The sequence below is a fragment of the Daejeonella sp. genome (assembly GCF_046590655.1).
In the GTDB taxonomy this organism is placed as follows: Bacteria; Bacteroidota; Bacteroidia; order Sphingobacteriales; family Sphingobacteriaceae; genus Daejeonella.
The window spans coordinates 1-48,445 of record NZ_JBKJUM010000056.1; the positions used below are offsets into that span (position 1 = coordinate 1).

Annotated in this window: 43 protein-coding genes and 1 tRNA gene; 20 read left to right on the top strand and 24 right to left on the bottom strand. The window is 40.9% G+C overall.

Going from position 1 to position 48,445, the window contains the following annotated elements; genetic code table 11:
• Positions 1-1,159 (top strand): glutamate--tRNA ligase (gene gltX / locus ACLL8Z_RS06060; protein WP_411273871.1); only part of this gene is annotated, 1,159 nt, incomplete at its 5' end.
• A 203-nt stretch (positions 1,160-1,362) separates the two neighbouring features.
• Positions 1,363-2,214, top strand: coding sequence for a neutral zinc metallopeptidase (locus tag ACLL8Z_RS06065; RefSeq protein ID WP_411273872.1), 852 nt, complete (start codon positions 1,363-1,365; stop codon positions 2,212-2,214).
• Positions 2,215-2,325: 111 nt separating this feature from the next.
• On the opposite strand, the gene crcB is transcribed toward ACLL8Z_RS06065, so the two are convergent.
• Genes crcB through ACLL8Z_RS06080 form a run of 3 tightly spaced genes read right to left on the bottom strand, consistent with a single transcriptional unit; the run spans position 2,326 to position 5,977 of the window.
• Entirely contained in the window at positions 2,326-2,691 is a 366-nt protein-coding gene (gene crcB / locus ACLL8Z_RS06070; RefSeq protein WP_411273873.1) for a fluoride efflux transporter CrcB, read from the bottom strand.
• A 9-nt stretch (positions 2,692-2,700) separates the two neighbouring features.
• Positions 2,701-5,271 (bottom strand): ABC transporter permease, encoded by a 2,571-nt coding sequence (locus ACLL8Z_RS06075; RefSeq protein ID WP_411273874.1) that lies wholly within the window; start codon positions 5,269-5,271, stop codon positions 2,701-2,703.
• A complete protein-coding gene (locus tag ACLL8Z_RS06080; RefSeq protein WP_411273912.1) occupies positions 5,258-5,977 on the bottom strand; it encodes an ABC transporter ATP-binding protein in 720 nt (239 codons plus the stop codon). The genes ACLL8Z_RS06075 and ACLL8Z_RS06080 overlap by 14 nt, the downstream gene beginning before the upstream one ends.
• Before the next feature lie 206 nt (positions 5,978-6,183).
• On the opposite strand from ACLL8Z_RS06080, the gene ACLL8Z_RS06085 reads away from it, so the two are divergent.
• Positions 6,184-6,855, top strand: coding sequence for an arylesterase (locus tag ACLL8Z_RS06085; RefSeq protein ID WP_411273875.1), 672 nt, complete (start codon positions 6,184-6,186; stop codon positions 6,853-6,855).
• A gap of 60 nt (positions 6,856-6,915) precedes the next feature.
• Here ACLL8Z_RS06085 and ACLL8Z_RS06090 read toward each other — a convergent pair whose 3' ends face one another.
• From ACLL8Z_RS06090 to ACLL8Z_RS06110, 5 genes are all read right to left on the bottom strand, one after another.
• Positions 6,916-8,244, bottom strand: a complete 1,329-nt coding sequence (locus tag ACLL8Z_RS06090) for a sensor histidine kinase (protein WP_411273876.1) — start codon at positions 8,242-8,244, stop codon at positions 6,916-6,918.
• On the bottom strand, positions 8,244-8,921 hold the full coding sequence (locus tag ACLL8Z_RS06095) for a response regulator transcription factor (protein ID WP_411273877.1): 678 nt from the start codon (positions 8,919-8,921) through the stop codon (positions 8,244-8,246). Before ACLL8Z_RS06095 ends, ACLL8Z_RS06090 begins: the two co-directional genes overlap by 1 nt.
• Positions 8,922-8,983: 62 nt before the next feature.
• Positions 8,984-9,337 (bottom strand): hypothetical protein, encoded by a 354-nt coding sequence (locus ACLL8Z_RS06100; protein ID WP_411273878.1) that lies wholly within the window; start codon positions 9,335-9,337, stop codon positions 8,984-8,986.
• A gap of 355 nt (positions 9,338-9,692) precedes the next feature.
• A complete protein-coding gene (locus ACLL8Z_RS06105) occupies positions 9,693-10,562 on the bottom strand; it encodes a YihY/virulence factor BrkB family protein (RefSeq protein WP_411273879.1) in 870 nt (289 codons plus the stop codon).
• Between the two features lie 164 nt (positions 10,563-10,726).
• On the bottom strand, positions 10,727-11,758 hold the full coding sequence (locus ACLL8Z_RS06110; protein ID WP_411273880.1) for a glycerophosphodiester phosphodiesterase: 1,032 nt from the start codon (positions 11,756-11,758) through the stop codon (positions 10,727-10,729).
• Between the two features lie 246 nt (positions 11,759-12,004).
• On the opposite strand from ACLL8Z_RS06110, the gene ACLL8Z_RS06115 reads away from it, so the two are divergent.
• Positions 12,005-12,607, top strand: coding sequence for an LEA type 2 family protein (locus ACLL8Z_RS06115; RefSeq protein WP_411273881.1), 603 nt, complete (start codon positions 12,005-12,007; stop codon positions 12,605-12,607).
• A 47-nt stretch (positions 12,608-12,654) separates the two neighbouring features.
• Here the strand turns inward: ACLL8Z_RS06115 and ACLL8Z_RS06120 are convergent, their stop codons facing one another.
• The 3 genes from ACLL8Z_RS06120 to aspS all read right to left on the bottom strand — a co-directional run bounded on the left by ACLL8Z_RS06120 (position 12,655) and on the right by aspS (position 16,315).
• A complete protein-coding gene (locus tag ACLL8Z_RS06120; protein WP_411273882.1) occupies positions 12,655-13,392 on the bottom strand; it encodes a copper homeostasis protein CutC in 738 nt (245 codons plus the stop codon).
• Positions 13,392-14,411 carry an isoaspartyl peptidase/L-asparaginase family protein gene (locus ACLL8Z_RS06125; protein ID WP_411273883.1) on the bottom strand — a complete coding sequence of 340 codons (1,020 nt, stop codon included), beginning with the start codon at positions 14,409-14,411 and terminating at the stop codon, positions 13,392-13,394. Before ACLL8Z_RS06125 ends, ACLL8Z_RS06120 begins: the two co-directional genes overlap by 1 nt.
• Positions 14,412-14,548: 137 nt before the next feature.
• Positions 14,549-16,315: an aspartate--tRNA ligase gene (aspS, locus tag ACLL8Z_RS06130; protein ID WP_411273884.1), complete on the bottom strand. Its 1,767-nt coding sequence runs from the start codon at positions 16,313-16,315 to the stop codon at positions 14,549-14,551.
• 430 nt (positions 16,316-16,745) lie between these two features.
• Here aspS and ACLL8Z_RS06135 point away from each other — a divergent pair, with 430 nt between their 5' ends.
• From ACLL8Z_RS06135 to ACLL8Z_RS06150, 4 genes are all read left to right on the top strand, one after another.
• A complete protein-coding gene (locus ACLL8Z_RS06135) occupies positions 16,746-19,112 on the top strand; it encodes a TonB-dependent receptor (RefSeq protein ID WP_411273885.1) in 2,367 nt (788 codons plus the stop codon).
• Between the two features lie 43 nt (positions 19,113-19,155).
• Entirely contained in the window at positions 19,156-19,791 is a 636-nt protein-coding gene (locus ACLL8Z_RS06140; RefSeq protein ID WP_411273886.1) for a thiamine phosphate synthase, read from the top strand.
• A 100-nt stretch (positions 19,792-19,891) separates the two neighbouring features.
• Entirely contained in the window at positions 19,892-20,458 is a 567-nt protein-coding gene (locus ACLL8Z_RS06145; protein ID WP_411273887.1) for a thiamine pyrophosphokinase, read from the top strand.
• The gene (locus ACLL8Z_RS06150) at positions 20,458-20,949 is read left to right on the top strand and encodes a GNAT family N-acetyltransferase (RefSeq protein WP_411273888.1); all 492 of its coding nucleotides are present in this window, start codon (positions 20,458-20,460) and stop codon (positions 20,947-20,949) included. The genes ACLL8Z_RS06145 and ACLL8Z_RS06150 overlap by 1 nt, the downstream gene beginning before the upstream one ends.
• Positions 20,950-21,067: 118 nt before the next feature.
• Here the strand turns inward: ACLL8Z_RS06150 and ACLL8Z_RS06155 are convergent, their stop codons facing one another.
• Complete coding sequence (locus ACLL8Z_RS06155; RefSeq protein ID WP_411273889.1) at positions 21,068-22,375, bottom strand: M20/M25/M40 family metallo-hydrolase; 1,308 nt, start codon at positions 22,373-22,375, stop codon at positions 21,068-21,070.
• 267 nt (positions 22,376-22,642) lie between these two features.
• The gene (locus ACLL8Z_RS06160; RefSeq protein WP_411273890.1) at positions 22,643-23,761 is read right to left on the bottom strand and encodes a DUF4407 domain-containing protein; all 1,119 of its coding nucleotides are present in this window, start codon (positions 23,759-23,761) and stop codon (positions 22,643-22,645) included.
• Positions 23,762-23,904: 143 nt separating this feature from the next.
• Here ACLL8Z_RS06160 and ACLL8Z_RS06165 point away from each other — a divergent pair, with 143 nt between their 5' ends.
• Positions 23,905-24,219, top strand: coding sequence for a rhodanese-like domain-containing protein (locus tag ACLL8Z_RS06165; protein ID WP_411273891.1), 315 nt, complete (start codon positions 23,905-23,907; stop codon positions 24,217-24,219).
• Between the two features lies 1 nt (position 24,220).
• Positions 24,221-24,409 carry a DUF6358 family protein gene (locus ACLL8Z_RS06170; protein ID WP_411273892.1) on the top strand — a complete coding sequence of 63 codons (189 nt, stop codon included), beginning with the start codon at positions 24,221-24,223 and terminating at the stop codon, positions 24,407-24,409.
• 152 nt (positions 24,410-24,561) lie between these two features.
• On the opposite strand, the gene ACLL8Z_RS06175 is transcribed toward ACLL8Z_RS06170, so the two are convergent.
• Positions 24,562-25,575 carry a dipeptide epimerase gene (locus tag ACLL8Z_RS06175; protein ID WP_411273893.1) on the bottom strand — a complete coding sequence of 338 codons (1,014 nt, stop codon included), beginning with the start codon at positions 25,573-25,575 and terminating at the stop codon, positions 24,562-24,564.
• Positions 25,576-25,648: 73 nt separating this feature from the next.
• Between ACLL8Z_RS06175 and ACLL8Z_RS06180 the strand changes: the two genes are divergently transcribed.
• The 4 genes from ACLL8Z_RS06180 to ACLL8Z_RS06195 all read left to right on the top strand — a co-directional run bounded on the left by ACLL8Z_RS06180 (position 25,649) and on the right by ACLL8Z_RS06195 (position 29,982).
• Complete coding sequence (locus ACLL8Z_RS06180) at positions 25,649-26,602, top strand: nitrilase family protein (RefSeq protein WP_411273894.1); 954 nt, start codon at positions 25,649-25,651, stop codon at positions 26,600-26,602.
• A gap of 179 nt (positions 26,603-26,781) precedes the next feature.
• Positions 26,782-27,537 (top strand): DUF2490 domain-containing protein, encoded by a 756-nt coding sequence (locus ACLL8Z_RS06185; protein ID WP_411273895.1) that lies wholly within the window; start codon positions 26,782-26,784, stop codon positions 27,535-27,537.
• A 63-nt stretch (positions 27,538-27,600) separates the two neighbouring features.
• Positions 27,601-28,989: an MBL fold metallo-hydrolase gene (locus tag ACLL8Z_RS06190; protein WP_411273896.1), complete on the top strand. Its 1,389-nt coding sequence runs from the start codon at positions 27,601-27,603 to the stop codon at positions 28,987-28,989.
• On the top strand, positions 28,990-29,982 hold the full coding sequence (locus ACLL8Z_RS06195) for a hypothetical protein (RefSeq protein ID WP_411273897.1): 993 nt from the start codon (positions 28,990-28,992) through the stop codon (positions 29,980-29,982).
• A 12-nt stretch (positions 29,983-29,994) separates the two neighbouring features.
• Here the strand turns inward: ACLL8Z_RS06195 and ACLL8Z_RS06200 are convergent, their stop codons facing one another.
• The 4 genes from ACLL8Z_RS06200 to ACLL8Z_RS06215 are packed head-to-tail and all read right to left on the bottom strand — an operon-like array spanning position 29,995 to position 32,985.
• On the bottom strand, positions 29,995-30,630 hold the full coding sequence (locus ACLL8Z_RS06200) for a rhomboid family intramembrane serine protease (RefSeq protein WP_411273898.1): 636 nt from the start codon (positions 30,628-30,630) through the stop codon (positions 29,995-29,997).
• The gene (locus tag ACLL8Z_RS06205) at positions 30,631-32,373 is read right to left on the bottom strand and encodes a M14 family metallopeptidase (protein ID WP_411273899.1); all 1,743 of its coding nucleotides are present in this window, start codon (positions 32,371-32,373) and stop codon (positions 30,631-30,633) included. It lies immediately after the preceding gene.
• Between the two features lie 16 nt (positions 32,374-32,389).
• On the bottom strand, positions 32,390-32,641 hold the full coding sequence (locus ACLL8Z_RS06210; RefSeq protein ID WP_411273900.1) for a 4a-hydroxytetrahydrobiopterin dehydratase: 252 nt from the start codon (positions 32,639-32,641) through the stop codon (positions 32,390-32,392).
• Positions 32,638-32,985: an MmcQ/YjbR family DNA-binding protein gene (locus ACLL8Z_RS06215; RefSeq protein ID WP_411273901.1), complete on the bottom strand. Its 348-nt coding sequence runs from the start codon at positions 32,983-32,985 to the stop codon at positions 32,638-32,640. The genes ACLL8Z_RS06210 and ACLL8Z_RS06215 overlap by 4 nt, the downstream gene beginning before the upstream one ends.
• 78 nt (positions 32,986-33,063) lie before the next feature.
• Between ACLL8Z_RS06215 and pepT the strand changes: the two genes are divergently transcribed.
• From pepT to ACLL8Z_RS06230, 3 genes are all read left to right on the top strand, one after another.
• The gene (pepT, locus tag ACLL8Z_RS06220; protein WP_411273902.1) at positions 33,064-34,317 is read left to right on the top strand and encodes a peptidase T; all 1,254 of its coding nucleotides are present in this window, start codon (positions 33,064-33,066) and stop codon (positions 34,315-34,317) included.
• 143 nt (positions 34,318-34,460) lie between these two features.
• Positions 34,461-35,240 (top strand): hypothetical protein, encoded by a 780-nt coding sequence (locus tag ACLL8Z_RS06225; RefSeq protein WP_411273903.1) that lies wholly within the window; start codon positions 34,461-34,463, stop codon positions 35,238-35,240.
• A 36-nt stretch (positions 35,241-35,276) separates the two neighbouring features.
• A complete protein-coding gene (locus ACLL8Z_RS06230) occupies positions 35,277-38,165 on the top strand; it encodes an outer membrane beta-barrel protein (protein ID WP_411273904.1) in 2,889 nt (962 codons plus the stop codon).
• Positions 38,166-38,325: 160 nt separating this feature from the next.
• Here ACLL8Z_RS06230 and ACLL8Z_RS06235 read toward each other — a convergent pair whose 3' ends face one another.
• Both ACLL8Z_RS06235 and ACLL8Z_RS06240 read right to left on the bottom strand, forming a co-directional pair.
• The gene (locus tag ACLL8Z_RS06235; RefSeq protein ID WP_411273905.1) at positions 38,326-40,656 is read right to left on the bottom strand and encodes a M1 family metallopeptidase; all 2,331 of its coding nucleotides are present in this window, start codon (positions 40,654-40,656) and stop codon (positions 38,326-38,328) included.
• Between the two features lie 132 nt (positions 40,657-40,788).
• Positions 40,789-41,364: a HupE/UreJ family protein gene (locus ACLL8Z_RS06240; protein WP_411273906.1), complete on the bottom strand. Its 576-nt coding sequence runs from the start codon at positions 41,362-41,364 to the stop codon at positions 40,789-40,791.
• Positions 41,365-41,439: 75 nt separating this feature from the next.
• On the opposite strand from ACLL8Z_RS06240, the gene ACLL8Z_RS06245 reads away from it, so the two are divergent.
• Complete coding sequence (locus tag ACLL8Z_RS06245) at positions 41,440-41,928, top strand: DUF6702 family protein (RefSeq protein ID WP_411273907.1); 489 nt, start codon at positions 41,440-41,442, stop codon at positions 41,926-41,928.
• Between the two features lie 14 nt (positions 41,929-41,942).
• Here ACLL8Z_RS06245 and ACLL8Z_RS06250 read toward each other — a convergent pair whose 3' ends face one another.
• The 3 genes from ACLL8Z_RS06250 to metG all read right to left on the bottom strand — a co-directional run bounded on the left by ACLL8Z_RS06250 (position 41,943) and on the right by metG (position 44,601).
• On the bottom strand, positions 41,943-42,251 hold the full coding sequence (locus tag ACLL8Z_RS06250) for a GIY-YIG nuclease family protein (protein ID WP_411273908.1): 309 nt from the start codon (positions 42,249-42,251) through the stop codon (positions 41,943-41,945).
• Positions 42,252-42,335: 84 nt separating this feature from the next.
• Positions 42,336-42,407: transfer RNA gene (locus tag ACLL8Z_RS06255), tRNA-Arg, on the bottom strand.
• Between the two features lie 94 nt (positions 42,408-42,501).
• Entirely contained in the window at positions 42,502-44,601 is a 2,100-nt protein-coding gene (gene metG, locus ACLL8Z_RS06260; protein WP_411273913.1) for a methionine--tRNA ligase, read from the bottom strand.
• A gap of 831 nt (positions 44,602-45,432) precedes the next feature.
• Here metG and ACLL8Z_RS06265 point away from each other — a divergent pair.
• The gene (locus tag ACLL8Z_RS06265) at positions 45,433-46,341 is read left to right on the top strand and encodes an LD-carboxypeptidase (RefSeq protein ID WP_411273909.1); all 909 of its coding nucleotides are present in this window, start codon (positions 45,433-45,435) and stop codon (positions 46,339-46,341) included.
• Positions 46,342-46,360: 19 nt separating this feature from the next.
• Positions 46,361-46,768 (top strand): DoxX family protein, encoded by a 408-nt coding sequence (locus ACLL8Z_RS06270; protein WP_411273910.1) that lies wholly within the window; start codon positions 46,361-46,363, stop codon positions 46,766-46,768.
• 107 nt (positions 46,769-46,875) lie between these two features.
• Here ACLL8Z_RS06270 and ACLL8Z_RS06275 read toward each other — a convergent pair whose 3' ends face one another.
• The gene (locus tag ACLL8Z_RS06275) at positions 46,876-48,378 is read right to left on the bottom strand and encodes a SusD/RagB family nutrient-binding outer membrane lipoprotein (RefSeq protein WP_411273911.1); all 1,503 of its coding nucleotides are present in this window, start codon (positions 48,376-48,378) and stop codon (positions 46,876-46,878) included.
• Between the last annotated feature and the right edge of the window lie 67 nt (positions 48,379-48,445).

Below are 48,445 nucleotides of genomic sequence, written 5' to 3' on the forward strand. Positions count from 1 at the left end.
TCCAAACTTCCGCTATGGCCATGAAAATCGTATGCAGTTGCGCAATTCTTTGAGCCTTTCTGAAGTAGAAACCATACAACTCATCGATCAGGGGGTACCGCACGTTGTGAGAATAAAAGTGTTGCCAGGCGAAACTGTAAATTTGAACGATTTGATACGCGGGCATGTAAGCTTTGAGACCGACTTGGTTGATGATAAGGTACTGTTAAAAGCAGATGGTATGCCAACGTACCACTTGGCCGTGGTAGTCGACGATTACCTAATGAAGATAAGTCATGCATTTCGGGGTGAAGAATGGCTTCCTTCGGCACCTGTACACATCCTTTTATGGGAATATCTCGGCTGGAAGGATGACATGCCAGAATGGGTGCATTTACCCCTGATCTTAAAACCTGATGGAAATGGAAAATTGAGTAAACGGGATGGCGACAGGCTGGGCTTTCCGGTGTATGCAATGAACTGGACCGATCCTAAAACAGGCGAAACTACCAGGGGATTCCGTGAAATGGGATTTCTTCCAGAGGCTTTTGTAAACATGCTCGCCCTGCTTGGCTGGAATGATGGAACAGAGCAGGAAATATTCAGTATTGAAGAACTGATTGAAAAATTCAGTATCGACAGGGTAAGTAAATCGGGTGCTAAATTTGATATCGAAAAAGCAAAATGGTTTAGCCACGAATACATAAAAAGGGCAGAAATTTCAAGTATCCGGTATCATATATTAGACGGATTAGAAAAAAGAGGAGTAAAAATTAAGAGCGAAGAATATGTAGATCAGGTGATTACTTTGGTAAAGGAGCGCATGACTTATTTGCAGGATTTTTGGGAGCAAGCATCCTTTTTCTTCCAGACTCCTGAACAATATGACCTTGAATCAGTAAAACCGAAATGGACCGAGGTCAAAACTGAGTATTTTAACAAACTAATAGCCCGGCTTAATTCAATTAACGAAGATCAATGGAATACCACAGACCTTGAAGCCACATTTAAAAGCCAGGCAGAAGAAAGCAGCCTTAAAATAGGTGAAGTAATGCTTCCATTCCGAATTATGCTGGTGGGGGGCAAATTTGGACCAGGGGTTTTCGATATTGCAGAATTGTTGGGTAGAGAAGAGACGAATAACAGGATTGGTAGAGCTTTGAACGCCTTCAATAATTAAAGTCAGGAGCTAAAATGTCTTGGTTCGGCTAATGCATGGTGTAATGTAAATAAAAATCGCATCAGGTAAGTGAAGGTTCTTACTATTATAATCCGCGGAAAAATCGTCTTTCAATGCAAAGATAAATAGTGGATTTTTGCGATTATTCTTTGCTTAAAACAATGGTTCACCATGTTTGTTAAACCAACACTAAATTTACTTATATGAAATGGTTAGGCAGACGCGGAAGCGGTAATATTGATGACAGACGCGGAATGGGTGGCGGCGGAATGGCGCTTGGTGGGGGCGGTATTCTGGTTTTAATATTAGGGTTAATATTTGGTCAGGATGCAACTCAACTTTTAAGTCAGCTTCCCCTGGGGGAATCTTCACAACAGGAAGGTAAATCTGGCTCACCTTCAGATGATGCCGGCAAATTTGCTGATGTAGTTCTGGCGGATACAGATGCACTTTGGACAACAATTTTTCAGGAAAAAGGAAGTAGTTATGAAAGGCCCACGATCGTGCTTTTTGATAATTCAGTGAGCTCTGCATGTGGTTCTGCAAGTTCTGCAACAGGGCCCTTCTATTGCCCAACCGATAAAAAGATCTATCTCGACCTAACTTTCCAGCAAGAATTGAAAGATCGCTTTGGAGCGGGTGGAGACTTTCCAATGGCCTATGTGATAGCCCATGAAGTTGGTCATCACGTGCAGAATTTACTAGGTACCTCGAATAAGGTGCAACAAATGCGCGGACAAGTTAGCGAAACAGAATATAACCGCCTTTCTGTTAAATTAGAACTACAAGCTGATTTCTATGCGGGAATTTACGCTAATTACATAAAAGGTCTGCAGCAAGATGGTGAAAGTGTACTTGAAGATGGTGATATTGAAGAGGCATTAGCTGCAGCAAGTGCCATTGGCGATGACAGAATTCAAAAACAATCTCAAGGACATGTAGTGCCAGACTCATTTACACACGGTACTTCTGCACAGCGTATGAAATGGTTTAAAAGGGGTTATGAAACCGGAGACATTAATCAGGGGGACACTTTTTCAAGTAGCGAGTTGTAAAGGGAGCCAACCTGCCTGCGTGCCGGCAGGGAGCCAGGATCCAAAAACCAGGACTTTATGGTCGGAAAGGGATGAGCTTCGAATAGTCTTGATTCCTGGCTCTTGAGTGGTTCAACTTACAACAAATATCCCTCCCCAGGTCGCTAGTAATCCTATTACAACACTGCACATAACATAAAGTAAGGCTGCACCGCTTTGCCCATCTCGCATCAACGAGATGGTTTCATAAGAAAAGGCTGAGAATGTTGTAAAGCCTCCCAGCACACCTGTTGCTAAAAACAGGCTCCATCCATTTGATAATCCGGACTTCTCTGCAATTCCATAAACGATTCCAATCATAAAACAGCCAACTATGTTCACAGTAAGCGTTCCGTACGGAAAACCATTGAACCCTTTACTGTAAATATATAAGGAGATAAGGTATCGGGAAATACCTCCAATAAAACTCCCTAGTCCTATAATTAATATTATTCTCATAAGAGGGCTTTAAACTTCACTTCTTAAAACTTCTAATGGCGGCTTGTCGAGTATGCCGCGACTATTAAACAAACCAATTAGAACCGTCAGCGACGAGATTAGAATAAACAAAAGCAATATGGGGAGCATTTGGGGAGTAAAGCTCGTTTCAAAACTAAATTTGGCCAAACCCCAGCTGGCAAGCAATGATAAAATAATTCCGGCTCCAGCAGCCAGTGCACCAAGGAAGAAATATTCCAGGGCGGTGATCACGAGGATCTGTTTGCGGCTTGCTCCAAGTGTTCTTAACAAAACGCTTTCGCGGATACGCTGATACTTACTGATCAAGACCGAGGCAATCAGCACTATTAAGCCGGTAACGATGCTAAATGCTGCCATAAACCTGATTACAAAACCCATCTTAGTCAGGATTTCATCCAGCACACTAAGAACAAGTCCCAGATCGATCATCGAAATATTAGGATAGGTCTTTACAACAGCACGCTGATAATTGGCGGAAATTTCATTAGAAGGAACGCGTGTCAATAAAACATGAAATTGAGGTGCATCCTCAAGCACACCTTTTGGAAATATTAGCAGGAAGTTGGTTTGGATACGGTTCCAGTCTACCTTCCTGATGCTACCCACAACAGTTTCAAGGGGTGCTCCCTGAACGTTGAAGGTTAACTTGTCACCAATTTCGACATCAATACGGCGGGCAAAGCCTTCTTCAAGCGAAACTTTTACCGCTTGGTCTGAACGAACAGTTCCGGTCCACTTTCCACTTACAATCTTTTCAGAATCACTAAGGCTGTCACGGTAAGTAACCCTGTATTCACGCTCTAAAGCCCGTCTTTTCCCCCAGGACAAAGTATCTTTTTTAAAACTCGCCGCATTTCTGCCTTTGATCGATACCATCCTCATATTCACGATGGGCACTTCCTGAATGACGGGCAAATTCATACTCCGGGTAAGATCAGTTATCGCTGCTCGCTGCTCGCTCTGGATATCAAATAAAACCATATTCGGCTGGTTCTTACTTGACGACATGGTAACACGATTAATCAGGATACCCTGAACAAAGAACAGGGTACAAATAAAGGCTGTCCCCAAACCAATAGAAACCACCAGGATCAGAGTTTGGTTGTTAGGACGGAAAAGATTTGAAAAGCCCTGACGCCACAGATAACTCCAGGATGAGGGAAAAAACTTTCTGGCCAGCCACATCATCGCGTAGGCTAAAGCTGACAACGTTAAGAAAGCGAAGAGCACGCCTCCTGTGAAATAAATTGTCTTTCTGACCGATCCCATTTGAAGGTATGTGAAAGCGAATACAAAAAGCACAATTAGTAAGTATACAAGCCACTTTACAGGATCTCTGAATAAAGATGTTTCCTGAAAAGATAGCCGAAGCGTATTAAGTGGAGAGATATTTCTAACCGATACAAGCGGCAACAGTGCGAATAAGATTGAGATAATCAGACCGAGCAATAGTCCCTGGGCAATGGCATACCATGAAACATCCACAGTGATGGCTACGGGTAGGAAGTCTTTGAGGACCACTGGTAAAAATTGTTGGATCAATGTGCCCAGAATAGCACCCATAACCGATCCGATTAATCCGATTCCAACGATTTGAATAAGATAAATGATAAATGCCTGCTTTGAACTTGCCCCTAAACAACGAAGCACTGCAATGGTATTAATTTTTTCGCGAATATAAATATGTATAGCACTTGCAACGCCAATACAACCCAGCAATAGAGCAACAAAGCCAACTAGTGCCAGAAATTCGGTCATATCTTCAAAAGAACGACCTGTATCTTCTTTACGGGATTCAATAGTCTCTGCATCCATTTCCGCTTTATCGAGACGCGGCTTCAGCTTTTCGGCCAGCACATCCACATCGATATTTTTTCCAAATGTATAATAGTAGTTGTAATTTATTCGACTGCCTTTTTGGGATAATCCCGTCTTTTCCAGATACTTGAGCGGGATATAAACTACCGGAGCTACCGAAGCAGAAAAACCTGTTTGCCCCGGGGCTTTATTAAGCACACCAGCTATCATAAACGATACCTCTCCAACTTTGACCGAATCACCAACCTTTGAATCAAACTGCAACATCAATGTTTTATCAACAAGCGCATGCTGACTGTCTCTGAATGAACGGCCTGCACTGGCAGGAGTAGTCTCGATTACGCCGTAATAAGGATAGGCTCCTTGTAATGCCTTCACATTGACCAGGCGGGTTCCTTCGCTCTTTGGGAAATAAATCATTGAAGCAAAAGTCCGTTCTTCAGAACGCTCATCGCCCAATGCAATTAACACGGGTAAAATATCCTTCGGTACCACTTTATTAGTTTCAATAACCATATCAGCTCCGAGAAGACTTTTCGCCTGCGAATCAATATCCTGACGAAGATTATGTTCAAAAGAATAAATTGCCACGAGTGCTGCTATTCCCAGAATGATGGAAGAAATGAAAAGGAACAAACGTGACCGGTTCCGTCTGCTATCTCTCCATGCCATCAGGATAAGCCAGTTGAAATTGAATGCAGGCTTTATAATACCGTTTTGTTCAATCTTAATGGCCGGCATAATTCGTCTTGTCAAATACGTCAGCAGCCGTAAGTTCGTCAGAAATAAGCATCCCACCCTTAACGCGGATGATCCGCTGGGTTTTAGATGCTAGTTCAAGATCATGAGTAACTAAGACCAGGGTAGTTCGAGCTTCTTTATTAAGGTCAAAAATTAACTTCACCACCTTCTCACTTGTTTCAGCGTCGAGATTTCCAGTGGGTTCATCAGCAAAAAGTATCCTTGGAGAATTGGAAAATGCCCTTGCAAGAGAAACCCGTTGTTGCTCACCTCCAGAGAGCTGGCTTGGGTAATGATGGCCACGATCAGCCAGCCCAACTTTATCCAATAGATCGGCTGCTCGTGATCGTATATTTTTCTCCCCCCGAAGCTCCAATGGTACCATCACATTCTCGATGGCTGTGAGCGTTGGGAGCAATTGAAAGTTCTGGAAAATAAAGCCGACGTGTTGATTTCTTACAGCCGCTCGTTGATCTTCACTTAAATTATCAAGTCTGATATGATTTAATTCGACAATACCGGAACTTGAACGATCTAAACCGGCACAAAGCCCCAATAACGTAGTTTTACCGCTCCCTGAGGGGCCCACTATCGCAAGTGTTGATCCTGCTTCAAGTTCGAAGCTTATATTGTCGAGTACAGTTAAGCTGCTTCCACCACTCTGATATGTTTTGGTAAGGTTCTGGATGTTCAGGATTATATCCACTAGTATTGTTTTTTGATGATATGCTATTGCATTTTTTTGCAAAATAATGAATTTGAAAACAGTGGGAGTGTGAGTATTGTAAAAATTACGCCCTTTTGATGAAGCCATTCGCTAGATGTTACAGAACAGTCATGAGGCCTGAGTGTAAGTCAGAGTATAAATGGTTTGGATAAGAAATAGTAATTTTGCATCACTAAATAACGGCAATGCTAAAAAACATTTTATATCTGGCTGTATCACTTTGTATTCTTAGTTCGTGCGGTGGGACTACCAGTCAAAAAGTCGAAATAACTACAAAAGATAGTTTGCCTACAGCGAGCAACACCCAGAAAAAAAACATCCTTTTCTTCGGTAATAGTTTAACTGCCGGTCTTGGCGTAGAGCCGGAGGAGGCGTTCCCCGCAATTATTGGAAGTAAGATTGACTCCCTGAATCTGCCTTACAATATTACCAATGCAGGCTTAAGCGGAGAAACCACAGCGGCCGGTAAAGCCCGTATAAACTGGGTTCTTAAACAAAAAGTTGATGTATTTGTGCTCGAACTCGGCGCTAATGATGGTTTACGCGGTATCCCTGTGTCAGAAACGGAAAAAAACCTGCAGGATATTGTGGATCAGGTTAAAGTGAAATATCCGGATGCTAAACTGGTTATGACCGGCATGCAGGTGCCTCCAAACATGGGCAATAAATATGCGTCCGATTTCAGGTTAATCTTTAAAAAGCTTGCAGATAAAAATAATATGGCTTTAGTCCCATTTCTCCTTGAAAACGTTGGAGGGGTTTCTAAACTTAATCAATCAGACGGAATACACCCCACTCCAGAAGGACATAAAATCCTGGCTGAGAATGTTTGGGCCGTCTTGAAAGATATCGTGTAAGCAAGAATGGGAACTATAAAAGTGAACACGGGCAGGGCCAACAGTCAGCAAGTTTGAAACCTATTGAATAAGTGGGCAGGGAAACCTAATGACAAATACTGTCCCTTCATTCACTTTCGAACGGAGTTCTAATGTTATACCATGGTATTCGGCGATACTTTTTACTATGGAAAGTCCAAGGCCATAACCCCCTGATTCTTCAGATTTATTCGCCTTCTTGAAACGATTGAATATTGTACTTATATCTTCATCTGGAATACCAATTCCCGTATCGCTTATCGTAATGGCACAAGAGCCATCTTTCAAAACCTCATCAGATATACTGATACTTCCGTTCGGTTTATTATAACGTATCGCGTTGTTGATGAGATTGTACATCAGTTGAAATATGAGATCTCTGTTGATTCCTTTGAGAACCACGTCCCCGGAAATATCCACTTGCATCTTAATTTCCTTTTCGCTGAGCCTATGACTGATCTCCTCTTGAATATCACCAAACAACTGCTTTAGTAAAACAGATTCATCTTTACTAAACTGGTCATTTTCTATTCTGGAAATCAGGAGAAGGGAATGTACAATGCGTTTAAGCCTGTTCAGTGTTCGATGCATTCCTATTAAGCGCTCCTGTACCATTTGGCCGACTTCCGGTTCTCCCATAAGATTCTCAATCTTGTTTTGGAGAATTCCTATTGGTGTCATTAGTTCATGCGAAGCATTCGCAGTGAATTCTCGTTCCTTTTCGAATGCTTCATGTATTTGCTGCATAAGATTAATGAGCGAGGTATCCAGAAAGCTAAAATCTGTTGTTGTTGTTTTTATGGGGATAGAGTTCTCGTTAAAAGGAAACTTTCGATTGCTGATCTTTGTACGAATTATCTTTCCTAATGGGCGCAATAAGAACCGCGTGTAAAATAGATCGATTATCAGAGTAAACAGGATGAGTACGAGGAGAACATAAGTAGCAATTTTTTGAAGCGGCCGGTTATACTGATCAATTGTTGCTATTGTCTTACCAACTTCCATCAAATATTTTTTTTCGCCCGCCTGAAAAGCATGTGTCAGAACGCGGTAGCTTAATGTATCTTCTTCTATTATTCTTTCATCTGTAAAAATCGTATCGATATCGATGCTCTTCTCAACAGGTTCAAGCGAGATGTATTCTTCTTTGAGCATGGTATAACTCCCATAACTATCTTCGCCCTTCAAATAGGTATTAACACCATTTTTGGAAACTATCTCCAGAACTTTTTCTTTCTGTTGACGCAGGTATGAATCTGTAAAATCACGTGCAATCCCTCCAGTGAGGTAAGGAAGGGCAAATAAAAAAAGCAAAACGACAGCAAGCTTCGATAATGTAACGAATAAAGTGAGCTTGCTTATAAGTTTCACTAGTGTTTCCTGATTTTATATCCCACTCCTCTCACGGTTTCAAGCCATTCTACCGGGCCGAAAACGCTTAATTTTTTACGAATGTTTTTTATATGCACATCAATATAATTAGAATCGTAATCATCATCAGCGAATGAGCCCCAAATATGTTCACTTAACTGCATGCGTGTTAGTACGCGGTTCTTATGGAGGAGAAGATAGCTTAGTAGATCAAATTCTTTTCGTGTGAGTTCAACTTCGCGCGTGGAATGGCACACGATTCTTTTCTGGAGGTCAACTGAAAATTCTCCTAAGCTGATCTCTTGTGTATTAAGATTAAACTTTCTCCTTGAGATTGCCTGCATTCTCGACTGAAGCTCTAATAAAGAAAATGGTTTTGGGAGATAATCATCTGCACCAAGGTCGAGTCCGATGATACGGTCTTCAATATTACCCCTCGCGGTAAGAATAATATAAGCCGCATCAGGATTTAGCTTTTTTGCTTCCTGCAGAACCTTTAATCCGTCAAGGTCCGGAAGTCCGAGATCTAGCAATATGAAATCGTAAGGGTTTATGCCGAGCAATTCAAGGCCTTTTCGCGCATTATGTGCCATGTCGCAGATATAGAAAGCCTTTTTTAAAAAGGCCTCAATTTCATAAGCCAGCGTCTTTTCATCTTCAATCAGGAGAACTTTCAAAGTCAGAATTGATATAATACACTCAAGTTAAAAAAGTATCCCCTATCGGCTAATGCCAGATATCAATTCCGCCTACCTTTTATCGGCGGCCTTTGAATCTTTATGCGATCTGTGACGGGTTTCGGTTTGAGTTTTGGTATTGATCGTGGAACTTCTTTAATTGCACGTTTTTGAGCCTCTTTCAACCTTTCTTCCAGATCTTGCTGTGAAGGCTTTTCTATCTCCTGCGGTTTATTTGAAGGTTTTTTCCTCGCTGCAGTGGTATCCTGATAGATTGGCAAAACGGCACTCTCCCACTCCCGTCTTAGGGGTTTATCTATATTTATACTAAGACTTGACGAAGCCAATAAAGTCAACGGCAATATAACAGACAGCACTGCGCCTAATGTTATTCTATAAATTAGTGAAAGTTTCATTCCATACAAAAATAGGGAAAGTTTGCCTCATAATAAGGGAAACAATCATAAAGGTTGTTAAGTTTACCGGATAAGATCGAAGCTGGAATTACCCTTGTTAAAACCATTTAGTATATCCCATTTATTAATATACGAGATATTGTTACAAATGTCATGCACGAACATGAAGTAAATGTGAAGTTTTCGAATTATTATCTAAGCGAATTGATATAATCGGCAATCCTAAGTCCATCCTCTCGTTTAACCTGTGGCATCGGCTGCATCCGCGTAGGATAATCTAACCCATTTCCTGAAATCATAGTAAAATTGCATGAAGTAGGGAAGTAACCAACTTATAAAACAGGCTCGTCTTAGACTATGTTTTAATTTCTAAAGTTTCGACCATGAAGGCTTCCTTAACAGGACGAATAGGCTTATCATAAACTTCACTCAGAACTTTCACAAAACACCCGCCGTAATAAAAGATAAGTGCAGAATAAAAAACAAATAACATTATTAGAACAGTAGAGCCTGAAGCACCATAGAGCAAACCAATATTACTTTGGATAAGGAGGAAACCCAAAATCCATTTTCCTATGGTAAATAGTATTGCTGTAAAACACCCGCCGCCCAGTGCTATCTTCCATTTAGGGCGTCCGACAGTAAGGAAACGGAAAAGACAAGCAAACCAGATGCTGACAAAAAGCACAAACACCAATTCATTAACAATCCTGTTTAGAAAATTTCCCCCACGACCCCATAGTTCATCAACATAATTACCTAAAATCGCTTGTAAACCCTCTAAAAATAAACCGGCAAAGAAGAGAATTCCCGCAATAAATATGACGACTAATGATCTTATTCTATATTTTAAACGAAAAACAAGACCTGAATGCGGACGAATCCGGATGTCCCATATCTGCCCTAAAGAGTTCTTTATTACGTCGAAAAGTGTCGTTGCTACGAACATTAAAAAAATAAATCCAAAAAATGTAACATACCATTCCTGACCCAGGCCGCTAACGGCATCTAATGTAGACCCAACTTGTTGTGCGCTTTTTGCTCCCAAAATGTGACCTAGCCGGTCAATGAGCTCTGAACTGAGCTCAGTTGGATCCACGAAGACCCTAAAAAACTGTGTAAAGATTATAAGAATCGGGGGCAAGGCAAAAGTTGTGAAGAAAGCAGTTGCCGCGGCCATACGTAAAGGATCATTTGCTTTAAGTAAACTTAAGGAGCGTCTCATGAGCCCAGCAAACGCCAGCAAGTTTTCACTCAAATTTTGTCCTTTTTTTAAGTTCTTAGCCAAGGTGCAAAGGTACAAAAATCTTTGCAGAGCATTATAAAAACGACAATTCCGATAGGTTACACATTACAAGCATGTGATCCGGGACCAGTGAAAGTTTTTGCCTATTTTTTAATCAGTTTAAGTAATAGCTCAGGTTCGTTGGTGGTAATGAAATCAATCCTTCGGTCGAGAAACCATCTCATCATTGCTTCGTCATTGACTGTCCACGCGTTGATAGTTAAACCTTTTTGTTGAGCTTCAGCAAACCATGCTTCGTTTTTCTGAAACACACTGAAATGATAGTCCAGACCCCAAAGCTTATCTGCTGCCAAAACAGATGGCGATTTATCACCGTTCAAGTAGGCAACTCTTGCGTAAGGATCCAGACGCTGTAATTCCCGGCAAATGTTATAATCGAAACTAATATAGTCGATCCAGGCTTGCGCTTTCAGATTTTTAACCATTTCAATCGTTCTTTGAGCTATCTGAAGAGCTCGCGTATTGTTTGTTGCCGGCTTTATCTCCAAAACTAGCTTAGTGTTGTTTTGATTAAGGCCAGCCCTAAGAAATGCTTCGAGGGTTGGCATGTTTTCGCCGCTTGATAATTTTAAATTACCCAGCTGACTGGCGCTGCATGTGGCAATAGTCAATCCCTGTATGGTTGGATCGTGATTTATTACCAAAACTGAATCAACTGACATATGTACATCGAATTCACTTGCCTGACATCCCATCCTAATAGCATGTTCAAGCGCAGCAATCGAATTCTCAGCTGCGCCCGTATTTTTCCAGGCGCCACGGTGGGCAATGACTTTATTAGTAATAAACTGATCATTAACAATCCTGAAGCTTTGGCTTACTTTAGTTGAACCGACTTTTGCTTGTATGTCCAGATCATACCACTTAAAATCCGGCTTTACGTATTTAACTTTTATTGATAATTTGTTGTCCGCTATAAAAAACTTCCTTGCGTCATTTCCCCGGACTTTGAAAAAGACCTTTTCACCAGAATTGGAATGCAAAGATCCTATCTCAGTTCTTCCGGAAGAAAAAGTATGATTGCTTAGTAGAATTGACATTTTATGCTGGGCGTAGGATCCTGCTGAAACAAGAAAACTTATTGTTATGAAGGCAAGAAGTTTACATAATTTCATGGGGGGATTTGGTTGCCTGCCGGCAGGCAGGTTGGTTAGTTGGTTAGTTGGTTAGTTGGTTAGTTGGTTAGTTGTTAGATTGACTTGCTTGGAAATATAAAGTTAATATCTAACGCGAATATTATATACTTAATTACAATGTTTAGATTTCACTATAGATATACAGAGTGCTTTATTTTTCAAACGCCATGTCTAACAACTAACACCCAGAAATAAGTTTGGCACGAATTCAGCGTTATGTACTGTATGAAAAAATTATCCCTCATTATATTGCTTACCGTTTTGTTTGCCGGATGCGGATTAAATAAGCAAGCTCGTCAGATCGAGGCGTTGGAAAAGTGTACTTACGAAATAAGTTCTGCTGATAGTATATACCTGGCGGGAAGAGATGTAAGCCAAATGGTCAAAAACCGTACTTTGGAGCTTCGAAATGTCCCAGAATTAGCTCTCGCGTTATTTAGAAAAAACATCCCTTTAAAGGCTCGGGTTAACCTTACGATAAATAACCCTACATCCGCCGAAGCATCCATCAATCAATTTGAATACATCGTATTGATTAAAAACCAGGAGATTGCTAATGGATTTGTAAATCAAAAAGTTAGTGTTGCGCCCGGGGGGTCTACAACTGTGCCGGTAAAAGTCAATTCAAACATATATTCTTTTATTTCTAACGGAAAAACGATGGAAGAGATCCTCGATTTTGTTCGGGGCGGAGAAAGTGGAGCTGCCGAACGCAAGGGTGTCGTAACTATCAAAATAAAACCTACCATTGATGTAGGGGGTAAACTGGTACAGTATCCCGGTTATATTACTATTGATAAGGAACTTAGTAGTAAAATACTTTTTTAGAGTAAGGAACAAGGAGCAAAGACTTGTTCGTGTAATTCTCTGTAATCTCAGTGGTTAACTCCCGCAGTGGCGGCGTTCAGGATTTGGCGCATTTCCCGCACTTTCAATACATCTGTCTGAAATAAATACGGCGTATCGAGGTTATTCGGATGGATCCCCGACACATGATCAATTTTTGTTTTAGCCGTAGTGTGGAATTCAAGCGCTCCGGTAGCTTTAATTTTGGACAAATTATTCGGAGTTATACCCGAGCCGGGCATCATGCAAATCCGCCCATTTGCATGATGAATTAATCGGCTTAATTCGGGAATCGCATCTTCTGCATTTTCCATACCGCCAGAGGTTAGGACTCGATGGAAACCCATTCTTATAATATCTTCCAAACCCTGTTTATGATCATTGCAGCGATCAAAAGCACGATGAAAAGTAATTTGCATGTCTCCAGAAAGTTTAACAAGTTCTGAACATCTTTCAATATCTACACTCCCATCTGGTAGCAAAATCCCGAAAACAATACCTTCGCAAGCCAGCTCCAGGCAGCATAGCACATCCTGCTTCATCACTTCAAATTCTTGATCAGTATATACAAAGTCCCCGCCCCTTGGCCTGATAATTGGAAATAAAGGAATGTTAAGTAGTGATTTGCATGTTTTGATCATACCAGACGAAGGTGTAGTGCCACCCTCATATAAATTATCGCAGAGCTCGACACGGTCGGCTCCGCCCTGTTGTGCTGCCAGGGCAGAACCTAAAGAGCCGGCACAAATCTCGAGGATATACTTCATTAATAATAGCTCTTTCCCATGATTAGTAGTTCCTGATTAGCGTCATCGCAGACGGCAAAACTAAAGCCTTTCTGGATAGCGTATGCGCCATATTTACCCTGCTTGTTAATCGCTAAAAATCCTACCTGAATAGCTTTTGCTGTCTCCGGTTTCTTTTTAATTATCCGCATCACAGCCTCTTTACACGCGTCTTCAGGGGCATATCCTTGACGCATGAGTTCTACCACAAGGAAGCTACCCACATTCCTTATCACTTCCTCGCCTACCCCTGTCGAAGTGGCAGCGCCAATCTCATTGTCCACAAATAATCCTGCTCCTATTATCGGTGAATCACCAACGCGGCCATGCATTTTAAAAGCCATCCCGCTGGTTGTGCATGCGCCTGAAAGGTTTCCCTTTGCGTCAATTGCCAACATTCCAATAGTATCGTGATTGAATTTATTTCCGGGCATCTTATCCGGGCGAAACGAATTTTCTATATTGATCTTCGGCGTATATTCAGATTTTTTAAGCCACTCTTTCCAATCTTTTTCAGATTGCGGTGTTAAAAGGTTTACTTCTTTAAAACCTTGCTGGAGTGCAAATTGCAAAGCGCCGTCCCCAACCAGCATCACATGCGGGGTTTTTTCCATAACCAGACGTGCAACAGAGATTGGGTGAAGGATGTTCTGCAAAGCCGCAACGCTCCCACAATTCCCTAATTCATCCATAATACATGCATCCAAAGTTACTATCCCGTCTCTGTCTGGAAATCCGCCCAAGCCTACACTTTGATTAATTGGATCTGCTTCGGGCACATGAACACCCTTTTCGACAGCATCCAGAGCACGACCGTTATTTTTTAGCACATTCCATGCAGCGGCATTCGCTGCTATACCAAAATCCCAGGTGGAGATAACAATCGGATTACCTAAACGAGGTGCAGAAAAGTGGTTATTTGTCCCGGCGTAAGAACTACCGGCCAGGAATGAAGCCCCCGCGAGCGATGAAGTTTTAAGAAATTTTCTGCGATTTACCATGATTAAAGGTAGCGAAATTGATCCAAGAACCAGGAACCAAGACTCAGGACGATTTAACTTTAATCCTTGAAGGGCTTCAACTAATCGTTATGCAGGCTGGATGGAAGTCTTGGTTCTTGGCTCTTGATTCTTGGTTCCTATATCGTTGTGCGGATCTTCAACTCCCTCAGCTGCTCTTCGGCAATTGTAGAAGGCGAATCGATCATCACATCGCGGCCGGAGTTATTTTTTGGGAAGGCAATTACATCGCGAATCGAATCTAATCCGGCGAAGATGGAAACCAGGCGGTCAAAACCAAATGCAATACCTCCGTGCGGTGGGGCACCATATTCAAAAGCATCCAGTAAGAAGCCGAATTGTTTTTGAGCTTCGTCCACACTAAAGCCCAGATGCTTGAACATTAAGGATTGGAGGGCGCGGTCGTGAATCCGGATAGATCCGCCGCCGATTTCAGTACCATTTATAACCATATCGTATGCATTCGCCCGAACCTCACCAGGCTTACTATCAAGCATCGCTATATCTTCAGGTTTGGGTGAAGTAAATGGATGGTGCATAGCATGGTAACGCTGAGTTTCCTCATCCCACTCTAACAAAGGAAAGTCTAGAACCCAAAGCGGAGAGAATACATTTTTATCTCTCAAGCCTAAGCGGTTTCCCATTTCCAGCCTTAGCTCGCTTAATTGCTTACGAACCTTATCCTTTACTCCAGCCATGATGAGAATTAAATCTCCGGGCTGTGAATCAAATGCAGCCGACCATCTTTTCAGCTCATCTTCGCTGTAGAACTTGTCGACGGAAGATTTCAAAATCTCATCAGCGTTACCTGCCTGTCCGGCAGGCAGGTGACGCATATAGATCAATCCGGTAGCGCCAATTTGAGGGCGTTTTATAAAATCAGTAAGCTCATCAAGCTGCTTCCGTGTATATTCTGCGCAATCTTTGGCTTTTATTCCGATAACCAATTCAGCATTATCGAATACAGAAAAATCTTTACCCTTAACAATATCATTCAGTTCAACGAACTGCATCTCAAATCTTGTATCTGGCTTATCCGATCCATACAGGCGCATCGCATCCGCGTATTGCATCCGCGGAACGTTGATTAAATCAACATTTTTGACGTTCTTAAACAATGTCCGAATCAACCCTTCAAAAACATTTAGAATATCTTCCTGCTCAATAAAAGCCATTTCGCAGTCGATCTGGGTAAATTCCGGCTGCCGATCGGCTCGCAGGTCTTCATCCCTGAAGCATTTAACTATCTGAAAATACCGATCGAAACCCGACACCATCAAAAGCTGCTTAAATGTTTGCGGCGATTGTGGTAAAGCATAAAATTCACCTGGGTTCATGCGGCTTGGTACCACGAAATCGCGTGCCCCCTCAGGCGTTGATTTAATAAGAACGGGTGTTTCTACCTCGATGAAGTCAAGCGCATCTAAATATTTCCGTACCTCCTGCGCCATTTTATGCCTCAGCACCAAATTATTTCTTACCGGATTACGGCGAAGATCAAGGTATCTGTATTTAGCCCTAAGGTCGTCACCTCCATCTGTTTCATCTTCAATAAGGAAAGGAGGAAGTTTAGCCGCATTTAAAAGTTCCATGTTCAAAACTTTTATCTCGACCTCACCGGTAGGCATTTTAAGATTTTTACTGGAACGCTCTATCACTTTTCCACTTACTTTGATAACAAATTCACGACCTAAATCGCGTGCCTGTGCCCTTAGGTCTGCGTTATCATCAGAATTAAACGTCAACTGCGTAATACCGTAACGATCACGCATATCAACAAAGGTCATACCCCCGAGGTCGCGTGATTTCTGCACCCAGCCGGTAAGCGTAACTTCTTTATTTAAATCGTTGATGGTTAATTCTCCGCAAGTATGTGTTCTGAGCATAAAATCCTTTAATGTCGCAAAAGTACGTTTTTTGAAAAGCTTGAGATACAATAAAATGCATTTTTATGCGGATTCTGATTAGAAGTCAGCTCTTTAAAGCAGCGTTAAAGTGACTTCACTTTGAAAAATAAGGCGACTACTGCCTAATAAAATATAAATTAATAATTTATTCATAGATTTGTCACATCAATAAGGGGTGCCTTGTTTGCGAAATCAAACACAAAAACAGGCTGAGATTAAACCCATCGATGAAGTTGTAGGTTATAAGTTGTAAGTCATAAGTATCCCCACGAAACTTATAACTTAAAACTTACCACTTATAACTTCAAAGAGCACCTGATCCGGATAATGCCGGCGTAGGGAGGTAAATGTTAAGGAACTGTATAGAACCCCACTATGCAGGATGTTTAACTTTTTTATTTTATTCATTTTGAAAAATTTATTAATCATCGCTGCGGCGATCCTGATGCCTTTCATGGCTTCAGCTCAATTTTCTATTAGCGGAAAAATCACGGACAAGCAAACGGGTGAGGCTCTAAGCCGGGCGGGTATCTATGTCGAAAACTCTTTCGTCTCTGCTCAGGCAAACCAGGCCGGGAACTACACCTTAAAGAATCTTAAATCAGGGCAATATATAATTCGGATAAGCTATCTGGGCTATCAAACCAAACAACAGAACATTACTGTCACCAGCAATTCCATGGTTAATTTCGAATTAAATCGCAATAGCTTGCTAGCAGATGAGGTATTAGTACGATCTACCCGGGCCACCGAAAACTCTGGTACAACCTATAGAAACGTTAGCAAAGAGGAGTTGGAAAAAAACAACCTTGGACAGGATTTTCCCTTCCTGTTGAATCAGACTCCATCCGTGGTTGTAAGCTCTGATGCCGGAAATGGAATTGGCTACACGGGAATTCGTATCCGCGGAAGCGACCCTACAAGGGTAAATGTGACGGTCAATGGAATCCCTTATAACGATTCAGAAAGCCAGGGCACCTATTGGGTAAACATGGCTGATTTTGCATCCTCTGTAGATAACATTCAGATCCAGCGGGGTGTAGGGACGTCGACGAATGGCGCCGGTGCGTTCGGTGGAAGCTTGAATATCCAAACTACAACACGGCGCGATTCCGCCTACGCCGAGCTGAATAATACATTCGGTTCTTATCAAACTTTGAAGAATACGGTTAATGTTGGAACCGGGACCATAAATAACAGGTTCAGCTTTGATGGGCGCTTGTCGCGGATCAAGTCAGACGGATATATTGATCGTGGCTCTTCTGATCTGAAATCATATTTTGTGACCGGTGCATATTTCGGCAAGAACAGCATCCTTCGTGCAAATGTATTCTCCGGAACCGAAAAGACTTATCAGTCATGGAATGGCGTCCCGGAAAAACTACTTAACAGTAACCGCACATTCAATAGCTTTACTTATGATGATCAAACAGATAACTACGTTCAGAATCATTACCAGTTACTGTACTCCAAAACAATTTCTTCTACATTTTCCGCAAATGCAGCGCTACATTATACCCGCGGTAAAGGCTATTATGAGGAATTTAAAGAACGCCAGAGTTTCGCCAAGTACGGCATATCTCCATACACTGTTGGAGGTACAACCATCTCTAAAAGTGATCTGATCAGACGTCGCTGGCTTGATAATGATTTTTACGGAATGACTTATTCATTCAACTACAATCCATCATCGACAATCAATTTTACTATTGGTGGAGCTTATAACGAATACGATGGCGATCATTTCGGTGAAGTTATCCGCGGACAATTTATCCCCATAAATTTAAGTCAACAACGATATTACCAGGGTAATGGGTATAAGAAGGACTTTAATACCTACGCTAAAGCGAATTATATGATTGGCAATTTTAACCTTTATGCAGATCTCCAATATCGGTCAGTCGGCTATAAGATCTCAGGTACAGATAAAAGCCGAATCTCTTTAGATCAGGATGATCAATTAAATTTTTTTAATCCCAAAATTGGTTTGAGTTACCAGCTTAACGAGGGAAGCAATGTTTACGCATCCCTCGCAGTTGCCAATAAAGAACCCAACCGCAAGGACTACGTGAATTCTACGCCAGCTACGCGGCCATCATCAGAAAATTTGGTGGACATCGAAGCCGGTTACCGGTTAGGCAAGGGTAATTTCTCTAGCGGACTAAATGTTTACGGGATGATATATAACGACCAGCTGGTGCTTACAGGTAAGATCAACGATGTGGGTGAGTATATTCGCCAGAATGTCAAGGATAGTTATCGGCTGGGTGTAGAGCTCGATAGCAGATTCCAGATCAACAGTCAGCTTGCATGGGGCATCACTGCATCCTTAAGTAACAATAAGATCAGAAACTTTAGTGAATTTGCTGATAATTACGACAATGGAGGTCAGATTCAAAATAATTACAGGAATGTTGATCTGGCCTTTTCACCCGAATTTATTGGTTCAAGCGAGTTAAGTCTCCGGCCTTTCAAGAGGACAGAAATTGCATTGCTTAGTAAATATGTTGGCGAACAGTATCTGGATAACACATCGAACTCAGCGAGGAAACTTGATGCATTCTTTGTAAACGATTTACGCGTGGGCTACAATACTTCGTTTAAAGGATTAAAGAATATCGGTCTTACCCTGCTGGTTAACAATGTATTTTCTGAAAAGTACGAATCAAACGGTTATACCTTCAGTTATCTGTCTGGTGGTTCATTCACGACTGAAAACTACTATTTTACTCAGGCACCGAGTAATTTTCTCCTTTCATTGGGTTTGAAGTTTTGAGTTTCCCGCTTTTTTCATCACCATAAAAAAAAACTATAAACAGATGAAAAAATATATCTCTAAATTCCATTATTTAACGCAGGACTTGCCGGATCGCAGCCACATTGAACAGACAGAAATTGCTTGTAAGGCCGGCGCAAACTGGATCCAATATCGATGCTTTAGTAAAAATGATGACGAACTTATTTCCGAGCTCAACCATGTCGCATCTATTTGCGACGATTGGGGAGCAACTCTGATCTTAACCGATCATTATCATTTACTTGATAAAGTGGATGCGCAGGGTGTGCACATCGAAGAAATGAATGCCGATTTTGAAGAAGTCCGCAACATTATTAGCGATGAAAAAACTCTGGGAGCATCTGCAAACTCAATCTCTGAAATTCGAAGGGCTTACACATCCGGTGTGGTAGATTATATTGGTTGCGGTCCTTTCGGTCATACAGATACCAAACCAAACGATTATCCTTTGTTAGGAATAGAAGGGTATAGGTATATTGCCGAAAAAATGCAGCAAGAACAAATTAATATTCCGGTTATGGCCGTTGGTGGTGTGACGATTTCGGATGTTGAAGCCCTTCTTTCTACTGGGATTTATGGAATAGCGGTTTCGGCTGCTGTTAATTTATCGGAAGACGCGGGAACTGCAATCAAGGGTTTTTACACGAGAATCTATTGAGAGCAAGGAAAGCAAAAGGGACAGCGACCTTAGTTCCTGGCTCACACCGCATTTCGTCTTTATTCCTTGTTCTTCGCTCTCATTTCCCTAAATTTGATTTATGTCTTCACATCATATCGTCCGAGAAAAACAAGAACCAGCATTGCTTATAATGAGCCTAGATGGATTTGCAAGCGAAAACCTCGGACAAATCCTGGAATGGAGCCCGACGGTTATTGTTAATGAGGAGATTTACGAACTTGCCGATTCACTTGCAATTAAGATAGATGGTGTCTTAACGGGTAATCCTCAGTTTCCAGCTCAGGAAAATACACGTATTATTTTAACAGCCACGGATGCATTAGAAGATTGTCTGAAATTTCTAGTGGGAGAAGGATACCCGGCTGTTAACATAATAACCAAAAATTTTGCCCTTAAAGATTTTGCCCTTTATGTGGAAGATATCGACCTTGTTGTTTTCGTTGGAGATCAAAAGATATTCCCTGTTCGTTCGGGTTTCAGCAAGTGGCAGCCTGCAGGTGAAGCCGTACAACTGCTCCACGAGGTCAATAACTTAAGCACAAGCGGACTCATTAAAAAAGAAGAACACATTCTGGAAACCGAAAAAGATGGTTTTTACTCCTTCACATTTGATCAACCATTTATATTTATTTCAGAGAAGATTTGATGGAAATAATTGAAGCTACAGAAGGAGATATTCCTGTAATTCATGAGCTTGCCGAGAAGATCTGGTGGCCCACCTACCGCCCCATTCTTTCGGAGGAACAAATCAGTTTCATGCTGAAGAATATGTATTCAGAAAGTGCCCTTAAAAAACAATTGAATGCGGGTGTTAAGTTCCTGCTGGTTAAAAGGGAAAGCGAAAATGTGGCTTTCGCGGGATATTCTTTAGAATACAGTCCATACAGTTCACTCAAGATTCATAAGATTTACGTTCTGCCTATGGAGCAGGGTAAAGGAACTGGGAAAGCTTTAATTGACTACATTTCTCAACTTGCAAGAGACGTGAACATTAAGGAGTTAGAATTGAATGTTAACCGGGCAAATCCTGCACTGCAATTCTATCAGAAGATAGGATTCGAGATTAAGGAAACCGTCGATATCCCATACCATCAGTTTGTGCTGAATGACTATGTAATGCGGAAAAAGTTTTTTTAACCGCAGAGCGCGCAGTGTTTTTCGCAAAGTGCGCAGAGAAAGAAATTTTACTCTCTGCGTACTCAGCGCCTGCCTGCCGGTAGGCAGGTTGTACTTTGCGCACTCCTCTGCGGTAAAATTATTGCCGTGGTTCCAGCTTTGGAATTCTCTTCGGTGTATCAATCCCCGCTACAATACTTCTTGCGCTTAACGCGATAGCCTTAATGGTGGACCAGATGTTCGCCGCATCCAGTGTTTCAAACTCATCATTTACTGTATGATAAAATTTATCGGAATCAATCTGATCAGTTGAAATTGTATGCGCTGGAACGCCCAAAGCTGCAAGTGTGGCATTATCACTTCGATAGAACAAGTTTTGGCTTGGATAGGGATCAGGATGGAACTTAAAGTCTGTACCTGTAAGATTCCTCTGTAGTATGTGGCCAAAATCAGAACGCTCGTAACCTGTTATAAAAGCAGCATTCTTACCAAATTTCGATTCTTTACCAATCATCTCTATATTGAACATCGCTACGACATCATCAGGATTCAGTTTAGAAGAGAAGTATTTTGCACCGAAACCTCCTATCTCTTCTGCGGTGAATGCGACGAAAATTAGTGTCCGTTCATTGTTTTTTAGCTCCTTATAGTATTTTGCGAGCGAGATAACTCCGGTAGTACCAGAAGCATCGTCGTCCGCTCCATTGGCGATGGAATCTCCATCAACGCTTTCTACAGTACCCAGATGATCATAATGGGCTGAAAACAAAACGAACTCCTTTTCTTTGGATTTGCCGGGGATCATACCTGCAACATTGAATAGAGCAAGGGATTCAACTTTGCTGTTTGCTTTTACACTAAAGCTATTCGCCTCCGTAACTCCCAGTACCAGAACTACACCAGCGCCATCCCCAGGTTTCTCAACTATGCGGCCTCGTTCAGCATTATCCTTCAAGCGTTTGAATATTGCTGAATGTGATTGATCAACAAGTACCAGAACCGGGGTTTTTGAGTTTAGAGCTGCACGATACTTTTGCGCGAACTGCTCACCTGCGCCAATCTTTAAAATACTGGCACCTGAAGAATTGCCCATTTCCAGAAGAGCCTTTTCAGACATTGCAATAATGTTTTCGGGATCGATGTTCTTTCCATCAATCATAACGCTTACTGAAGCGGGAGAAATGCGTGTAACGTTAAATTCCTGTCTGAAATCGTTCTCACCGTTTAGAGGCTTTAGGCCAATCTTTTTGAACTCAGCTTCGATAAAACTTGCTGCTTTGTCTATACCCGGTGTAAACGTACCACGTCCTTCCATGTCGTCGGCAGACAAAATTTTGATAATTCGAGTTACATCGTCTTGCTGGACAAGCTGGTCAGGTCTTTGAACTGTACATGAGTTTAGGAAGAGTATGGCTGCAAGGCCTGCTTGTATTTTATTGATCTTCATTATTTTATTTTAGATAATAACCAGTTATTTCTGAACTGAATTGACTCGCGTTTTTAACGGAAATCACTGATCAGGAGTTATTTCCTGAAAATTAAAAATGTTAACGAATATTGAATCCCGTCTTAAGCAGTCACATTAAACATTGCCAGGATACACGATGGTTACAAGATGAAAGATATCATTACAGAATAATTGGAGAGTGCAGATAGCTAATGAGAGATTAGTAAATGAGCAAATGAGTGGCAGTCTTGATTTCCACAATTTACGTCAGTCCCAGTCGTATCTCTCCAAATCTCTCTGCGAGCTCCGGGAAACGATTTGCTTTTGTTTATCAATTTCAGTGAATATCCGGGTATCCTGCACTCCGTCAGTAACTGCAAAATCCTCATCTTTAGTTTTTTCAGATTTGTAAATGTAAGTTTCGTCAACGTTTTGGAGCGCGTAATCGTATGGCCCCTTGTTACTCATTAGCTTTACAAACACAGGCAGACATTCGAACAATATAAACAGGAAACCGATAAAAGAAATGGCAAGGTAATTATCCAGGTCTCGGGTTCCGTCCTCCCGAAAGCTTAGTTGCCCGAGCGCCCAATTACGGTCGGCAAACCCTGCAACGCTCGCAAGGCTATCAAGTTGCTTTCCGCTAAACATCCGCTGATCAGAAAGACCATCAAGATCTTTTCGCCGGGCAAAGAAAGTTTCCATTCCTGCCAGTTCCGTTCGGAGGGTTTGAAGCCTTTGTTCTTTTTGTACAACAAGCGATTCTTTCTGCTTCGCATATGTACCATATCCGGTTATACCAGATGTCTGATTCGTTTTATCACCAAAAACCTCTTGATTTAAAATGTATCTCGACCGGTTGATATCCTTTTCAAGGGAGTCTTTCTCGAGTTTGAAATCAGCTGTTTTCTGAAGCTCAGAAACGTATTTGTTTGCAAAGGTCTTGTTCAGGGTATCGATTTTGGAACGCTGTCCATTCAAATAGCTAGTCTTTAACTTTTGCCGAATCTCTTTATCGAAGATCTTCAGCTCCAGTGGTCGCGAGATTACTATTCCGATCATGATGGCTAGCAAAATCCTCGGTGTCGCTTGCAGTATCTGCTGGTTAGTGGTGCCGCTTTTACTTATGCTGGAGACAATATAACGGTCCATATTGAAAATGGCCAGGCCCCAGATTATCCCAAAAAGGAAGGCGAACATCACTGCAAGAGTATTACCCGCAAAAACAAAGTACATGGCATATCCACCAGAAAGTGAAGCAAAAAGAGCTGTGAAGAAAATAGTCGCGCCGATACCAACATATTTATTATGCTCAGTAGGGTACCTTTTTAAGGTATCAACGTGCGCCCCCGAACAGAACCAGAAAAAATCAGTGATTTTCTTCATCTACTAATCAAAATATTTAATTAAACGCCCGCTTTATCAACATGTTACATCCCGGTCATTTTATTTAATGCAACACAGTATCGCCCCATTAGTTTAGTAAATATTTAGGAAATGCCTATCTTTGCACAACAAATATAACAGAGATGAAGGAAGTTACAGTACAGGAATTGAAGCAAAAGATCGACAATCAGGAAGACTTTCAACTTATTGATGTGCGGGAGACTTTTGAATATGAAATGTCAAATATTGAAGGTGAGAATATTCCCCTTGCCGGCATCGTCATTGAAGCTTCCAAAATCAGCAAAGACAAACCTGTTATTATGCAATGCCGCAGTGGAGCAAGAAGTGCCGCAGCAGTAATGCAACTGGAACAATTAGGCTACACTAATCTATATAATCTTAAAGGCGGAATCCTTGCATGGGCTGCAGAATATGAGCCTGACATGAGGGTTTACTAATATGTTCAAAAAAATCCTTCTTAACATCTTTCTTAATATTGCCCTTATTGTACTCGTACTTTGTATGGTATGGTCGGTAAAAAACGGCTTTTATCTGTATGCCATTGCTGCGACCCCGCCGTTCGCTATGCTGATATTTTTGAAAGTCAGGCTTGCAAAAAGTGTAAGAGATATGACAAAAGGAAAATAAAAGGACATCCTAAATCGGTTTTCAGACGCAGAAAACTAGAATTTCTCATGTTGATGGTTTAAATAGCGGTGCCCTACATAATACTCCATTTACGGACCCCGAAGTGCTTAGACTGCAATTTTATAGCACTTGGCTTTTAGCGAGAGCGATTCTTAACCGAGCCTGATCCCCAGTCCGGGATCGTCATTCAATACCCACTTGCCATCTTTAAAATCAGGGTCGTCAAAAGGATTATTACTTGTTAGGAAAGGGCCGTCAAGATCTGCCCAGTCGCAAAGAGGAGCTAATGCGGCAGCAGCCAATGTTGCGCAACTCGTTTCACTCATACAACCGATCATCACTTTCATGCCTAGCTCTTTAGCTTTCTTTATCATGCGGTAACCTTCGTGCATTCCGCCACTCTTCATAAGCTTCACGTTAATTGCATGATAAACTCCACTAGCTTTCTCAACATCGGCGAATCGCTGCACCGATTCATCGCCGACAATAGCAATAGGGCTTCTTTCCGTTATCCATGCATTTGAATCAGGGTCGTCTTTAGCCATGGGTTGCTCAATCAGAACTACTCCCTGTTCATGCAGCCAGTTAACCATGTCCAGACCATGTTGTTTATCGGACCAGCCCTGATTAGCATCAACGAATAATGGCTTGTCTGTGGCGGACCTGATTGTATTGATCAACTCTTTATCATTATCCCGCCCGAGTTTCACTTTTATGATGTGGCAATGTTCCCCTTCCTTTATTTTCTGTATTAAAACCTCAGGTGTGTCGATACCAAGAGTGTATGACGTTTCCGGCATTTTCGATGGATCGGTTCCAAAGAATTTATAACATGCCTTGTTTTCAATTTTTCCTTTAAGATCGTGCAACGCAATATCGATAGCAGCTTTAATATTGGGGTTCCCGGGTGCAATATTATCAAGATATGCCACTACTTCATCGAAATCAACTGGTGTTTTCAACCAGGAAAGGTCAACTTTCGACATAAATGCATTAGCCGTCTCCATGTTCTCGCCCATGTATGGCACCATTGAAGCCTCGCCAAAACCTGTAAATCCATCATGACTTATCTCCATAAGCACAATTGGAGTTGATGTTCGCGAGAATTTCGCAATGGTGAAAGGGTGCTTTAAGGCTAGCTCAAAAAGCTTATAGCTGATCTTCATAATTAGGATAAATAGACATTGCGAAATAACAAAATTTATTACCTTCAATAAGAATAAAAATATTAAACATGCAATGAAAAAAATAAAAATATCGACTGCGCAGTTTGAAAATAAAAGCGGAGATAAGGACTATAATTTATCTGTGATCGATAAGCTTTCGAAAAAAGCTGCCGATGAAGGTTCCGATGTAATTGCTTTTCATGAATGTTCAATTACAGGCTATACTTTCGCAAGGAACCTATCCAAAGAGCAAATGCTCGATCTAGCCGAAATCATACCGGAAGGTCCTAGCATTGTAAGGCTGAAAGAAATAGCTGCAAAGCACAATATTACTATACTAGCCGGACTGTTTGAAAAAGAAAAAGACGATAGTCTATACAAAGCTTATGTGTGTGTTGATAAAAACGGGCTGATTGCGAAACATAGAAAACTTCATCCCTTTATTAATCCCAACTTAAACCCGGGAAATAGTTACACCGTTTTTGAGATTCATGGCTGGAAATGCGGAATACTCATCTGTTATGATAACAATGTGATAGAAAATGTACGTGCAACTGTGTTACTGGGCGCCGATATAATTTTTATGCCGCATGTAACCATGTGTACGCCTTCAACCCGTCCGGGAGCAGGCTTTGTTGATCCTCAATTATGGGAGAACAGGGAGGACGACCCTACATCGCTACGCTTAGAGTTCGACAGCATGAAAGGCCGTGAATGGCTGATGAAATGGCTGCCATCGCGTGCTTATGATAATGCTATCTATGCCATTTTCTCTAATCCTATAGGCATGGACGACGATCAGCTTAAAAACGGCTGCTCCATGATAATTGACCCTTTTGGTGATATTGTCGCCGAATGCAGAACCTTTGAAGATTCAATTGTAACAGCTACTATTACTCCTGAGAAGTTAAGCCAGGCAGGCGGCCATCGTTACCTGAAAGCCAGACGCCCGGATCTGTACAAAGAAATTCTTAGCCAGGATCATGCACCGGAATTGAAGGTTGTTTGGCTTGAGGGAAAGAGTTGAGAGCTATCGGCTGGAAAATAGCTGACGCACCAGGTTGGATAAAAATTATTGAAAGATGTCTTCGGATTGAAAGCATTAGGGTAACAAAACCGTTAAAATAGTTATTCCGGCTTTTAATTCTTTGAATATTCATTAAAATTGCAAACTATCTATTAACGTTAATAACATATAACTTCCGCGTGAAAAGAATATCAATACTTCTGCTATTTGTTTGTATTACACTCGTTTCATACTCCCAAAACACCAGAATAAAAGATAGGAATAGTATTGGCTGGTATGCTTTCCATTCATCCTTTAAGCTGGATGATAAATGGAGCCTGGCTGGTGAATTTCAATGGAGAAGAGAAAACGTTATTTCCAATCCGCAGCAAAATTTGTTCAGATTGGGCATCAACAGGCTTATATATCCTGGCGTCAACATCCGGGCGGGTTACGCTCTGGCCGAAACTTTCAACTATGGTGATATACCTCTAAATAACCTTGGGAAACAATTCACAGAACACCGGGCGTATGAAATGCTGGGACTGAATAGTAAATTCGGTATCGTTGATAACAGCCACCGATTTATGCTTGAGCAGCGATGGGTAGGGAGATACAGTGACGTCTCTCTGGAAAAAGAAGACGAATATGTGTACACAAACAGGTTCAGATATATGTTCCGTGTACAGATTCCAGTTAAAGGCCGCATAATTGCTGACAAAACCCCCTACGTTGCAGTCTATGATGAAGTTTTCGTAGGATTCGGTAAAAATGTCAATGAAAACGTTTTTGATCAGAATCGTCTAGGGCTTCTACTCGGGTATCGTTTTTCTCCAAAGGTGCGGATTGAAGGTGGGTTTTTAAGCCAGATAGTTCAGGTAGGCCGGGAAATTGGAGGAAGAAATTTATTTCAATACAATGAGGGAATAATTGTTTCCACCAATTTTAGCTTTTAATCTTACAATCGACCCGCTTTACACGGACAATTATTATCAACTTTGCAGTAAAATTGTCTTAAAATGCAAATAGAGCAAATCTATACTGGCTGTCTGGCTCAGGGGGCGTATTATATTACTTCAAATGGCGAAGCCGCTATCATTGATCCGCTTCGTGAAGTTCAGCCCTATATTGACCGGCTTAAACGCGACTCGGTAAAGCTTAAATATATTTTCGAAACGCATTTTCATGCTGACTTTGTCTCAGGCCATATTGACCTTAGTAAGAAAACTGGCGCTCCAATTATATTTGGCCCCGAAGCCAAACCAGAGTTTTCATTTATCTCTGCAAAAGACGGGGAAGATTTTCATGTCGGTAACATAACTCTAAAAACTCTTCACACGCCGGGCCACACCCTCGAGAGTACTTGTTATCTCTTAATTGATGAGGATGGGGACGAGCACGCACTTTTTAGTGGTGATACCTTGTTTATTGGTGATGTAGGGAGGCCCGACCTGGCGCAAAAAGCAGCTCATATGACACAGGAGCAACTCGCCGCAACTCTCTACCATTCGTTGAGAAAGAAAATTATGACTTTGCCTGATAATGTTATCGTCTATCCTGCACATGGCGCCGGCAGCGCTTGCGGGAAAAACATGAGCAAGGAAACTGTTTCCACTATTGGCAACCAAAAGCAATATAATTACGCCTTGCGGGCCAATATGACTGAAGCTGAGTTCATAAAGGAAGTAACAGAAGACCTCCTTCCTGCTCCGGCCTATTTTAGTGCTAACGTAGCTATGAATAAGAGGGGTTATGATAGCTATGAAACAGTTTTCAATAACGGCATGAGGGCTCTTGATCCGGATGAGTTTGAAGCTGCTGCTGATGACATCGGCGCACTTATTTTAGATACCCGAAATAATGGTGATTTCTACAAGGGTTTTATTCCTCAGTCAGTAAACATCGGATTAAATGGTGATTTTGCACCATGGGTTGGATCATTAATCGCTGACGTTAATCAGGAAATTCTTTTGGTTACGGACGAGGGAATGGAAGAGGAAACTGTTACCCGCTTAAGCCGCGTAGGTTTTGACAATATATTGGGACATTTAAAAGGCGGGTTTGCTGCCTGGGGGAAATCCGGTAAAGAAACGGACCAGGTTGACAGAATTAAGGCGGAGGAATTTGTGAAGGCTTACGATAATCACCATACAGTTATCGACATCCGAAAGGAAGCTGAGTATAATTCTCAGCATATTGAACATGCAGAAAATAAACCTCTTGCAGATATAAATACCTGGATAAAAGATATTGATCCGGCAAAACACTTTTATATCCATTGCGCAGGCGGATACAGGAGCATGATGGCCGCTTCCATACTTCAGTCGCGGGGTTACAGAAACTTCAGCGAAATTGAAGGGGGAATTTCGGCCGTGATCGATTCGAAAATTATCATGATCAAGAATTAAATGTCAACAATTCTTTATAAGCCCTTTGAAAAGTTAAATTTCAGCAAACAATATTGTTTTCTAAGCGGTGAAAGCCTTCAATCCCCTGACGAAGAGATCACAGTTTTCCCGGTCTGGCTGATGCAGGAATATAAGCTTGAAAACCAGCCTTTTAAGCTTCTCGACGAAAGTATGTCAACTTACAAGGACATGAAACTTCCCTGCTCTAATAATACTTATGGGCTTGGAATAGAGCCCCTGGAAGGTGAAATTAAATCAGCTTTCCTGCAGGGGTATGATTCAGTCATAAACATTCCTGACACGAAATTATTTCAGTGGATCGGAAAGATGATTTATGGGATACTTTTTAACGAAATACGAATTGGAATTCGCCAGCAAAAGACCAACAACGAAGAGTTTGTTTTCTCACAATCGCTGATACACAAGTTCAGCAACTTGCACTATATGTTGCAGTCTATGATCCGGCCGATAGTGTTTGAAGGTAATTTGCCCTGGACAATCCGCATCTTTAAAATCGATTCTACACAAGACCTCTTCAACTACCGGGATGAGATCAATACCTTGACATTCTCTTTAGGAATGAAGGATTTCGGAATCATCGCATGCTTACAGGATAATGGAACAAATGGGCTTTATCACAAAAAAATTCTGGAAAAAATTGATAAACATCCCCTTCATCCTATCCAATTCGAAGAAGTGTGCGGAAAATTTTTTTACTCCAATTATCTTTTTAACCGCCTGCCTGAATACACCTTAATGCCGACAGATGATGCGATTTATATCGAACCCATGGCTTTGAGAGGTATGAGCAATAAGCCTCTCTTCGACATATGGCAAAACAAAGTTTACGGACAAGTGCTTGAAAATTTCTGGAAGCCCTGGGGACTATTATTATTTGAGATAATAAAGGATCCTGAACATCCGCTAAGCTTTTTATTAGACAAGGACGAAAATTTAAAACCTGCGGGTACAATAGTGCTGCCAGGTAATTAAGATACCACTTTTCTATCCTCTTCCTGTTAACTGGCGTGCAAAGTATCCTGCGATATCCGGGTAAAAGATGATCGTTAAAAGTACACCGGTGAGCGCGCCGTAAAAATGCGCATCATGATTTATTGCATCTCTTGAATTACGTGAAGCATACCAGCAATAGCCCAGGAACAGAAATCCGTATAAAACTGCGGGAATAGGTATTGGCAAGGGGAAAATAATCATCTTATTCATTGGGTAGAATAAAATATAGCTGAATACCACTGCACATACAGCACCGGATGCTCCCAGGCTATTATACCAAAAATCCTCTTTGTGTTTCAGAATTGAAGTTACATCGCTTAACACAATACTTACTACGTAAAGCACCCCAAACTGTATATGCCCCCAGCTGCTTAAAGAAACGAAGGTGTTCTCAAGGGTAAATGCGAAAAAATAAAAAGAAAGCATATTAACAAGTAAGTGTCCCCAGTCTTTGTGAATCAGGCCGCTGGTTATCAATGAATATAACCTTTTACCCCTGCTGACGCTGTAAGGATGGAGCATAAACTTGCCATAAACGTCGGCGTTTGAAAAGGCGTAAATGCTGGTTACTATCGTGAATATGAAAATTATTGTTGCGACAGGTGTATCGTTAATAAAGCTTTCCATTTATTTGAATTGTAATTTAATATCCCTGGTTAATTTCCCTACCGGATACCTTAGGTATGTTTTTTCGTAATAGGATGAATTCCGGTAAAGCCAGTTAAGCTGGGCTTCGGCACTCTTGGCCAGCCCTGCATCTTTTGCTTTTTCGGCTTCAAATTTCAGCTTGAGGCTTTTGTTATTCTTCAGCATTTCCGCTGCGTTTTCCTCAAACACGTAAGCCGAAAAATGCTCTTTCTGGCCAAGAATTGAGTCGAAGAAATTCCACGCGAAATAAGAATCGACTCCTTGCGGCTCAAGCGATTCGACAATGTATCGGTTCTGCTTCTGATTAGCATAGACCACATAATCTCCAGCATAATATTTCAACTTTTGCATTATGGGTTTAACTTTAACCTGGGTATGCAGAAAGTGTCCCTCAAATGGTTTAGCCGGCGACTTATAATCCAAAATGTAATAAGCCTGAATATCTAATTCTGTATCGGCCTGAAGTTGTTGCATTTTCACCCCGTTGAGTTCAAGCAGATCGATGACCCGGCTCCATGCCTGAGGGATGATGTACGCAAGTGGTTTATCAGTAACGACAGATGGCACATAATTATCTGAGATCTTAATATCCTTTTGGAAAGGGGCGTTACGATCGTAAAATAAACGAGGTGTGCCGCTGACTTCGCTCTGTTTGTATTTTGCCTCAAACCCTTTGAAGCTAAGCATTGAAAAATCCTCCCTTTTCAAGGTCCACTGAAGATTAAATTTTACCTGCTCTTTTACCTTCTCGTCGGCCTCTTTTTTATTTTCGCCAATTTGTTTAGCATCCCTGTGAACAATCCTGATCATATTGCTCATAAATTGATAAGTACTTTCAACCCGCTGTGCAAAAGGTTTGAGCATATGCGTTTCTGGCATAAAGCCGATTGTGTTGTGTAATGCTGCGTAACCTGTAGAATAACGTTGTGTTTCAAGGAAACCTGTGATTCCAGCATCGGGGGTTTCTTCTACACTGTTAACATAGGGTATCATCTCAAAACCCGCATTCTTCATTCCGTCATAAAGGTCCGGAATCATTAAATTACTGACGTAATCCGATAATATTGGATCCAACTTATTCTTTTGAGGATGAATTAATGTCATCACATATTGGTAATCAGCTCCATTACTGGTGTGATTATCTACAAATACTTCCGGTTGCCAGCGATTGAATATTTCCTGAAAGCTGCGCGAGTTTTTTGAGTCCGTTTTTATAAAATCCCTGTTTAAATCCAGGTTTTGGTAATTACCGCGGAAGCCGTAGGATTCAGGTCCCTTCTGATTTGCCCTGGAAGTGCCCCTGTTCAGCATTCCGTCGATATTGTATACGGGGATGATACAAATGACCACATCCTTAGGAATAGAGTTCCTTAAAAGCAAATCGCGCGCTATCATCATCGAAGCATCAATACCCTCTGGTTCTCCGGGGTGAATACCATTGTTGATCAGAAGGATACGTTTATTATTCCCGCGTATTTCCTCAGGATCAAAAACTTTATCGTTTGATAGGACTACGAGATTTAGATTCTTCCCGATATCAGTAGGTCCGCAATCAAGCAATTGCATTTGATCATATTTCGCATCCAGTTCTTTATAGAATTCAATAGTTTCCTTATATGTAGCAGTAATGTTCCTGCTTTTATGTTGTTCAAACGGTGTAAGCTGCGCCATAGATATTAAAAAAGATCCGGTAAAAATAAGGGTCAGAAAAGCTTTCTTCATGTAACGGGTTTCCTTATTAACTTAATGCATCTATTTGTCCGGCAAGTTCCCTGTCTTTAGAAGTGATTTTGTCGCCTGCGCTGTGTGTGCTCAAGCTGATGCTTACCTTATTGTAAGAATTGCTCCAATCAGGGTGGTGATCCACCTTCTCAGCGAGGAGGGCCACTTTATTCATAAAAGCCCAGGCGCTGACAAAATCTTTGAACTTAAAGTCTTGAGTAAGTGCCTCTGCTTTTGTTTCTTCGTTTATTGTTTCTTTCCAGCTCATGTCAAAAGGTTTTTGTGTTTTTTAGGAAGGCTTGTAACGATCAGATCATATGAATGATCGATCATTTGTTTCAACTGTGGGTCGCTCAGTCGTCCATTCATATATACTGTATTCCAGTGGGTTTTATTCATATGATAACCCGGCCATACTTCTTCGTATTCTTCGCGCAGAGAGACAGCTTTTTCCGGATCGCACTTAACATTAAAACGGTCTGGGTTCTCCAAACCGGCCAGCAAGAATATCTTGCCAGCCACCTTAAACACCAATGTTTCTTCACCAAAAGGAAAAGTTTCAGTTACATGGTTTTTTGACAAGCAATATTCGCGCAGCGTTTCGATGTTCATAAAGCGAATAAATAAAGACAAGTGCAGAAGCAGCGATACAATTGGTTAATTTTGTTAAGTTTCTAAAATTAAGCAAAAATGAGTGTCCCTGAAAATATAACCTATACAGTGCTTGAACGATTCTTACGATACACTGCTATTGATACCCAGTCCGACCCCTCATCACCAAGCTGCCCTTCAACAGAAAAACAAAAAGACCTTGCTAAAATACTTGTTTCGGAATTATTGGAAATAGGCCTGGAAGACGCACATTATGATGAGAACGGGTATGTCTATGCTACAATACCATCCAATTCCGGGAAAAGTGTACCGGTAATATGTTTCTGTTCCCATATGGATACATCCCCAGACTGCAGTGGGACAAATGTGAAAGCGCTCATACACAGAAACTATCAGGGCCAGGATATTATACTTCCTGATGATGAAAATCAGGTATTAAAAATGAGAGATCATCCCGATCTTAAAAGCCAGATAGGAAATGATATTATTACAGCCAGCGGGAAGACTTTGCTTGGAGCCGACAATAAAGCAGGTCTGGCTGAGATAATGGATGCCGCACATTTTCTGGTCTCCCATCCGAAACATAAACACGGTACCATTAAAATACTTTTCACCCCCGATGAAGAAATAGGAAGAGGAGTAGATAAAGCTGATCTTAAAAAACTGAATGCTGATTTTGCTTACACGGTTGACGGGGAAACTGCCGGATCAATTGAAAATGAAACATTTTCTGCCGACGGAATAAAACTCATTATAAATGGTGTTAGCAGTCATCCGGGCTTCGCAAAGGGCAAAATGGAAAGTGCGATAAAAATAGCCTCACAAATAATTGCATGCCTGCCGAAAGAAAAACTATCGCCTGAAAGTACAGAAGGAAAAGATGGATTCATCCACCCTGTTTCCATATTAGGAACTGTAGAGCAAGCCATGGTAGAATTTATTATCCGGGACTTTACTAGCATTGCCTTAAGGAGTCATGAGCGTATTCTGGACGTAATAGTGCAGGAAGTGCTGGCGGAATATCCGAATTCGACTTATCAGTTGATCGTTGAAAAGCAGTATAGAAACATGAAAGAAGTGGTTGATCAGCATCCGAAACTTATGGAACTTGGTGTAAAGGCAATTGAGCGTGCGGGGCTTTTACCTAAAATACAAAGTATCAGGGGCGGAACCGATGGCTCAAGGCTGTCATTTATGGGCTTACCCTGTCCTAATATATTTGCCGGTGAGCATGCTTTTCACGGAAAGCAGGAATGGGTATCAGTACAGGACATGCAGAAAGCTGTCCAAACCATCCTTAACCTTGCTTTGCTTTGGGAAGAAGAAAGCTGAAAGCCCTCTCATAAAGCACGCTTTTTAAGAGTTTATGGCGTTTCTAATTTAAACAAGAAAAATTCACGTATTTTATTTAGGCAAGGGAACTTTTCTTAGCAGTTTTAAACCTTTGTCCAAACTCACAGTCTAAAATCCAGAAGATGATCAGAAAAAAAAGTATAACATTAGCTATTGCCCTAATTTCCTTGTTGAATTTGCCAGTTGTTTACTCGCAGAAAAAAGCAGATTTAATAAAAACCCGGTGGGCATTAAAACCGGTCGTGGCTGATGGAGTGTTGAGCGACTGGCCCGACAGCCTTACTATGTTCAATGAGGCGACTAACCTATATTATGGGCTCGCCAACGACCATAAGAATGTTTACCTGGCAATAAGAAGTGCCTCCAAACAAGATCTTACAAAGATCCTTGCCGGAGGAATCAGCTTTTCTGCCAATATTGAAGGCAAAAAGAAAAATCCTCCCACAGTGATCTTTCCGGTGCTTGACAGGACGCCCGGGAAAAGTAGAAACACCAGGGAACAACCAGAAGTTGAGGAAATGCAAAAGCAGGTACTTTCCAGAATAAAAGATATAAAAGTTGCAGGGTTCAAAGAAATAATTGACGGAGGTATTTCTCTTCAAAACACTTATGGGATCAGAGCTGCCGCCTCGTTCGATAAGAACAACTTTCTGGTGCAGGAAATCACTATCCCATTGAGCTTGTTGAATCTAAGTACTTCAACTAGCGATGAAGTTATATATAGTATCCGGGTTAACGGTCTGCAGGCTCCGCAAGCAGCAATGAATCAAAGGCAAACAACACAGCGGCAGCCTATGGGCGGTATGAATGGGAACCAGTTTCCTCCACGCAACAGCCCAATGAACAAATTACTTTCAAGCACTGAGTTTTACATCAAAAGCAGACTTGCTACTAAACAATAATTTAAATTTTAAACTCTCTCTATCCAACCGCTATCAATGAAAAAATTTCTATTTCTACTGGCTATTGTACTGATTAACTATGCGTCCTTTGCACAAACAAGCCGTGATATAAAGGGAATAGTTAGAGATTCAACAGGTACCAGTGTGATAGCAGCTACAGTCAAGTATATCGTAGGTTCAGACACGCTTTTCACACGCACAGATATTGACGGGGCCTTTACACTTAGGGGAGTAAAGTCGTCAACCTTTCTGCTTACAGTTAGCAGTTTAGGATATCAAACATTGAATAAGCGATTTTTATATAGAGATGCTGAAACGCCTATAGAACTTGATCCGATCATTCTCCGAGCGCAAAACAGGATGCTTAATGAAGTAGTAATTTCTGGAACGCCGGGCGTTACGATCAAAGAAGATACTATCGTTTATCGGGCAGCCGACTATCCTCTTAGGGAAAATGCGCTTGCTGAAGATTTGTTGAAAAGGCTTCCCGGTGTAGAGGTTGATAAAGACGGTAATGTTTCTGCGCAGGGTAAACAAATTACCCGAGTCAGGATTAATGGTAAAGACTTTTTTGGGGGTGATGTCAAAACAGCTACTCAACAGCTTCCAGCAAATATACTGGAGTCTGCTCAAATCATTGACGATTATGGAGATCAAGCTAATTTAACCGGAATACGGAATGGAGATCCTGAGAAGATCCTGAACTTTACCATAAGGGCAGACAAAAACAAAGGATATTTCACTCGGGCTACAGTTGGAGGGGGAGATAAAGAACGTTATCAGGCAAATCTTACCGCTAATACATATAACAATTCAGAACAGTTTTCTTTTATAGGCAGCCTAAACAATACTAACAGCAACGTCTTTAATTTTGGCGGCGGTGGTGGCGGTTTTAGCGGCGGTGGCGGCGGTGCCAGAGTTCAACAAGTTGGCGGCGGCGGTGGCGGTGGTCAGCGTTTTCAAGGCGGTGGTGGTGGATTCCAGGGCGGTGGATTTAGTGGTGGCGATGGAATTACTTCTGTCGGTTCCGTCGGATTAAACTATCGGAAGGATTTCGGTACAAAAATAAGCTCTTATGGAAATTATAGCTATTCAAACCGGAATAACGATGTGTTAAGCGATCAGCTTCAACAAAACAACTTTCAGTCAGGTTTGATTATAATGGATCAGCTTTCATCAAAGAATGTGATTAATGAAAACCACAGACTTAACTGGAACGTTGAATATAAGCCGGACACAGTAAATTTTATTAAATTCTCCCCATCGTTCAGCTATAGCGCAACTGATGATTTAGGAAATTCCAGCTATTTACAGAATCTTAATGGTGTACTAACTTCTGATGGTACTACCATTTACAAGACGAATTCGACGAGCCCAAATTTTGGTGCTAACTTATTATTAAACCACCGTTTTCAAAAACGTGGACGTAATATTTCATTGTTCGTTAATGCTAATAATGCGAAAACAAATCAGCAGGACGATCAGCTAACACAATATATCAACTATGTTGCGAGAGGAAATACAAATGTTTACCGTAATCAGGATTTGTTTGATGAAAACAGAAGCTCCAATTTAAGCGCCAACTTATCGTACATAGAGCCACTGAGTAAATTTTCAGGGCTAGAATTTAACTACAATCACAGCACCACAAACTATAGAAATGAGAGGGAGACATTTGATGTGAGCTCAGCCGGGGTATCAAGCCCCAATATGAGCCTAAGTAATGATTATAACTACGCTTTCAGTACCAATCGATTTGGTGTTAACTTCCGGGTAAATCAGCAGAGATTTAATTATTCTTTTGGATTAAGTGCACAACCCAATGTGCTTGAAGGAAATTCAGTTGTATTGGGTGTCAGAACCCCCTACCGGAACACAGGATTTAACCTGATACCTTCCGCGCGTTATTCTTATAATTTCTCCAGGACGAGGGCATTCAATGCGAACTACTTTGGAAGGGCTAACGAACCAACTTATATTCAATTACAACCAATACCAGATATTACTAATCCTCAATTTCCGGTATATGGTAACCCTGATTTGAATGCAGAATTCACCCATATTCTGAATTTCAGATATAACAATTTCAATTTTGCATCTGGGGATGTGTTATTCTTCAACCTTTCAGGAAATTATACAGAAAACAAAATTGTTTCAAATGTTGTCCGGTCTGACGTTTCCGGTGTAGGGCTTGTTCAGGAAACCCGCTATCTGAATACAGATGGCTATTATACAGCGAATACGTTTTACAATTACTCAAAACCGTTCCAGGAGAAAAAATATGTATTTTCTATTAATGGTTCTGCGAACTATATCAATAACATCTCGTTCACTGATGATGTTAAAAACAGAGGGAAAAACTGGATCTTTTCACAAGGATTAAACATGCAAATAAATCCAAATCAGAATTTAGAATTCAATCCGGGTGTAAGATATAGCTTCAATACCAATACAAATGACGCTATAACCAATAACAACACAAAAGTGTCGTCATATGCAATGAATTTCAATAGCCGGGTATATTTTCTCAAAACACTCTTATTAGGGGCAGATCTGAGCAAAACTTTCAATAATGGGTATAGCAGCTCACTTGCTGTGAACCCTTTCATAATTAATACCTATTTGGAGAAACAGTTCCTGAAGGATAAGAGTGCAACACTTCGCTTCCAGGCATTTGATCTACTGGACGAAAATACTAGCGTCTCGAGACAGGTTAGCGCGAACACTATAACAGACAGTCAAAGTAACCGACTATCCAGGTATTTTATGATGACTTTTACTATGAGGCTTCAAAAATTTAGTGGCGTTCAACCTCAACAAAGTGGTCCCGATATGCGCGCACCGGGCAGCCACGACAGTAGAACTGAAGGAGGAGGGATGATCCGAAGAGAGGGCGGAGGTGTTCCTGGAAACAACAATTTTTAACAAGACATTAAAGCTCTCCAATTAACGGGGAGCTTTTTTAGTACAAGTCGGTTTAAACGTGCCCGTATTGGGAGGAGCTTTTTTACCAGCAGCTTATCCCTTCATGTTGGGTAAGCAGACCCTGGCTACCGGCCATTTTATGAAAATTTAAAAACAGAGTTTACTTCTTATTAACTGCTTTTTTCATTGAATTGGTTCCGCTGGAAACGCCCCTGGCTCCCGTTCCTCCTTTAAACAGCTCAAACCTGCCCGGAATTAACTGCCTTGGCCAGATGTTATTACTCTCATCTATATCTGCGGTTTCCAGATAAGGATCCAGAATGATGTTAGTGACCTCTTTTTTCTTTGCAAATACTTTAGATACTTCTGATTCATTTAACTTCCAGATCTCAGCAGGTATTCTTTCTACTTCAGAAGTACCATCTGCAAAATTGAACTGAACAATCAATGGCATAACCAGGCCGCCCACATTTTTGAATTTTAACTCATAGAAATTCAATCCGCTGTTAAGCATTTCCTTCTCTTTCGGGCTTAAGCGTGCCATAAAATCGGCATACTCTTTCTCATCATCAGGAGTTACGCTGAATGGATTATATGAATTGTAAAAATCACGGGTTGAAGGATCTGATTCAACAACTGTTTTTGGATTATCTTTCAGATTATAAGTCTTGCTAACATTCGTTTCCTCTCTATCAGAGGCTTTTTTGATATCTGCCTTCTTTTGAGCCGGTGTGAGGTTATTAAGTTTAAACAAGCTTACGGATTCTAAAGAAATATCAACAGGCTCTGTTCTAAAGAACCAGGCTCGCCAGAACCAATCAAGATCGACTGCTGAAGCGTCTTCCATCGTTCTAAAGAAATCCTCAGGTGTAGGGTGTTTAAATTTCCAGCGCAAAGAATATTGTTTAAATGCGTGATCAAAAAGTTCCCTTCCCATTATTGTCTCCCGGAGAATGTTTAGAGCTGTAGCAGGCTTCGCATAAGCGTTTGGACCAAACTGAATGATGTTTTCAGAATTAGTCATGATTGGTTCCAGTAAATTTTTCTCACTCCTCATGTAAGGCACAATTTTGTGAGGCGGCCCCCTTCTTGAGGGATAATTTCTGTCCCATTCCTGTTCAGCCATAAACTGCATAAAGGTATTCAGACCTTCATCCATCCAGGTCCACTGACGCTCATCAGAATTGACGATCATCGGGAAATAATTATGCCCGACTTCGTGAATAATTACAGAGATCATTCCATATTTAATCGCATCACTGTAAGTACCATCTGTATCAGGACGACCGTAATTGAAGCATATCATCGGATATTCCATCCCATTAGATGCCTCAACAGAGATGGCAACAGGATACGGGTAATCGAAGGTTTTTGATCCATACGATTTGATAGTATGTGCAACTACTTTTGTAGAATATTGCTCCCAAAGAGGATTACCTTCTTTACCATAATAGGACATAGCCATAACATCCTTTTCTTTCTGCTTCACAGCCATGGCATCCCATATAAATTTGCGGGATGAAGTCCATGCAAAGTCCCTCACATTCAAAGCGTGAAAAATCCATGATTTTTTATCTTTTGCTTTAGATTTCTCTAATTTCTCAGCCTCAGACTGTGTGCGGATTATAACCGGTTTATCATAAGTTTTCTTTGCCCTGTCCCATCTTTCAAGTTCAAGCGAACTCAAAACACTTTCCGGATTCTGAAGTACTCCTGTTGCGCCTACCATATGATCGGCTGGAACAGTAATCTTTACTTTGTAGTCACCGAATGTCAGGGCAAATTCTCCTTTACCTAAAAATTGTTTATGCTGCCAGCCCTCAAAATCGGAATAAACAGCCATTCTTGGGAACCATTCAGCCATGGTATACAAATAATTGCCATCTTTTTCGAAAAACTCAAATCCTGGACGACCACCGATAAAACTCATCCTGTCATGAATATTGAAGGTCCAGTCCATTGTAAACTCCAGTTTTTCTCCCGGCTTAAGTGGTTCTGGAAGATTCACCCTCATCATTGTTTTATTGATAGTTACAGGAATATCCTTGCCAGCCAAATCCTTAACCGACAGAATCTTATATCCAAGATCAAGATCATGCCATAAAATGTTACCTAGCTGACTTATAGTCATATTTGGGGAAATTTTGTTTTCGGTCACCTTAGGGGTATTGGAATCTTTGGCCCGCTCATTCTGGTCAAGTTGAATCCATAAATAGGAAAGCGGATCAGGCGAGTAATTGTAATATGTAATTTTCTGCCAGCCTTTTATCGACTGATTTACATCATTCAGTTCCACAACTATATCATGATCGGCTTTTTGCTGCCAGTACATATGTCCGGGGGCACCAGAAGCTGTTCTGTACACATTCGGAGAACGGAGCGTGGTACCCAGCTGTTCGAAACGCTCTCCATGATTCTGATCAGTGGTTTGGGCAAGAGAGATAAATCCACTCAGTAAAAGAACTGCAAGAGATAAAAATTTGTTCATCATGATAAAGAATTGAAATATTTTAATTGGTAGAGATCTTTCGTCTGGTCTTCAGATCCTTTTAAATGAATTCCCACATCAGTCTGACTGAAAATCTTCCTAAGATAGACATACATTAAACATAGAACAAAATCATTACCAGAATTTTGTGTCGATCATCATCATCAAAGACATCCCTAGCACACTAGATGAAATTACTATTGTCCAGTCTCTCTGTTTTACTTTAAACCAGATAAGAGGTAAGCTTGAAAATATTAAAAAAGAAGCGACTATGATCAATTGCCCTGCTTCTAAGCCGATATTAAATGCAAATAAGGGATTTAATATGGAGACTTCATTTCCCAGCAGTGCTTTCAGATAATTAGAAAATCCAAGCCCATGTATAAGACCGAAGAAGAATGCAAACAGGTAGTTAAGCTGTAGTCCATTTTTAATCTGTGGATTTAGTAAATTGGAAATCGCTGTTATAGCAATAGTTAAAGGAATTAAGAATTCAATCAGCGGGGCGTTCACGTTAATCAGATTATGAGTAGCTAGTGCCAGTGTAACGGAGTGCCCAATTGTAAATGCGGTTACAAGGAAAATGATCTTTTTCCAGTCACCGGGAGGGTACAAACTGCAGAGAACCACCACAAATAGGATGTGATCCAATCCACCTATATCCAGGATATGATTTATCCCCAGTTGAAAATACAATTCAAATTGCCCCATATACAAACAGATATATTAAATGAAGTATTTAGCTTCGCAGGATAATCCTTAAATTGCCAAAAATAAGGAAGCAACATGTTCCATAATTACCTTTTTGCCGTTTTACTTCTCTTACATTTTATAGTTCACCCTTTTTATATTAGCTTGACGGAAGTCAGATACAATCCTAAAGAAAAATCTCTGGAGATTTCTCAGAAAATTTTTAGGGATGATCTGGAAAATGCTTTAACCGGACAATACAAGTCCAAGGTGAATTTTTTAACCCCAGCAAATAAGACCGATCTGGAGAAAAAAATCAAAAAATATATTCTGGAGAACAATGATATTTATGTTAATGGCGAAAAATTAGCGTTGAATTATCTTGGGTATGAATTACAGGAGGAGGCAATTTGGTTTTATCTGGAAGCCCTGAATGTTCCTTTCCCTAATACGGCAGATATAAGGAATTCCCTTTTGCATAAGAATTTCGATACACAGCAAAATGTTATCAATTTTTACCTCGACAAAAACCCGAAAAGTCTGATCCTGCTGAAGGGGAAGGACAGAGGACTGATCAGTTTTTAACTAAAAAACACGCCTTAAAGGTAGCTTTTGTGGTCCCGGCGGGGTTCCCTGCCTGCCGGCAGGCAGGTATTCGATTCTTTGAAAGATAAGACTAAAGCTTTCAGGAATTCTTTCCCGTATCCCGATTTGAAATAAATTTCTTTCTTTCTTGCATCGTCTCGCCTTTCAACCTCAAGAGTATAAATCACTGCCCATGGCCGAAAACCTTTAGTAGACTTTGTTTTACCTGAATTATGTTGAATTAAGCGTTTATTAACATCAGAGGAAAAGCCTACATATATTCGGCCATCGACGGAGCTTTGAAGAGCATATACAGTGAACATTCCAATTTACTTCAAGTCTTTTTTCAAATATATTACCTCTTCAAAGACACTCGAAATTTAATTAGTAACCGGTATTTCACATTGTGGTCCCGGCGGGAATCGAACCCACATCTAAAGTTTAGGAAACTTCTATTCTATCCGTTGAACTACGGGACCAATATTTATCATTACAACCTAAACTTATAAAGTTTAGGAAAATTCTATTCCCTGCCTACCGGTAGGCAGGTATCCGTTGAACTACAGGACCGCTTTACCTTACAACACTCCCACTTGGAAAATCCTCAGTGGGCGCGACAAAACTAAGCTTTCCTTCTGAATTTTCCGCCATCAGAATCATGCCCTGTGATAAAATTCCTTTGATTTCGCGCGGTTCAAGATTTACAAGTACCGAAATATTTTTCCCAACAATTTGATCCGGCTCGAAATACTCTGCGATTCCGGAAACGATCGTTCGCTGGTCGATGCCTGTATCTACCTGAAGTTTCAACAATTTTTTAGTTTTTGCTACTTTTTCAGCAGCCAATATTTTCCCAACCCTTATATCCATAGTGGTAAACTGGTCGAAAGTGATGTTTTTCTTTGCTAATTCTGGAGTCGCTTCTTCCTGGGCATTAGCGGTCTTGGTATCCATTAACTTTTTTATTTGATAGTCAATTACCTCATCCTCTATTTTCTCAAATAACAGCGACGATTCATTCAGTTGATGTCCCCTTTCAAGCAGATCCATTCTTCCTGCCCTGTTCCAACCCTGCGTTTTTAAATTTAACATTCCAAAAAGCTTCGCAGAAGTGAACGGCAAAAATGGCTCGGCCAGAATTGCAAGATTGGCTGCGATTTGCAATCCCACATTCAAAATTGTTTTTACACGTTCTTCATCCGTTTTAATCACTTTCCAGGGTTCCTCGTCGGCAAGATATTTATTGCCCAGGCGTGCCAGGTTCATAAACTCAGTAAGAGCTTCTCTAAACCGATATTGCTCAATAGATACGGAAATGCTTGATGGATATTTCTTCAGCTCTTCTCTAACCTTTAAATCGACCGCTGAAAATTCTGACCCAAAGACAACCTTACCCTCAAAATACTTATGGGAAAGCACGAGCACACGGTTAATAAAATTACCGAATATTGCAACCAGTTCATTATTGTTTCTGGCCTGAAAATCCTTCCACGTAAAATCATTATCTTTTGTTTCCGGAGCAGTTGCTGTTAAAACATAACGTAGTACATCCTGCTTACCGGGAAGGTCTAAAAGATACTCATTCAGCCACACGGCCCAATTGCGTGAAGTCGAAATTTTATCTCCCTCCAGATTAAGAAATTCATTTGCAGGAACATTGTCTGCAAGACGATACTTGCCATGCGCCATTAGAATTGCGGGGAAAATTATGCAATGGAAGACGATGTTATCCTTACCAATGAAATGAACAAGTTTTGTTTCCTCATCCTGCCAATATTTCTGCCAGCTATCAGTGGGTTTTAAAGAATCCTTAATGTAATACTCGCTTTTTTTCTGCAGATCTAATCCAGGATTGCAAAGATCTTTTGTTGCCGAAATATAACCAATAGGTGCTTCGAACCAAACATAGAGCACCTTACCGTCAGCGCCTTTGACCGGAACATCGACTCCCCAATCCAGATCCCGGGTCATTGCCCTGGGGTGTAAGCCTCCATTTAACCAGGATTTGCACTGGCCGTAAACATTAGGCCTCCATTCTTTATGAGAATCAACGTAGGTTTCAATCTGCTGCTGCATTTTATCAAGAGGCAAAAACCAGTTTCTAGTTTCCTTAAGAACAGGCTTAGCGCCTGATAATGTAGAATGGGGATTTATAAGTTCAGTGGGGCTTAAGGACGTCCCGCATTTCTCACATTGATCACCATAGGCATTTTCATTACCGCAATTCGGACAAGTTCCGACGATATATCTGTCGGCCAGGAATTGCCCGGCATTTTCGTCAAAATATTGTTCTGTTACTTCTTCAGTAAAAACACCTTTATCATAGAGCGTTTTGAAAATTTCAGAAGCGGTTTGATGATGAGTATCAGAGGAAGTTCTATGATAAATATTAAAAGAAATACCAAAATCCTGGAAAGAATCTCCGATGATCTTATGATATTTATCGACAACCTGCTGTGGTGTAATGCCCTCTTTCCTGGCTTTCAATGTAATTGGAACACCATGTTCATCTGAACCGCAAATAAACACGACATCACTTCCAGAAGACCGCAGGTATCGCACGTAAATGTCAGCCGGGACATAAACGCCAGCCAGGTGGCCTATGTGCACAGGACCGTTAGTATAAGGAAGTGCTGCTGTAACCGTGTATCTCTTGTAATTCTTTCCCAAAATCTGATTTTTAGCGTTCTCTTTGCTCGTTTTAATAGTCTGCAAAGATAAACGCTAATGTGCTAAATTGCTAAAGGATAATCGCGAGCTTTCATTAAAGGTAAAACTGGATCACACCTTAAATCGCTTAGTGTATAAAAACTTTAATTTATTAAGTTCTTTTGCATAAGTTTCTCAAACCAAATTCTTAAGGAATATCAATCATTACCAAAAACAATCCATTAAAATCTAAAATTTTTTTATCGTTTAAACTGGGTTTTTGTACCGAAACAATAAAAGAGTATAAAAACTGCCTTTTGTTTGGTTCTTCTTTGGGTCTTCTTTGGGTAAATATCCATTTTTGGCAACTTCAGTCCAGAAAGACCCAAAGAAGAACCCTTCCAGAACCCTAAGAGGCCCCTGCTTGATCCATAACGGACAAAATTCCACTCGGATTTGTAATTCAATTTAGCATACTGACGCCAGCTGTGCCCTCTCAGCCAATATTAGAGCCCCAGCCGAGTTTTAAACTATGAACTGGTCTAACATTAAACATCAACAAACACTCGCAGATCAAGCCTGATTCTCCTCCGTTTATTTAAGATCTCAATTGCAATTGTCTGAGGCAAAATTGTTATCTGTGGTTGAATTTTGTTAACCTATTTTCCTTTGTACTAAAAATGCTTAATCACTTATTTATTAACGATTCGAAAAATGGTCTTAGTGTATTTTTCATAACATGGGTTTTTACCAATTGCCTGACAAATTTATTACGAGTGCACAACATTGTTTTCACGAAATTTAAAATGGTATTCGTTAATTTGCTAATCACACGGAAAATATAAACCACTACTATTGATAACTCCCCCATATTTAATGCCAGGCGATACTGTTGCGATTACGTGTCCGGCAAAAAGTCTTCCTGTACCAATTGATGAAGCTGTAGCCTTATTAGAGTCGTGGGGCTTAAAAGTTGTTCTCGGCGAGACAGTTGATGCATCATGGAATCAATTTGCAGGGACTGATGAACTTCGTGCAGCGGATTTTCAGCGATTTCTGGACGATAATTCTGTAAAGGCTATTTTCGCGGCACGGGGCGGGTACGGAACCATCAGAATCATTGACAGTATTGATTTCGCTGGATTTGGGGTTAATCCAAAATGGATTATCGGGTTTAGTGATATTACTATTCTTCACAGTCATATCCATGCCGTATATCAGATTCAAACCATACACGGGCAAATGCCCCTAACCATTCCGGACGGCACCAAAATTTCATTGGAAACATTGAGAAAAGCATTGTTTAATGAGCCCTTCGATTATACTTATGAAAGCTCTATAGAAAATCGAATTGGAGAAGGATCCGGAATTATTACCGGAGGAAATCTGACCCTGCTGCAAATGATGTCGGGATCCGTTTCTGAACAGGATTACAAAGGTAAGATTCTATTTCTCGAAGAAGTGGGAGAATATCTTTATTCAATCGACAGGATGATCATAAGTTTCAAACGAGCGGGTATTCTGGCTGGATTAAAAGGTCTCGTAATTGGCGGATTTACCGATATGAAAGACAATGATATTCCGTTTGGTCAAACCGCTGAACAAATTATTTTGGGACACGTAAAAGAGTATGATTATCCAGTCTGTTTTGATTTCCCTGCCGGGCATATTGAAGACAACAGGGCATTAATATTTGGCCGCGAAGCAATTTTAAGAGTTGAAAATTCGCTTGTGTCCTTGAAATATTCCAACCACAATTTTTAACATAGATAATCATTATTATATGGCGCTACTAGCCTCCCTTGGTAAATACAGGAATACTGGTTTATTGATAATTCGAGCAGGACTCGGCGTGATGATGATATATCATGGTTATCCAAAACTTCTTGGAGGCCCTGAACAATGGGAAGCCGTAGGCAGCTCCATGAAGTATCTTGGGATTACTTTTACTCCAACTATCTGGGGATTACTGGCTGCAGTAACGGAAACTTTTGGTGGATTCTTAATACTTATAGGCTTGGCTTTCAGACCAGCCTGTTTGTTCTTAATGATTACGATGGCCGTTGCTTCAACCATGCACCTGAGTAACGGCGATGGCTTAATGATTGCATCCCATGCTATAGAACTTGGTATTGTTTTTTTGGGTTTAGTTTTTATAGGACCCGGAAGATATAGTGTTGATAAAAAATAGTTTAATACACCAAAGCAATTTTTAATCAAAAAAAGCGGAATAAATCCGCTTTTTTGATGACTATAAAATATTAAGTGTTTTTCATTACCCGGACGGGCAACTTAAAATTAAGGTCTGGTGTCCCAGAAAATCCTTGTTAACTGATTAGGTTTCTGTTTAAAATTAGGATTAGAAGCCACTTCGCTTTCCGGATAAAACAAAGATCTTGGAATTGCTGTTTCGGCAGCAATCGATGAACTAACAGGTACCAGAACCGGGTAACCAGTACGTCTCCAATCGTTCCAGGGCTCCAAAGCTACACCGTAGTTTGCGATGTACTTTTCTGTAATAATCTTGGCTACGTTCGCCTCTAAATTCAGGCCGTTTAACAGGCCGTTAGCCAAAATATAAGCATCCTGGTTAGCCGCAGATACACCTGCCATTGTCAGTGATGCTCTAATTGCAGCCTGATAAAAAGGCAGAGCAGCAGCGGCTCCAGCGCCGTATCTTAAAGCGTGTTCTGCTCTAATAAAATTATACTCGGCAAATGTTAACAATCTTATTGGTGCAGCACCAGTGTAAGCAGTATTGTTAGCAGGATTTGAAGGGACTCTACCCTGTGCATCAGGAACAAGCGGTCTTTTCAATTCACCTCTTAAAAATGTATGCATCCTGGAGAAAGCGAACGATTGAGGATCCAAAGGCGTAGCTCCCTTGTAAGTTCCTGAACCAAACGGGAAGTCTGTGAAATAGGTAGGTCGGCGAGGATCTGATGTAGAATTCATCAAATCCACTAAGAATTTGTTTGGAAAAAATTGGTCTGATCTCGTGTTCTCAAACTGATGTATCGGGTTTTGAGAAGCAGTTGCATCTACAAAATCCATTTGAAAATTATCAGCAAGTGAGGTCATGAAGGGAACATTGCTCGCAATTAAAGCATCCAATTGAGCTTTCGCAAACGCAGCATCCTTTGCAGAATACCTCAAGAACAATCTTAACTTCAAGGTATTCGCGAATTTCTCCCATTTCACACGATCTCCTTTAAAGATAGTTTCATTCCCACTCGGAGATAATAATGATGTGGTAGCCTTTACTTCTGTAATTCCCTCATTAATTAAAGTAATGATGGCTTTGTAGATGTCTTCCGCTTTATCTATTTTGGGTTGATTAATTTCTGGTGCTTTGAAAGCTTCCGAATAAGGCAAATCGCCCCAAATATCAACTGCTTGAGAATAAATGTGTGCTTTCAGAACTTTAGCAATACCACTATAATGCGGACTTCCTTGGCTGTTTTTTAGGATATACTCGATATCCTGTAATTGATTAGCAAACAAGTTGCTATATAGCGTATTTACATCTGTTGGTTGAATTTGATATCTGGCATATTCTCTTGATTGAGTACCCGGAGCATTCTGACCAGCAAATTGTTGTACAATTAACGAAGTAAATCTATGCATATCACTTCCTCCGGTGAAACCAACATTAACGGTGACATTGGTTAATACTTGCGGTATCGGAGCTGAAGTTGGAGCATTTGGATTGGTATTAATATCCAGATACTTTTCGCACGAGGTAACAGTAAGCAAAACTATTGCCGCTGTACCTAATATTATGTTTTTAAGTTTTTTCATGTTTTTAATATTATAATGTCGCTCTTAAGAAGAAACCAAAATTTCTAGATTGAGGTAATCCATTGGC

What these genes read in the sequence shown, in the direction of transcription:
- ACLL8Z_RS06065 (WP_411273872.1), top strand. Translation starts at nt 1,363, where the DNA reads ATGAAATGGTTAGGCAGACGCGGAAGCGGTAATATTGATGACAGACGC.
- crcB (WP_411273873.1), bottom strand. Translation starts at nt 2,691, where the DNA reads ATGAGAATAATATTAATTATAGGACTAGGGAGTTTTATTGGAGGTATT.
- ACLL8Z_RS06075 (WP_411273874.1), bottom strand. Translation starts at nt 5,271, where the DNA reads ATGCCGGCCATTAAGATTGAACAAAACGGTATTATAAAGCCTGCATTC.
- ACLL8Z_RS06085 (WP_411273875.1), top strand. Translation starts at nt 6,184, where the DNA reads ATGCTAAAAAACATTTTATATCTGGCTGTATCACTTTGTATTCTTAGT.
- ACLL8Z_RS06100 (WP_411273878.1), bottom strand. Translation starts at nt 9,337, where the DNA reads ATGAAACTTTCACTAATTTATAGAATAACATTAGGCGCAGTGCTGTCT.
- ACLL8Z_RS06105 (WP_411273879.1), bottom strand. Translation starts at nt 10,562, where the DNA reads ATGAGACGCTCCTTAAGTTTACTTAAAGCAAATGATCCTTTACGTATG.
- ACLL8Z_RS06110 (WP_411273880.1), bottom strand. Translation starts at nt 11,758, where the DNA reads ATGAAATTATGTAAACTTCTTGCCTTCATAACAATAAGTTTTCTTGTT.
- ACLL8Z_RS06115 (WP_411273881.1), top strand. Translation starts at nt 12,005, where the DNA reads ATGAAAAAATTATCCCTCATTATATTGCTTACCGTTTTGTTTGCCGGA.
- ACLL8Z_RS06120 (WP_411273882.1), bottom strand. Translation starts at nt 13,392, where the DNA reads ATGAAGTATATCCTCGAGATTTGTGCCGGCTCTTTAGGTTCTGCCCTG.
- ACLL8Z_RS06125 (WP_411273883.1), bottom strand. Translation starts at nt 14,411, where the DNA reads ATGGTAAATCGCAGAAAATTTCTTAAAACTTCATCGCTCGCGGGGGCT.
- aspS (WP_411273884.1), bottom strand. Translation starts at nt 16,315, where the DNA reads ATGCTCAGAACACATACTTGCGGAGAATTAACCATCAACGATTTAAAT.
- ACLL8Z_RS06140 (WP_411273886.1), top strand. Translation starts at nt 19,156, where the DNA reads ATGAAAAAATATATCTCTAAATTCCATTATTTAACGCAGGACTTGCCG.
- ACLL8Z_RS06145 (WP_411273887.1), top strand. Translation starts at nt 19,892, where the DNA reads ATGTCTTCACATCATATCGTCCGAGAAAAACAAGAACCAGCATTGCTT.
- ACLL8Z_RS06150 (WP_411273888.1), top strand. Translation starts at nt 20,458, where the DNA reads ATGGAAATAATTGAAGCTACAGAAGGAGATATTCCTGTAATTCATGAG.
- ACLL8Z_RS06155 (WP_411273889.1), bottom strand. Translation starts at nt 22,375, where the DNA reads ATGAAGATCAATAAAATACAAGCAGGCCTTGCAGCCATACTCTTCCTA.
- ACLL8Z_RS06160 (WP_411273890.1), bottom strand. Translation starts at nt 23,761, where the DNA reads ATGAAGAAAATCACTGATTTTTTCTGGTTCTGTTCGGGGGCGCACGTT.
- ACLL8Z_RS06165 (WP_411273891.1), top strand. Translation starts at nt 23,905, where the DNA reads ATGAAGGAAGTTACAGTACAGGAATTGAAGCAAAAGATCGACAATCAG.
- ACLL8Z_RS06170 (WP_411273892.1), top strand. Translation starts at nt 24,221, where the DNA reads ATGTTCAAAAAAATCCTTCTTAACATCTTTCTTAATATTGCCCTTATT.
- ACLL8Z_RS06175 (WP_411273893.1), bottom strand. Translation starts at nt 25,575, where the DNA reads ATGAAGATCAGCTATAAGCTTTTTGAGCTAGCCTTAAAGCACCCTTTC.
- ACLL8Z_RS06180 (WP_411273894.1), top strand. Translation starts at nt 25,649, where the DNA reads ATGAAAAAAATAAAAATATCGACTGCGCAGTTTGAAAATAAAAGCGGA.
- ACLL8Z_RS06190 (WP_411273896.1), top strand. Translation starts at nt 27,601, where the DNA reads ATGCAAATAGAGCAAATCTATACTGGCTGTCTGGCTCAGGGGGCGTAT.
- ACLL8Z_RS06195 (WP_411273897.1), top strand. Translation starts at nt 28,990, where the DNA reads ATGTCAACAATTCTTTATAAGCCCTTTGAAAAGTTAAATTTCAGCAAA.
- ACLL8Z_RS06200 (WP_411273898.1), bottom strand. Translation starts at nt 30,630, where the DNA reads ATGGAAAGCTTTATTAACGATACACCTGTCGCAACAATAATTTTCATA.
- ACLL8Z_RS06205 (WP_411273899.1), bottom strand. Translation starts at nt 32,373, where the DNA reads ATGAAGAAAGCTTTTCTGACCCTTATTTTTACCGGATCTTTTTTAATA.
- ACLL8Z_RS06210 (WP_411273900.1), bottom strand. Translation starts at nt 32,641, where the DNA reads ATGAGCTGGAAAGAAACAATAAACGAAGAAACAAAAGCAGAGGCACTT.
- ACLL8Z_RS06215 (WP_411273901.1), bottom strand. Translation starts at nt 32,985, where the DNA reads ATGAACATCGAAACGCTGCGCGAATATTGCTTGTCAAAAAACCATGTA.
- pepT (WP_411273902.1), top strand. Translation starts at nt 33,064, where the DNA reads ATGAGTGTCCCTGAAAATATAACCTATACAGTGCTTGAACGATTCTTA.
- ACLL8Z_RS06225 (WP_411273903.1), top strand. Translation starts at nt 34,461, where the DNA reads ATGATCAGAAAAAAAAGTATAACATTAGCTATTGCCCTAATTTCCTTG.
- ACLL8Z_RS06230 (WP_411273904.1), top strand. Translation starts at nt 35,277, where the DNA reads ATGAAAAAATTTCTATTTCTACTGGCTATTGTACTGATTAACTATGCG.
- ACLL8Z_RS06235 (WP_411273905.1), bottom strand. Translation starts at nt 40,656, where the DNA reads ATGATGAACAAATTTTTATCTCTTGCAGTTCTTTTACTGAGTGGATTT.
- ACLL8Z_RS06240 (WP_411273906.1), bottom strand. Translation starts at nt 41,364, where the DNA reads ATGGGGCAATTTGAATTGTATTTTCAACTGGGGATAAATCATATCCTG.
- ACLL8Z_RS06245 (WP_411273907.1), top strand. Translation starts at nt 41,440, where the DNA reads ATGTTCCATAATTACCTTTTTGCCGTTTTACTTCTCTTACATTTTATA.
- ACLL8Z_RS06250 (WP_411273908.1), bottom strand. Translation starts at nt 42,251, where the DNA reads ATGTTCACTGTATATGCTCTTCAAAGCTCCGTCGATGGCCGAATATAT.
- ACLL8Z_RS06270 (WP_411273910.1), top strand. Translation starts at nt 46,361, where the DNA reads ATGGCGCTACTAGCCTCCCTTGGTAAATACAGGAATACTGGTTTATTG.
- ACLL8Z_RS06275 (WP_411273911.1), bottom strand. Translation starts at nt 48,378, where the DNA reads ATGAAAAAACTTAAAAACATAATATTAGGTACAGCGGCAATAGTTTTG.